The following is a 56577-nucleotide window of genomic DNA, read 5'->3' as shown; positions in this document are numbered from 1 at the left end:
CGACGGGGGCGCGCCGGGGATGGGGACCAGCCGAGTGCCCTGGGCGGCGTCCAGCCGCGGAACGGAGCCCAATAGCCCGACGGTGTATGGCATTTGGCGATCGCGGTAAAGGTCGTGCACCCCGGCGGATTCGACGACCCGGCCGGCGTACATCACCAGCGCCCGGTCGGCGAACTCGGCGACCACGCCCAGGTCGTGGGTGATGATCAGCACCCCCGCGCCGGTGACGTCGCGCGCCGTCTTGAGCACCTCGAGGATCTGCGCCTGCACGGTGACGTCCAGGGCGGTGGTGGGTTCGTCACAGATCAGCAGATCCGGGTCGTTGGCGATCGCGATCGCGATGACCACCCGCTGCCGTTCGCCGCCGGACAGCTCGTGCGGAAACGCCCGGGCGCGCCGTTCCGGCTGCGCGATGCCGACCAGCTCGAGCAGTTCCACCGCGCGCCGGCGGGCGGCCTTCTTGCCAACGTGCGGCTGATGAATTTCGATCGCCTCGGCGATCTGGTCGCCGACGGTGTAGACGGGTGTCAGCGCCGACATCGGATCCTGGAACACCATCCCGACCGTCTTGCCGCGGAACCGCGACATCGCATCGTCCCCGAGGCCCAGCAACTCGGTGTCGTGCAACCGCACCGAGCCGCGCACCCGCGCGTACTCCGGCAGCAGGCCCACCACCGCCATCGCCGAAACCGACTTGCCCGAGCCCGATTCGCCGACCATGGCCACAACCTCGCCCGGGGCGATGCTGTAACTGATGCCGCGCACCGCGGTCACCGGTTCGCCGTCCGTCGGAAAGTTGACGGCCAGGTCGGTCACCTCCAGCAGCGGGCTCACCGGGCGTCACCTCGCAGCATGCCGCTGCCGGGGTCCAGGGCGTCGCGCAGGCCGTCGCCGGTCACGTTGGCGCACACCAGGATCAACACCAGCACGCCCGCCGGGAACAGGAACACCCACGGGAAGGTGGTCGCGGACTGGGTGCCATTGGCGATCAACGTGCCCAGCGACACGTCGGGCGGCTGAATGCCGAAACCGAGAAAGCTGAGCCCGGTCTCGGCCAGGATGGCCGAGGCGACGTTGAGGGCGGCGTCGATGATCAAGATGGAGGCCACGTTCGGTACCACGTGACCGAGGATGATCCGACGGCTGGAAACCCCCATGTACCTTGCGGCCCTGATGAATTCGCGCTCGCGCAGACTCATGGTCATGCCCCGCACCATGCGCGAGCTGATCATCCAGCCGAATCCGGCCAGCAGCAAGACGAGCATCAGTATGTTGGCCGAGCTCTTGGTTCGCGGTGTGACGATGGCGATGAGGATGAAGCTGGGCACTACCAGCAGCAGGTCGACCAGCCACATCAGCGCCCGGTCGCGCCAGCCACCGAAATAGCCGGCGATCGAACCGACCGTGGCAGCGATGCCGGTTGAGATGACCGCCACGCAGACGCCGATCAGCATCGACTTCTGCATGCCCCGCAGGATCTGCGCCAGCAAGTCCTGCCCCAGCGCGTTGGTGCCCAACCAGTGCCGGCTGTTCGGTGGTTGCAGCAGCGCGTCGAAGTCGAGGTCGTCATAGGAATACGGCAGCACCGCAGGCAGCGTGTAGCAGCCGACGAACAGCAGCACCAGCAGCGCCAGCGACACGACCGCCAACCGGTTGCGGACGAACCTGCGCAGCACAAGAGTCCGGCGCGAGGTGAACTCCGATGCCTTCGGCGCCGAGATGCCCTGAGCGCCTTCCACTTTGGGTTCGGTCGTCATGACACCCGCACCCTCGGATCAAGAGCGGCGTAGAAGACGTCGGAGAGCAGGCCGGCCAGCAGCACCACCGTGCCCGAGAACAGCGTGATCGCGGCGATGATGTAGGTGTCCTGTGTGGCGATGCCCTGTACCAGCCATTCACCCATGCCATGCCAGCCGAAGATCTTTTCCACGAACACCGCGCCGGTGACCAGCCCGGCCACCCCGTAGGCGAACAGGGTGGCCAACGGTATGAGCGCCGTGCGCAACCCGTGCTTGACCAACGCGCGCCGGCGGGTAAGCCCTTTGGCGCGCGCGGTGCGAATGAAATCCTGGCCCAGAACGTCGAGCATCGCGTTGCGCTGATAACGGCTGTATCCCGCGGCGGCGGCCAACGTCAGGGTGAGCGTGGGCAGAATCAAATGCCGCAACCGGTCCACCAAATGGTGCCCGAGCCCGCCGCTCACCCCCGGCGAGGTTTCGCCGGTGTAATCGAAGAGGTGCACGCCCAAAGCCCAGTTCACCCGCAGCGCACCCAGGATCAACAGGCTGGCGATGACGAACGTCGGGGTGCTCAGGACCAGCAGCGCCACCATGGTGACGAGGCGGTCACTGAGTCGGTACTGGCGGATGGCTCCCCAGGCGCCGGCCGCGATGCCGAGGACCGTGCCGGCCAGCGACCCGACGACCAGGAGCCGCAGGGTGACCCCGACGCGGCGCCAGAGTGTGGCGCCGACGGGCTGTCCGGTGATGGTCTTTCCGAAGTCGCCGCGAACGGCGTGCGAGGCCCACTGCGCGTAGCGGATCGGTATCGGCTTGTCCAAGTTGAGCGCATGAGCCTTCGCATCGATCACCGACTGTGGCGGACGCGGACTGCGTTGCAACAGGCTGTCCAGTGGGCGGAACGCCACCGACGTCAGGCAGAACGTCAGAAAGGACGCCAGCGCCAGCAGCACGACGTAGTTGAGCAATCGGCGCGCCAAGAAGCGGATCATCCCCGACCGCACCGCCCGCCTCGCATTGGGACAGGTTAACGAGCCGGGCCCGTCCTTGTGATCCGGCTGATTCTCATGAGTGAATTACGGGTGGTTCGTTGCTACTTTCAGGCCGCGATATCCCGAGGAGGCGCGCGTGACGGTTACCGATGACTACCTGGCCAACAACGCCCAATACGCGAGCAGCTTCCAGGGCCCGCTGCCGATGCCGCCGAGCAAACACGTCGCGGTGGTCGCGTGTATGGACGCCCGGCTCGACGTCTACCGCCTCCTCGGCCTCAACGAGGGCGAGACGCACGTCATCCGCAACGCCGGCGGAGTCGCCACCGACGACGTCATCCGCTCGCTCGCCATCAGCCAGCGGTTGCTGGGGACCCGCGAGATCATCCTGATCCACCACACCGACTGCGGGATGCTCACCTTCACCGACGACGACTTCAAGCGCGCCATTCAGGAGGAGACCGGCGTCAAGCCGCCGTGGGCGGCCGAGGCATTCCCCGACGTGGGCGAGGACGTCCGGCAGTCGCTGCGCCGCATCGAGAACAGCCAATTCGTGACCAAGCATGTCTCGCTTCGCGGGTTCGTCTTCGACGTCGCCACGGGCAAGCTCGAGGAAGTGACGCTCTAGCCGACCTTGTAGGTGGCGAGGGCCTTCGCGACAAGCTGGCCCTGCGCGTCGACGATCTCGGCCTCGCAGTTGATCAGCGACCGGCCGCGCCGCAGCACCCGGCCGACGCCGATCACGTCGGTGGCCCGGGCGGGGGCCATGAAGTCCAACGTCATCGACACGGTTACGCCCCGCAGTTCCGGGGGTGCCTCGGCCCCGCACCACGCCGCCGCCATGACGGTCACATCGGCGAGTGTGGCGATAGCGCCTCCATGGACCATGTCGCCGATGGTGACGTTGGACGGGTCCCACGGCAGACGGAGCCTGACCTCGTGCTCCTCGAGTTGGTCGGCGACGATGCCCAGCTTGGCGACGAACGCCGATTGGGGGAGGAATTGCGCGATGACGTCGCGGCCGCTCGGGGGTGGGCCGGCGGGTGCAGGGTCGGAGGTCATCCGTTCATGCTGTCGCACCAGGCATCGGCCGGAAAAGGGTTGCCGCCGGTCTTGACCCGATACGTCGCATGGCCGTCCTCCGCGCCGTGAGGCGGCCCCCACTTGACAACCGTCGGCGCGAACTGATGCTATGGAGGGCAAAGCTGCTAAATATGACCGACTCAACCAGGTTTACCCGAGGAAGCTATGACCAGCGATCTGAAGGCGGCCCCCGCCGCCGGCCAGTACGAGTTGAGCCATCTGCGCTCGCTGGAGGCCGAAGCCATCCACATCATCCGGGAGGTGGCCGCCGAGTTCGAGCGGCCCGTGCTGTTGTTCTCGGGGGGCAAGGACTCCATCGTCATGCTGCACCTGGCGCTGCGGGCGTTCCGGCCCGGGCGGTTGCCGTTCCCCGTGATGCACGTCGACACCGGCCACAACTTCGACGAGGTGATTGCCACCCGTGACGAGCTGGTCGCCGAGCACGGGGTGCGCCTGGTGATCGCCTCGGTCCAGGAAGACATCGACGCCGGGCGCGTCGTCGAGCCGAAGCAGGGACGCAACCCGATCCAGACGGTGACGCTGCTCCGCGCCATCCGGGAGAACAAGTTCGACGCGGCGTTCGGCGGAGCGCGCCGCGACGAGGAGAAGGCGCGCGCCAAGGAGCGGGTGTTCAGCTTCCGCGACGAGTTCGGCCAATGGGACCCGAAGGCGCAGCGGCCCGAGCTGTGGAACCTCTACAACGGCCGGCACCACAAGGGCGAGCACATCCGGGCCTTCCCGCTGTCGAACTGGACCGAGTTCGACATCTGGTCCTACATCGGCGCGGAGAACATCGGGCTGCCCTCGATCTATTACGCGCACCGGCGCAAGGTGTTCCGCCGCGACGGCATGCTGCTGGCGGTCGACCGGCACATGCAGCCGCGCGATGACGAGCCGGTGTTCGAAGCGACGGTGCGTTTCCGCACCGTCGGAGACGTCACCTGCACCGGATGCGTGGAATCGGAGGCCACGACGGTGGAGGAGGTCATCGCCGAAACGGCGGTGTCCAGGCTGACCGAACGCGGCGCGACCAGGGCCGACGACCGAATCTCGGAGGCCGGGATGGAAGACCGCAAACGGCAGGGGTACTTCTGATGGCCACACCCACCACGCTGCTTCGCCTCGCCACCGCGGGTTCCGTCGACGACGGCAAGTCCACCCTGATCGGCCGCCTGCTCTACGACTCCAAGGCCGTCATGGAGGACCAGTGGGCGGCGGTGGAACAGACGTCCAAGGATCGTGGCCACGACTACACCGACCTGGCCCTGGTGACCGACGGCTTGCGGGCCGAACGCGAGCAGGGCATCACGATCGACGTCGCCTACCGCTATTTCGCAACTCCCAAGCGGAAATTCATCATCGCCGACACCCCGGGCCACATCCAGTACACCCGCAACATGGTGACCGGCGCGTCGACCGCCCAACTCGTGATCGTGCTCGTCGATGCCCGGCACGGCCTGCTCGAGCAGTCCCGCCGGCACGCCTTCCTGGCCTCGCTGCTCGGTATCCGGCACATCGTTCTCGCCGTCAACAAGATGGACCTGATCGGTTGGGACAGAGACAAATTCGAGGCCATCCGGGATGAATTCCACGCCTTCGCCGCGCGCCTGGATGTGCACGACGTGGCCACCATCCCGCTTTCCGCGCTGCACGGCGACAACGTGGTGACCAAGTCGGACCAGACGCCCTGGTATGAGGGTCCGGCGCTGTTGTCGCACCTGGAGGAGGTCTACATCGCCGGTGACCGCAACCTGGTCGACGTGCGGTTCCCAGTCCAGTACGTCATCCGGCCGCACACCCGCGACCATCAAGACCACCGCAGCTACGCCGGCACCGTGGCCAGCGGGGTCATGCGTCCGGGAGACGAAGTCGTCGTTTTGCCGGTCGGCAAGACCACCCGCATCACCGCGATCGAAGGGCCGAACGGTCCAGTGGAGGAAGCGTTTCCGCCCATGGCCGTGTCGGTGAGCCTGGCCGACGAGATCGACATCTCGCGCGGTGATCTCATCGCCCGTAACAACAATCATCCCCGGGTCACGCAGGAATTCGATGCGACCGTGTGCTGGATGGCCGACGATGCGGCGCTGGAGCCTGGCCGCGATTACGTAATCAAGCACACCACCCGTACCACGCGCGCGAGGGTGACCGGGCTTGACTACCGGCTCGACGTGAACACCCTGCATCGCGACAAGTCCGCAACGGCGTTGCAGCTCAACGAGCTTGGCCGAATTTCGCTGCGTACCCAGGTGCCGCTGCTGCTCGACGAGTACACCCGCAACGCCAGCACCGGTTCGTTCATCCTCATCGACCCGCACACCAACGGCACCGTGGCCGCGGGCATGGTGCTGCGCGACGTCTCGGTGCAAACGGCGAGCCCCAACATCGTGCGGCACAAGTCGTCGGCCGTCGCCGAAGCCCGGCCGCGGGGCAAGACGGTGTGGTTCACCGGCCTGTCCGGTTCCGGCAAATCGTCGGTGGCCATGCTGGTAGAGCAGATGCTGCTCGAAAAGGGCACGCCCGCTTACGTTCTCGATGGCGACAACCTGCGACACGGTTTGAACGCCGACCTGGGCTTCAGCATGGCCGACCGCGCCGAGAATCTGCGCCGGCTGGCACATGTGGCCGCGTTGCTCGCCGACTGCGGCAACGTCGTGCTGGTGCCGGCGATCAGCCCGCTGACTGAGCAACGCGAGATGGCTCGTAATGTGCACGCCGCTGCGGGGTTCGACTTCGTCGAGGTGTTCTGCGATACCCCGATCGAAGAATGCGAGCAGCGTGATCCGAAGGGGCTGTACGCCAAGGCCCGCGCGGGCGAGATCGCGCACTTCACGGGCATCGACAGCCCGTATCAGCCGCCGGCCAACCCCGACCTGCGGCTTACGCCGGACCGTACCGTCGAGGAGCAGGCGCGCAGCATCGTCGATCTGCTCGAATCGCGGGCTTAGCGCACCGCCACAGCCCGGCTGCACCGGAATTAGCGCGCCGAGTGGCACAATCCTGAGAGTGCGCATGTCGGCGAAGGCGGAGTACGCGGTGCGGGCCATGGTCCAGCTCGCCACGGTCCCCAGCGGGGCATTGGTGAAAACCGACGACTTGGCCCAAGCGCAGGGCATACCGCCGCAATTCCTTGTCGACATCCTGACCAACCTGCGCACCGACCGGCTGGTGAAGAGCCATCGGGGCCGCGAAGGCGGCTATGAACTGGCCCGTCCAGGAGACGAGATCAGCATCGCCGACGTATTGCGCTGTATCGACGGGCCGCTGGCGAGCGTGCGCGACATCGGGCTGGGGGACCTGCCCTACTCCGGTCCGACCGCGGCGCTCACCGACGTCTGGCGGGCGTTGCGTGCCAGCATGCGGTCGGTGCTCGAGGAGACAACCCTGGCCGACGTCGCCGCCAATGCCCTGCCCGAGCATGTCGCGCAATTCGCCCACGACTATCGGGCACAGGAGAGCGTGCGGCACGGCACACCGCACGCCGGCGAGTAGGCGCCGCCGCCCGCCGGAGCGTCAGCCCCCCGACCCATAGGGGCGGGTGAGAATCTCCATGGCATGTCCCGAGGGATCGCGGAAGTACACGCCGCGCCCGCCGTCCCTGTGGTTGATCTCGCCGGGCCGATTGGCGCCCGGGTCGGCCCAGTGCTGGAGGCCGCGCGAGGAGATCTTGCCGTAGATCGTGTCGAATTCCCCTTCGGACACCAGGAAGGCATAGTGCTGCCGCGGGATCTCCCCGCCGTCGGAAGCATCCGCGTAGTCCAGACTGGCGCCGTGCTCGAGTTCGACAACCATGAAGTGGCCGAACGGCTTTGGGTTGGGCAGCCCGAACAATTCGGTGAGGAACTCCGCGGACTCGCGCTTGTCCCGGGCGGCGACGATCGTGTGGTTGAAACTGATGGACATGGCCTCCTCCTACTTGGGTGCCGTGAGCTCCAGGGCGATGTTGTCGGGGTCGCGGAACTGCAGGATGTACGACGGTCCGATGTCTTTCACAGGCTCGTGCGCGACGCTGAGCTCATCGAGATGCGCTGCGGCGGAGTCTAATTCATCCTTGCTGCCGACCCGGAACGCGATGTGGTCGAGCCCGGCGCGATCCTCGTGGAAGCGGTCGGCGGCAACCGGCCGCAGTCCCAGCAGCGTGCCGCCGAGATCGTAGATGACGCCACCGAACAGGAAGCTCAACTGGCTGCGGGTGGCCTCGTCGGCGTTGTCGGGCACCTCCAGTAGTACCGGCCAACCGAACACGCTCTCGTAAAACTGCCGGGATCGCTCAATATCGGTGACGGTGAGGCGGACGTGCGCGATGGAACTGCTGGTGAAACCCATCTGCTCCATGCTGCCACTTGTACGACCGGATGTTGACTGTCATGCCAGAATCGCCGTCGTGCGGATTGCGATGACGCTGCCGGTGATGGAGCCGGACTTGGACGCGGGAATTTTGGAGAACTGGGCGCGCGCGATTGACGCCGGCCCGTTCTCGTCGCTGTGCTGGGGCGAGCGCATCGCGTTCGACAACCCGGACAATCTGACTCTGCTGGGCGCGCTGGCGGCCTGGACGAACCGGGTGCGGCTGCTGACCACCGTGATCGTGCCGCAGTTGCACGACCCGGTGATGCTGGCGAAGGGCCTGGCGACCGGCGACATGCTGTGCGGCGGGCGGTTGAGCGTAGGCATCGGCGTGGGTGGCAGGCACGAGGACTACCACGCCGTCGGCGCCGATCCGGCAACGCAGACGATGCGCGAGATGGCCGAGCGCGTCGCCGTGATGAAGCGGGTGTGGGCCGGCGACAAGCTCACCGAGTCGGTCCTGCCGGTGGGGCCGGCGCCTGTGCAGCCCGGCGGTCCGCCGCTGTTCGTGGGGAGCATCGGGCCCAAGACCATCCGCAGCGCCGCGGCGTGGGCCGCCGGACTGGCCGGGACCACGCTGGATCTGGACGTCGCCAAGCAGAACGAGTTGTTCGACGTCGCGCGCGAAGCGTGGGCGCAGGCAGGCAAGGGCAAACCCCACCTGGTGACGTCGTTCTGGTTCGCGTTCGGGTCACCGGAGCAGGCCCGAGCCCAGGTGCATCGCCACCTACGGCGCTACATGAACTGGATACCGGCGGAGTACGTCGACGCCATGGCGCCGACGACCGGATGGGCCGGCTCCGAGGACGAGCTGCTGGCGGTGCTGCGCAAGTTCGAGGACATCGGCACCGACGAGGTACAGCTCATCCCGACGAGCGCGGACATCGACCAGCTGAGCCGCGCGGCGGACGTGGCCGGCCGGCTTTAACTCATTACTAGGCCGACGGTGGCGACCCGCGGCGCCCGGCTACGCCGCGCTTGCGATCGCCACTAGCTCGACGGTGGCGACCCGCGGCGCCCGGCTACGCCGCGCTTGCGATCGCCACTAGGCCGGCGGTGGCGACCCGCGGCGCCCGGCTACGCCGCGCTTGCGATCGCCACTAGGCCGACGCGCGCTCGTCGCCGGCGGCCGGCTGCTGGGGCGGCTGCCCCTTGCGCAGCGTCGCCAACAACTCGCGATACGGGCCGACGAGGTAGACGGTGTCGCCGCCACGAAGCCAGGCGTCCCGCCGCGGGTGCAGCTCGATGGGCGCGTCCCGCCGGGTGATCGCTATGACCCGGGTCTGGGTGGACAGTTCGAACATCTTCAGCCCGTCGAGCTCGCTGCCGGGCGCCACGTGCATTCCACCGATCATGAACGAGCGCTGCCCGACGGAAAATGTGCCCAGCACTTGCAGGCCCATTGCGGCTCCGATGAACCATGGTGCGGCCAGTTCGACGGTGGACCGGACGTTTTCGAATCCGAACCGCTGCGCCACCGCGGCACCCAGCGCGCGGTCGTATACGCGCAGCACCAGGGGAACGTCGGTGCGGACCACTTCGGGCTTCACCCGGGGGCCCAGCATCTCGCGCAGCACGATCCCGGTCTCGATGTTCACCATGTCGTCCTGGGTCAGCACCGCCACCGCGCGGGCGTGCTCGACGCGGGCGGCCTCCAGCGTCTGGCGCAGCGTCGCGTCCCCGAAGATCACCGGCACGTCGAGGTCGGCGGCCGCCGACAGGAAGCGGTTGTTTTCGTCCCGCTCGATCACGGCGACGTCGTATCCCGCTGACCTGAGGTCGGCGACGACGCGGCTGCCGAACGAACCGAGCCCGACCACGATGACGTGATTGCGGAGATGGCGCGCCCGGCGGCGGCCCACGGAGTGGGCGAAACGCCGCGATATCAGCAGGTCGGCGACGAAAGCGACGAGGAGCGCGGTGGTTGTTACGCCGGCGAACATCAGCATGATGCTGAACAGCCGCAGCCAGGTCGGCTGATGGAGGAAGCTGAAATCGCCGTAACCGACCGTCGCGATCGTCTCGGTGCTGAAATACAGCGCGTCGAGCCAGTTCATCCTCGGTCCCGGCTGGTAGCAGAACCGCAGGATTACCGTCGATCCGATCAGCAGGCATGCCGCGGCCAGCAACGCTCGGGCGAACATCGGGTTGACGTCGTCGCGCAGCGCGCGCGCACTGTCGAGCATCCGCCGCAGCCGGGGCAGGCGATAGCGCGTCACGGTCGGCCGCGGGACCTTGATGCCGCGTTCGGCCAATTCCTCAGCGGTGCCGATCATCGCGGTCCAGTCACCGGCATGCACCGACAGATCACGGCCTGGACAGGACACCACCTCGTCCGGGGTGGCGCAGTTCTCGCCGTGAATCACCGCCACCGGTGCCAGGTCACCGTAGATTTCGCGCAGCGTCGCGCTATACGGTGCCTCGGCGCCGGAGACGACGAATTCGATGCCCGCCGCCTCGAAGGGGTGCACGGTGTGCGCCAGACACGCCTCGACGACCGAGGGCGCCGCGAGGTCGGCGACGTCCAGGATCGCGCCGGGACGCTTGTCGGCGGCCATCGCCGTCCGCAGCACGTCGTTGGCCAGCCGTGCCACCACGCGCACCCGGGGGTTGGCTTTCCTTGCCAGCAGTGCGATTTCGAGGTTGGTCGCGTCGTCGTCGCCAACACAAATCACGGCGCGAGCGCGGGTCACCTCGGCGGTGTCGAGCTCGCCGGCGGTTTGGAGCTTGACGATGTGCACACCGGCGTTGTTGAGCTCCTCGACGATCGTGGTCGCCAGCGCGTCGTCACCGCTGACGATGATGTGCCCGCGCATGGTTAGGCCCGCTTCGGGTCGTCCGGCATGACCCCCACCTCTGCTGACGTTGGAATTTGTTCCTATGACTATCGGGCACGGTGCCGATTCATGCCAGCGCCACACCGGCCGCAGAGTGAATTGCGGCGGGGCCGCAGGAGAGATTCGATAGCGGTATGACGCAGCCGGAACTGCCTGGGCCGCTCGCCGCCTTGACCCGGCTCATCTCGGAGCGCATCGCCGCGGCCGATTTCGCCGGGGCGTTGCCACTGATGAACGAGCTGGTCGCGGTCTGCCGTCCGATCCTGGGGGAGCGCCACCCCAACGTCTTGGACATGAAGCTTGCGCTGGTACACCTGCAGCTCCAAATGGGAGACCAGGCCGGGGCCTACGCCGTCCTCGAGCAGCTGGTACCCGAGTTCGAGGAGGTGCTCGGTTGGGATCACATCACCACGTTGACGGCGCGCCACATGTTCGCGGACCGGCCCCAGCAGGAAGCGCGGGCCGCGTTGGCCGAATGGTCGCAGCTGCTGGCCGACGAAGAACGTGTGCTGGGCGAAGAGCACCCCACCGTGCTGACGTCCATGGACCGCGTGGCGCACAAGCGCAAGGAGCTTGGTGACTACCCGGGTGCCATCGCCGAGGGCGAGCGCGTCCTTGCCGCCCGGCGCCGGGTGCTCGGCGACGACCACGAGGACACGTTGGGCATGCGGTTGTCGCTGGCGCAATGGCACGGCGAATCGGTGGACGGCGCCGGCGCCGTGGCTGAGCTCGAGTCGCTGGTCGAGGTGATGCGCGAAAAGCTGGGCGACGACCACCGCCACACGCTGATCGCGCGGCACACCATCGCGCTCTGGGAGCCAGAACCCGTGGACTACGGGGACAAGGTGGCTACCTGGCAGGCCCTGGTCGCCGACGAAGCACGGGTCTTCGGCGAAGACAATCCGCTCACCGTCGCGGCCAGGGAGGAACTGGCGAAGTGGCGCGACCGCGTCGAGGACCACCGGTGGGTGGCCGAGTTGCGCGGCCGGGTCGAAGAAGCCGGCAAGCGCCGCCTCAGCGCCAAAAGGCAAGCCACGCAGCGGTTTTCTGATGAGGAATACCTGCGATGCTGGCTTGCCGAGCGCGGGGCCCAATTCCCGGTCTGGGCAGGTCATTACGGCGGCGATGCAGTGTGGGACTTTTCGCCGGAGTCCCTTGACGCGTTGGAGGAGCTCGTCATTCAGAAGGCCCCGACACCCGAACAGCTCCTGAACGAAGAGCGGAATGAACCGTTCGTCGATGGCGCCGTGTGGTACCTCGGCGAAGTGCTGCGGCGCGGCCGGTCCCTGCCGTGGCAATACACGCGTGGCGATACGGCGGATCCCACCGTCGGGCACGTCGACGTGTTCGAAGTCCTCACCCGGGCGCTGCACTCCGTCGACCGCGGCGCCCTGCGCCGCACGTACGACCGCTTCACGGCATCCCAGTGATACTGGGTTGGTGCCCTTCATCGAATGCGTCGCGTCCCGCGAGATCTATCGGAGCCAATGGATGGTGCTCCGCGAAGACGACATCCGTCGCCCGGACGGCAGCCCCGGCATCTACGGCGTGGTGGACAAACCGGACTATGCGCTGGTGATGCCGTTCGACGGGCACCGCTTCCGGCTGGTCGAACAGTTCCGGTATCCGCTCGGGGAGCGGCGGTGGGAATTCCCGCAGGGCACCGCTCCCGGCTTGGCGGACACCGACCCGTCCGAGTTGGCCGAGCGTGAGCTGCGCGAGGAAACGGGATTGACCGCGACGTCATTCGAGGTGCTCGGCCAGCTCGACGTCGCTCCGGGCATGACCAGCCAGCGCGGCTGGGTGTTCCTGGCCACCGGAATCGCCGAAGGGGAGCCGGATCTCGAGCACGAGGAACAAGACCTGCGCAGTGCCTGGTTCGCCCGCGAGGACGTCGAGCAGATGATCCGGTCGGGAGTGATCGCCGACGCGCAGTCCGTCGCGGCCTACAGCCTGTTTCTGCTGCGGCGGCCATGAACAATGCGGGGGCCCGCCGGGGTCCCCGCACTGTGGTGGTCGGTGTCAGGCCGACGTGACGTACTGCGGGCAGTAGGCCGAGGCCGCGTCGACCGCGAACGTCTTGGAGCCCTTGGTGCTCAAGCCGGTCGCCTTCGCCACGGCGCTGATGACCTCCTTGCTCGAGTGGCCCTGGTCGAGCGCGTTGCAGACGGCGTGTGCGTCCTTGATGGCAACCGAGGCGCTCGGCGGGGTGATGCCATCCGATGCCAGCTGGGCGAGGAACGCGTCATCGACCGAGCTCGCGCCCGCGGTGCCGGCGAGGCCGAGCGCGGCCAGACCCAGGGCGGCGGTGCCGACGACCGAGGCGGTGAAATGGCGAGGGAACATCGGGGTCTCCTTGTGCTGAGGTGGACTTTTCTGACGGACGCGGAGTGCGTTGATCACAGAATCAGCACGGGGCCTTAACGGCTTCTCAAAGAATTCTTGGCGGAGTATGGGCTCCGTCGTCGAACCCCCACCATGGACCTGATGTTTCCGGGATGGCGGTTCGGCGCTGCGCCGCGCGGCGCCATCGCGGCGGCGGTGCTCGCGATGACCGTCGTTCCGGCGCACGCGGCGACACCGGCGTGGAACGGGAAATATTCGCTGGTGAGGTACGCCGCCAGCAAGTCCGGCACCAGCGCGGCGGCCAGTCAGCCCGAACCGACATTCAGCGCCGACTACGTCTTCGTCACCGCCTGCCCGGCAGGCAAGTGCGTGGCCACCGCCACCAACGGCCCCGCGCCCAAGAACCCGACGCTGCCCCAGCCGTCTCATTACGCCTGGGACGGCACTCGCTGGGTTGAGCGCTTCGACTTCCAATGGGATTGCTACATGGGCGACGGCGTCCCGAAGGTGTGGGCGCCCGCGCGGTCGTGGGCGTTCTACACGCCGCAGGCGGACGGTTCGCTGCGCGGCAGCTGGCACACCGACATCAACGGCGGCCCGTGCCGAGGAACCGTCGAGATGCCCGTGGCGGCGTTTCCTGCCGGGCCGGAGTGAATCTCTTTGTCACTCAATCATTACTGCGGCGCGGGCGTCATCGAGGCGATGTAGTAGACCTCGTGCCCGGTCGGGTAGCCGCCGCCGTTGGTGGCGATGTGCACGTGGTCGTAGTGGTTTAGGGTTTCCGACCCGAGATCGGCGGTCCAGCTGCCCCCGCCGACGCCCGGGTAAATCTTCTGCCGCCAGATCACGTGGTTGATTCCCCATCGCTTCGCATTCGCCAGGGCGTACCCGGCGATCTGGTTGCCGAGCTCGATACCCTCGGGGCTACCGTGGTTCGGGATCATCACGTCGATCGCCAGCCCGTTCGGGTGCCACGGCAGCGGGTCTTCCCGGTACCCATAGATGGTTTTGATCTGCGGAAACAGCACGCTGATGGCGCGTTCCGCCCAGATCGTCTTGACCTGCAGCCTGTCCTCCGACGCGATTCCATGGGGCAGCGCGACCTGGAATTGCTGCGCCGCGGCAGGCGCGCTGGCGGTCAACATTTCCACTTCCGCGGGGCTGGCGGTGTGCGGGGTGTTGGGCGGGGCGGCGGCGTTGATCGACGCCGCGGCCGCGGTGGTGGGCGCCGCCGCCACCGCGTTCGGCGCGCAGCAGCGCGGCTTTGTGTCTTGGGCGTAGACCATGGCGGCCGCAAGCGCGAACGAGGCCACGATCGCCAGCCAGCGGCTTCGGCCGTTGGCTAACACGTTCTTGCCCACGACCAGCAGCTTAGTGCCGTAAGCGACGTCTGTAACCCGTTTTCGTCCAGTTATTCAGCTCGGACGAATAGGCCCTACGCGGCGCAAGGTCGGGTCACAATGTCACCATGCCCGGCCAATCCTTCGGCGATGCCAATGCGTTCCACCGGATCATGCGTCGCTTCGCGTCCACGCCGGTGGGTGCGGCGCTCCTTCGCCCCACGGCGCACCACCTCGACCGACTCATCACCAAGCTCACGGGCGGCAGAACCAGCTTCGCCGGCCTCGCGACCGGCATCCCCGTGGTGATGCTCACCACCACCGGCGCTAAATCCGGCGAGCCCCGCACCGTCGCCGTGTACGGAATCCCGCATCCGGATGGCTTGGCCCTCATCGCGTCCAATTTCGGCGGCTCCAAGCATCCCGCCTGGTACCACAACCTCAAGGCGCACCCGGAGGCGACGGTGGCGATCGGCCGCGACACCTGGCATGCGAACGCGCGGCTCGCCTCGCCGGGCGAGCGCGACGAGATCTGGGCGAAGGGCCTCGAGCTGTACCCCGGCTGGCGGAAGTACGAAGTGCGGGCCGGCAAGCGCCACATCGAGGCGTTCGTCCTGGTGCGAAGTTGAGGTAAGCCCAGTTCTGCTGTCCTACAGGCGGTCTGGGCTCAAACTCCATCGCCCAGGTAGGCGTCGGCCCAGGCGCCGATGATTCGCCCCGCGCGATGAGCTTGACCCCGAGCGGTCAGAAAGTGATCCGAACCCTCGAGCGAAACGAAGCTGCGGGGGTGACGGGCCAAGCGGAAGATCTCGCTCGCATTCGCGATGCCGACCGTGTTGTCGGTGGGCGAGTGCAGGATGAGCAGCGGCTTGCGCAAGTCCTTGATCTTGTCGCGCAGGTGGGCTGCGCGGACATCCTCGACGAATGCTCGCTTGAGGGTCAGCGTGCGGCCACCGACCATCCACTCGGCAGTGCCCTCCGCCAAGCAACGGTCGACGACTGCGTCGTAATGCTTCTCGACGTGGCTCGGGTCAACGGGTGCGGCAACGGTGACAACCGACCGCACGCCCTGGCACTGTCGTGCCGCAGCGAGCACCGCCGCGCCGCCCCACGAGTGCCCGACCAGGATGTCGGCCGGGGTTCCGCGGTTGGTCATGAATTCGCATGCCGTGGCGATGTCGTCGACCTTGACCGTGAACGACCCGTCCCCCCAGTCGCCCTCGGATCCACCGAGACCCAGCGCATCGAAGCGCAGCATGCCGATACCGTCGGAGGCCAGTTGCTTGCAGATTCTCGCCGCGGCCGGCGAGTCCTTACCGAGCGTGAAGCCGTGCGCGAACACGCCCCAGCCGCGCACCGGTCCTTCCGGCACCTCGATGACCCCTGCCAGCTGCGCGCCCGTGGAGCCGTGGAACGTCACACGTTCGCCCATGCTGACGATCTAACCCGCCCTGGCCGACGGTCGTAAGGCCGACCTACCTGCGAGAATGTTTGTGCCCCCCGGCAGGAACAATAACTGCGGAATTGAGCCACATATTCGCAGTTCAGAGGCATAATGCGGGTGTGCGTGTCGGATCGTTGTCGGACGCCTCAGCTCGGCCGAAATGAAATCCGTTGTGCGACAACCGGTTCCAATCTGATTACCCGAAGGCGTCGCCGCCGCGTTGGGCCAACGTGGTGGTTGCGCAGTGCGCTCAATCGCAGCGGGATTCATCTGGGATCTCTCGATTGATTCGGGCCGGCGTACGGTGTACGGACGGAGGCCGCTGATTGCCTACACCATGCAAGACGCCGACGCGGCCCAGGCACGAGCCGACGTGGCGTCCGCGTACAAGTCAGCCTCTGCGGGCGACGTCTTGGCTCAGGATCTGGGGCCAGGTCTCGACATCGGCCGGGATGTGCGCCACGGTGAGCGTTGACCGCGGCATCAGTGCGGCAAGCGATTCCGCTGTCGACATCGGATGCGCCGGGTCGCCGACCCAGGCCAGAATCGTCGTCGGCACATCGATTCGTGCGACCGCTTCGGGAGCGGGCAGGTCGCTGAGAGCCGCGCCTCGAAACAGTGACGGCAGCAGCGCGTCGGCCACATCGGGAACTGTTTCGGGCGCGCCGACCGTAGCTGGCGGCGGAGTCGCCCCACGCGCCGAAGCGATGAATGCCCCGACTCCCTCGGTTTCGATAAATTCGGCCGCAACCCGGTAGATCGCCGCCTGCGCGGGCCGGGTTTCCCACGCGGTGGCCGGCACCATGAGCGTGAGGCCGGAGAAGCGGTCCGGCTCGCGGGCAGCCGCGTGCAGCAGCGTGCCGGCACCCATGGACGGGCCGACTCCGTGCACCCGTTCGCCGGGAAACCATTTGTCGAGCAGCTGCAGAAGATCCTGGGCAAGGCTTTCCCATCGGTAATCCTCAGGGACCTTGCGCCCAGTCGACTTGCCGTGGCCGCGTGCGTCGTACCGCAGCAGTCGGGTCCCGCTGAGGCCCCTGCCGAGGTCGAGATTGAGCACCCGGTCACGCGCGCGGCTGGAGGTAAGTCCGTGCAGTTGAGCTACCGGATGACCACCTTCGTCGCTCAGTTCAACCGCAAGCTCTGCTCCAGGAACCACGAAAGTGGACATCACGCAGCTCTTCTCACGACCGGACGACTCGCCCCGGAGCCGACCGCGCAACCGAGCATTCAGGCTAACCGGGGCGTTAGGGTACCGCCATGCGGCTGACCAACGTGTCGCACCTGCGGCTACCCTTTGGACGACTCTGGGGCTACGACGTGTCGGTGTCTGACCTCGGCCGGCAGCTCCCGGTGTCGTTTGACCAGCGCATACACGTCGGGGCGGGCGCACGACCCGGTTCCTGGATGGCTCTGTCCATTCGGTTGCCGGCGGGGGTCAGCCGCCAATCGTTGGCCGATGCGTGGCTGGCGGTGATCGCCCGCCACGGGACTCTACGAACGGCATTCACACGCGGGGCGGACGGCGATCCGCAGCTGCATGAGATCGATATTCACCCGGGTGAATGGGTTGAGCACGAGATCGCTCCGGGCCAGGCGGTCAACGACGCACTGCGAGTAGTTCTCAATGCGACGTGCTCGCCCTATCAGCGGCCCTCACATCGGTTGTGTGTGTTGGAGACCGCCGCCGGATTGACGGTGGTGCTCGCTGCCGACCACGCCCACGTGGACATGTGGTCGATGTTGGTGATTGCCCGGGACCTGTTGACGAGGCTCGCCGACGCCCGGATCGGACGTACGTCGTCGCTGCAGCCGCCGCCGGCATTTGTCGTGCACACCCAAGCACTGCTGGACCGTCCCGCGGCACCGGAAAGCGTGCGCGCGCGATGGGCACAAATCGTCAGCGACAGCGGTGGGGTGATGCCGCGGTTTCCGCTGCCGTTGGGTGAGTCCGGGCCGCATCCGGAACGCGTTGAAGTGCGTGATGTGTTCGACGTCGATGACGGCGCCGCGTTCGCCGCGCAGGCACGCAACGACGGTGTCTCGACGCTGGCACTCGCTGTGGTCGCCATGACTGCGGTGACCCGCGAGTTGGCCGGGGCGCCGCTGCGCGCGGTCTTCCCCGTGCACAGCCGATTTGAAGACAAATGGCACGACTCGGTGGGCTGGTTCATCACCAATTCGGTCCTGGAGTCGGCGGTTGCCGAGCCGCACGCCGCGGCCGCCGCCGTCAAAGAAGCCGTGCAGCTTGGTTCCTGGCCACTAGCCGACGTACTGGCTCCGTGGGGTGAAATGCCCATCGCGCCCGGCATGTTCGCGATTTCCTGGCTGGACCAAAGCAGACTTCCGGTGCGCATCGACTCGGTCGGACTCGACGCCCAGTATGTGAGCGCGAGCGTTGACACCGACGGCGTCATGCTCTGGTTCATCCAGGACGAGTCCGGGCTACATCTGCGATGCCGCTACCCGGATACCGCGGAGGCACGAACCAACGTGGGGGCGTGGCTGGACCTGTTGGTGGCGCGCCTACAGGCACTGGCGCAGTCCTCGGTTCGAGGACTGCTGCGGGTAGCGGGCCGCACATATCGTGTGCAGCACGCGACGCGCGAACACGTGGGGGTGATCGCCCAGCTGCTCTCCGACGACGAATTCGGTCAGGATCGCGAAGACGCCGAACTCGAACGCTACGAGGCGGCCTACGACATCGTCGTTCGCAACCGATCCAACTATCTCGGAGTCGTCCTGAACGGTTCCGATATGGTCGTCGCGACCGTGCAATTGACGATCATTCCCGGCCTTTCCCGCGGCGGCGCCACCCGGCTGCAGATCGAGGGATTACGGGTCGCCAAAGCCGAACGCGCACAGGGGCTTGGTACTGCACTCGTCGAGTGGGCACACAACTACGGCCGAGCACACGGGGCACAGCTGGCGCAGGTGACCACAGACGAGGCTCGCGAAAGGGCTCGGGCGTTCTATCGCCGGCTCGGGTACCACGCCGCCCACGTCGGGCTGAAATGCACCATCTGAGTCCGGTTTATGCGCGGTTGAACGTTTCAGCGCGCCTAATGGCGACTCCAGCCAATGCGGCCGGTGTGCGACCGATCCGGCTGCACGACGCTCGTCACTCGTGCGGGACCGTGCTGCACCGCGTTGGCCGATGGCCTGATCGCGAGCAACCCGGCGCAGATACGCGGGGCGATGCGGACCGCGCCGCAGCGTCAGGCGACCGTGCTCACGCCAGAGGAAATAGCCAAGCTGGCGGACGAGATTCGCCCTGACCTGCGCGCTAGCTCGCATCCTTTACACGGATAGCGTGCGTCACCGATGGGGCTACAAATCGCGTCACTAGTTCGTATTCCGTCCGCTTGTCCTTGACCGGCCAATACCACAGGGAGAAGGTGGCTCGGATGACCCATTGCGCTGCAAGAGGATCGTGATGTCCGATCATTTCTTCGGTGATCTTGGCGACAAGCGGCGAAGCCGTCACTGCCCCGCTGTCTTGATCCGGTCGAGTCACTCCCATGATCAGCTTTCCGAGCGGTTCCGCCCGCATGTAATCCAGCCCGACGAGAATGGCGGTGGCGATGCGCTCCGATCCCTCCAGCCCGTCTATCTCGCGATGTATCAAGTGGATGATGCGATCGGCAAACATGGATATGAGGCGTTCGATGATCGCCGCTTTCCCACCCGCGCGGCGATAGATCGTTGCGGGCGAGCAATGCAGCTTGGCCGCCAGAGCGTCGATGCTGAACGCATCGAAGCCCTCGCGGGACACTATGTCGGAGGCCGCGGCAAGAATCCGATCAAGCGCCTCGGCGCTGCGATCCACACCCAGCACCCAATCCTTCGGCGTCATCTCGCCTCGCCTCCTGGCTTATGGGTTGGAGAAAAATCAGTTCTATCACCGTGAGACGCTCTTTCCCATTTGTCTCACCGCAATGCGCAGGTCGGGACCAGTTGATTCGGCGGGTGGTCACCGTGAACGCCTGCCGGAGCTTTCAACTTCGGCGCGAGTCGTTGACGGCTTCGAAAGTACTGCCGACTCTCATAGTTGCCGTCTCGAGAAGGGTGTGCCTCATGACCATCGCGCAGACCGCTCGCGGTACAGCCTCGTTGCTGACTCCGCTGATTGCGGCGGGCCGACTGAACATCGCAGCGGCGGTACAGGTGCGCCGACGCGGGTACAGCGGATGGACCGGCGCGACCAACACCGACTACGACCCGCTGGACCCAGCCACCGCGGCGCAGCCTCACGCGGCCTACGACGCACTGCACCAAGGCGGACGGGTGCACTACAACCCTCGGCGGGCCACGTGGATCCTGCACCGCCTCGACGACGTTCGAGCAGCCCTGCGCGCGACCGACCAAGTCACCAGCAGCCAGGGCGTCACGCGGGTGCGGATGGTCGCCAGTCTCGTGGTGATCACCGACGGCGACGAGCACAGCCGATTACGCAAACAGGTCCAGCCAGCCTTCACCAAAGGCGCGCTCGACAGCTGGCGCGCGACCATCGACAGACTCGCCGGTGAACACGTCGACGACATGATCAACAATCCCGGCGATGACGCCGTGACGCGCCTGGCCGTGCCGCTGCCCGTGCGGGTGATCGCCGCGATGCTCGGAGTTCCCGATGACGACACTCCCGAATTTCGCCGCTGGACAGAGGAATGTTGTCATTTCCTCAATGTCACGCCGACGCCGAACGGCGTTATCAACGGGGCGCGGGCGATGCGCGCCGCGGTGGCGTTGCGCCGTTACTTCAAGGCGCACCTGGCGGCCGGAGATCTCAGGGGCTCCAACACCGTTTTCGGGCGACTACTGGAGCACCAGACCGACGGCGGCCTGACTGACGACGAGCTGTTCTACATCGCCATCACGTTGCTGGTCGCCGGCAATGAAACCACCACCAACCTGCTCGGCGGAATGATCGACACCTATGCCCGATTCCCCGATCAATACGACATGATCCGCGCCAACCCCGAACTCATCCCGAAGGCCGTCGAGGAGCACCTTCGCTACACGAGCCCGGTCCAGCACATATACCGGTACACGCGCGCCCCGCACCAAGTTGGAGAAGTCACGATCCCGACAGGTTCTCGGCTGCTCATCTCGTTGGGGGCAGCCAACCGTGATCCGCTGGCCTTCGACGAACCCAACACCTTCCGTGCCGATCGCGACCCGCGAACACACGTCGCCTTCGGCTACGGCCCCCACCTATGTCTGGGCGCCCCCCTGGCGCGAATGGAAGCTCACGCCGTCCTCCAGGAACTCATCAACCGCGTCTCACGAATCTCCACCGCGGCATCCACCACGTGGTCCACCAACAGCAGCCTGCGGGGCCCGACCCACCTACCTGTAACCCTGCACCAGGCGAACGCGTGATGGACCGACCATCGAAGTCGCACGCCACGCTCCTGGGAGTAGCTTTTGGCGTCCCGGGTCCTGCACACCTACTTTTCCCGCGCGCGTTCGAAGGATCAACCGTCTCGCGTTCAACGGCAATATCCGTCGCCACATCATCATCAACGGAACCATCGAAACAGCACTGGGCCTGGCCATCCTCAAACCGCGTACCCGTCAAGCCGCCCACGCGGCGACCGCTGTCTATGGGACCTACTTCATCGCCAACGTGCTGCACCGACAGCGCGCCCCGCACAACTGAGTGGGGTCGATCCAGGAGACCCCGACAATCCGAGTTGTGCGGGAAACAGATTGCGCTACCTGACATTTGAGACATACCGACCGCAGTGGCGAAACAGCCACGCTGCACGGTCATGTGTTTCGCTAGTAACCGCGACCGCGACGATTGAGTGCAAGTATGAGACCGATCCCGGCTCGCTGACCCCGGCTGCACCGCCTACGATCACATACTGCCGAAGTGGCAGTGAGCGCCGCGCCCTGGTGGGTTCATGGTGTTATCAGCCAATGCACGAATCGACCTATGGCTGTCACGGCAGCCGATAGAACCGAATGGTCCGACACCTTGGCTATGGAGACGGTTGCGACGACGAATGATGACGCAGAAACGCCGACAGCCGGAAGCCGTTTGGGACAACACATCTCGATAATTCTTGTCGTCAGCCTGCAATTGCTTCAGCATCGCCGCCTGGTCTTCCGCCATGTGCGCGTTAGTGTTTCGGGGCGCTGGAATGGGATTCAAACCCCTTGCGTAGAAGTCCCTCAGCCTCGGAGTCATAGTCTGTGTGAAGGGTTCATCGTATGCGTAGTGGTAGGGACGTTTGATGTCGTGCCAGCACGGCCGTCCGATGGGTCGGTACGCGGGCTACAACGTGATCGGTGATCTGCTGGGCCTGCCGATGAGGACGCTGCGCATTCCGTGGTACGTCACGGTGCTCGACCTCGGGCCGGCCGGTGCGGTGTACACCGAGGGCTGGGATCGCCACGTCGTCAGCACTGGCGCCGCGGCCAAGGCGACGAAGCGGATCATCAACGGTGAGTGGATCTATCCTCCGCTGACAGGTGACCGTGCGGCGTTGTTGGCCGCCGCCGCACCCGATCTGCACGCGGCTCCCGCCTACGAGAAGTGATCATTTGCCGTTTCGCTCGCGGTGCTTACAACCGGGCCAACAGCACGGCCGGCGCTTGCCCTCTTCGAGTTCCTCCTGTGTCCGGCGGATCCGCCGTTCGCGGGTCGTTTCCTGTTTGGCGTCCTCGACCCAGCAGATGAACTCGTTGCGCGCCAACGGCGTGATGTCGTTCCACGCGGCGAGTGCGGTGTCGTTGGCGAGCAATGCCTTACGCAGGTCGGTCGGCAGCTTGTGCACCACGCCGCCGGAAACTCGCGAGCTACCCATGGGCGCAGGATAGACGGCGGGAAGGCAGACTGGCCGCATGCGGTCGGGTTTGACCATCGGAGAGTTCGCCACGGTGACGCATCTGAGCGTGCGAACACTGCGCCGCTACCACGAGGCCAAGCTGCTCGAGCCCGCCTCCGTCGATCCCTTCACCGGATACCGCTACTACTCCGTCGAGCAGATCCCGACCGCCCAGGTGATCCACCGGCTTCGCCAGCTCGACGTGCCGCTCGCCGAAGTGCGGTCCATCCTCGACACCGAGGATGCACAGCGGCGGGCCGAGGTGATCGCCGGTCATGTGCGGCGGCTCGAGGCCGAGTTGGAGCGGACCCGTGCCGCAGTGGTGTCCCTGCGCCGGCTGCTGAACCCCGAGCCGGCCGACGTCGAACTGCGGTCGGTTCCCGCCCGCAGGGTCGCCGCGATCACCGGCGTTGTCCAGCTCGACGATTCGCTCGGGTGGTACGACGCGGCGATGGCCGAGCTGGATGCGGCTTTTCCCGAAGCCGAGCGCACGGGACCGCCCGGCGGCCGGTACGCCAACGAACTGTTCACCGAGGCCGCCGGGTCGATGACCGTCTTCCGGCCAGTGCGCTCTCCGCGGGCGTCGGGCCGTATCGAGGTCGTCGAGCTTCCGCCCGCCGATCTCGCCGTCACCGTGCATCAAGGCCCGCATGACGATCTCGACGTCACCTACGGCCGTCTCGGGGCCTGGGTGGTGGAGAACGCGCTCACCGTCGACGGGCCGATCCACGAAACCTACGTCGTGGGTCCCCGCGACACGACCGAACCCACCCAATGGCGAACTGAGATCGGTTGGCCGGTGTTCCGGGTCGCGCCAGATGCCGACCCGGACCTCGACTCGACGGCCTGAGTTCTAGGCCCCCGGCGGGAAATCCGTTTCGCGAGAGAGCTTTTCCTGTGCGCGGATATCTTCGAGAGCATCCTCGAGTGCGGTGACGACGGTGCCGTAGCCGCCGCTGCCGAGGATGAGCCGCCGAGGCGGCGGGTTTTGGGCCATGGCCGCGATCACCGCACGCACTCCGCGTCGCGGATCGCCTGGCTGGGCGCCGTCCTGCTCGACCATCGCGGCGCGGACCTGCTCGAGCAGCGGCCGGTATTCGGAAACGGACTCTTCGATCGGTTCGTCGGCGAAGCCGGTGTAGGCGCGGGTGCGGAACGCTCCGGGTTCGACCGCCATGACACGAATGCCGAGGGGCTCCACCTCCTTGCGGAGGACCTCGGTGATGGCCTCGACCGCCGATTTCGTTGCGCTGTAATGACCGAAGCCGGTGACGCCGCTCAGTCCGGCGACCGAGGACATGTTGATGATCCACCCGCTGCCCCGGGCACGCATACCGGGCAGTGCGGCGCGGATCACGGACAGCACCGCGAAGACGTTGAGCTCGAACATCTTTCGGACCGCGGTATCGGCCATGCCCTCGATCGAACCATACCAGCCGCGGCCGGCGTTGTTGACCAGGACATCGATGCCGCCGAAATTCTTCTCCGCCGCGCGCACCGCCTCGCGCACCTGCTTCGAGTCGGTGACGTCTAACGGCAGCACCAGTACACGGTCGCCGTGCTGCTGTGCCCAGTCGGACAGCTCGGTCGGCCGGCGGGCGGTGAGGACGACCCGGTCGCCGATCTCGAGTGCGGCGTCGGCGAACGCCATACCGAACCCGCCCGGGGTGCCACCGGTGATGAACCACGTCTTCGTCATGGCTCGATCACCAGTCCGCTGATGAGTCCATCGTCGAGTGTGAACCGGTAGTGCAGATCGGCCACGCCGCCGGGGAAGTCGCCTTCGAGGTGCTGGACGACGTCGACGTGGCTGTCGTCGGATCGGGTGGCGCCGACGAATTCCATTGAGTAGGTGTATCCGCTGGCGGCGTTGCGCAGCCAGTCGGCGATTTCGTCGTGGCCGCGGTAGGTGCGGCCTTCGTCGGTGACGGCGGCATCGGTGGTGAAGGTCGTCATCGCCGTGGCCGCCTCGCGGTGCCGATGCGCCGTGAGGTAGGTGGTGATCGCCGCGGGCAACTGGTGTCGTGGGATTGAGCTGTCGGCTGTCATGTCACCACGGTCGGGTCTCCCCCAGGGAGAGGGTCAAGGCGACGCGATGTGACGGCCCTGACAAATAGAAAACCCGCACGACGATCGCACGAACGGCACTGCTAGGTGGTTCGGAAACCACCTCTGACCTGCAATAACAGGCTGGTGCCCCCGGCAGGATTCGAACCTGCGGCCTTCTGCTCCGGAGGCAGACGCTCTATCCCCTGAGCTACGGGGGCGCTACGACTTCGGTGTTGCGCCATTGGGCCCCGCCAGACTAGCGCATGTCGGTGGCCGCTTGGTCACCGCAATGGATTCGAGGCGCGGGCACCTCAGCCAATAGGATGGACGCTCGTGACCCCCGCTGACCTCGCTGAGCTGCTCAAGAGCACCGCCTCCGCGGTGCTGGTCGAGCGTGGGCTGGATGCTGCCGCGTTGCCGGCGACGGTTACCGTGGAGCGGCCCCGCAATCCCGAGCACGGCGACTACGCCAGCAACCTGGCGCTGCAGCTGGGCAAGAAGGTCGGCGCCAACCCGCGTGAACTGGCCGGATGGCTGGCCCAGGCGCTTTCCGAGGCCGACGGTGTCGCCTCGGCGGAGGTGGCCGGTCCCGGCTTCATCAACCTGCGCCTCGAGGCCTCGGCGCAGGCCAAGATCGTCAACGCCGTCATCGGCGCCGGCGACACCTTCGGTCACTCCGACGCGCTGGCCGGCCACAAGATCAACCTCGAATTCGTCTCGGCCAACCCCACCGGACCCATCCACATCGGCGGCACCCGCTGGGCCGCCGTCGGCGACGCGCTGGGCAGGCTGCTTGCCACGCAGGGCGCCGACGTCCTGCGCGAGTACTACTTCAACGACCACGGCGCCCAGATCGACCGGTTCGCCAGCTCGCTGATCGCCGCCGCCAAGGGCGAACCAACGCCCGAGGACGGCTACGCCGGCGCCTACATCAACGACATCGCAGCGCAGGTGCTGCAGAAGGCGCCCGACGCGCTGAGCCTGCCCGATGCCGACATGCGCGAGACGTTCCGCGCCATCGGCGTCGACCTGATGTTCACCCACATCAAAGAGTCGTTGCACGAGTTCGGGACCGACTTCGACGTCTACACCCACGAAGACTCGATGCACACCAGCGGCCGGGTCGACCAGGCCATCGCCCGGTTGCGCGAGACGGGCAACATCTACGAGAAGGACGGCGCAACCTGGTTGCGCACCAGCGCTTTTGGTGACGACAAGGACCGCGTCGTGATCAAGAGCGACGGCAAGCCCGCCTACATCGCCGGTGACATCGCCTACTACCTGGACAAGCGGCAGCGCGGCTTCGACTTGTGCATCTACATGCTCGGCGCCGACCACCACGGATACATCGCCCGGCTCAAGGCCGTCGCCGCCGCGTTCGGTGACGACCCGGCGACCGTCGAGGTCCTCATCGGACAGATGGTCAATCTGGTCCGCGACGGCGCGCCGGTCCGGATGAGCAAGCGGGCCGGAACCGTCATCACGCTCGACGACCTGGTCGAGGCGATCGGCGTCGACGCGGCGCGCTACAGCCTGATCCGCTCCTCGGTCGACACCCCGATCGACATCGACCTGGCGCTGTGGTCGTCGGCGTCGAACGAAAACCCGGTCTACTACGTGCAATACGCGCATGCGCGGCTGTCGGCGCTGGCCCGCAACGCCGCCGAGCTGGGCCTGATCCCCGACACCGGCCATCTCGAGCTGCTCAGCCACGACAAGGAGGGGACGCTGCTGCGCAGCATCGGGGAATTCCCCCGCGTGCTGAAAACTGCTGCGTCCCTGCGGGAACCGCATCGGGTGTGCCGTTACCTGGAAGACCTGGCCGGCGATTACCACCGGTTCTACGACTCGTGCCGGGTCCTGCCCCAGGGCGACGAACAGCCCACCCACCTGCACACCGCGCGCCTGGCGCTGTGCGAGGCCGCCCGCCAGGTCATCGCCAACGGGCTGACGATCCTCGGTGTCGCCGCTCCGGAGCGAATGTGAACGTACACCCCGCCGGTCCGCGGCACGCCGAAGAGACTCGGCCCCTGAATAGCCCGCCGCGACCGCAATCCCCCGACGAGCTGCTGCGGCTCGCGCCGAACGTGTGGCCGCGCAACATCGTTCGTGACGACACGGGTGCGGCCAGCCTCGCTGGAATCCCGGTGACCCAGCTCGCCCAGGAGTACGGCACCCCGCTGTTCGTCGTCGACGAGGACGACTTCCGTTCCCGGTGCCGCGAGCTGGCGACGGCCTTCGGCGGTGGCCACAACGTGTGCTACGCGGCGAAGGCCTTCTTGTGCAGCGAGATTGCTCGCTGGGTTGATGAGGAAGGTCTCTCGCTCGACGTCTCCACCGGCGGCGAGCTCGCGGTCGCGCTGCACGCCGACTTCCCGCCGGAGCGGATCACCTTCCACGGCAACAACAAATCCGTCGCGGAGCTGACCGCGGCTGTCAAAGTCGGTGTCGGGCACATCGTCCTGGACTCGATGACCGAAATCGAACGCCTCGACGCCATCGCGGCCGACGCCGGCGTCGTCCAGGACGTCTACGTCCGGCTCACCGTCGGGGTCGAGGCGCACACGCACGAGTTCATCTCCACGGCACACGAAGACCAGAAGTTCGGGCTGTCGGTGGCCAGCGGCGCGGCGATGGCCGCGGTGCGCAGGGTGTTCGCCACCGATCACCTGCGACTGGTGGGCCTGCACAGCCACATCGGCTCCCAGATCTTTGACGTGGACGGCTTCGAAGTCGCCGCGCATCGCGTCATCGGGCTGCTGCACCAGATCGTCAATGAATTCGGCGTCGACAAGACGGTGCAGATCTCGACCGTGGATCTCGGTGGGGGGCTGGGGATTTCATACCTGGGAACTGACGACCCGCCCCCGGTGGCCGAACTGGCGGCCAAGCTGACTGCCATCGTCGGCAACGAGTCGGCGGCCGTCGGCCTGCCCACCCCGAGGCTGGTGGTGGAGCCCGGGCGTGCCATCGCCGGGCCGGGCACCATCACGCTGTACGAGGTGGGCACCGTCAAGGACGTCGACGTGAGCAGCACAGCCCAACGCCGTTACGTCAGCGTCGACGGCGGGATGAGCGACAACATCCGCACCGCGCTCTATGACGCGCAGTACGACGCCCGGCTCGTCTCGCGGGCCAGCGACGCGCCGGCGACCCTGGCCCGGATCGTCGGAAAGCACTGCGAAACCGGTGACATCGTGGTGCGTGACGCGTGGGTGCCCGACGACCTTCGGCCCGGTGACCTGCTCGGGGTCGCGGCGACCGGCGCCTACTGCTATTCGCTGTCGAGCCGCTACAACATGATCTGCCGGCCGGCGGTGGTGGCGGTGCGCGCGGGGCGGTCCCGGCTGATCCTGCGCCGCGAGACGGTTGACGATCTACTGAGTCTGGAAGTGAGGTGAACTGTGCCCGGTGACGAAAAGCCCGTCGGCGTAGCGGTACTCGGGTTCGGCAACGTCGGAAGCGAAGTTGTCCGAATCATCGAGGACAGCGCCGACGACCTCGCGGCTCGGGTCGGCGCGCCCTTGGTGTTGCGCGGCGTCGGAGTGCGGCGGGTCGCCGCCGACCGCGGTGTTCCGATCGAGTTGCTCACCGACAACATCGAGGAACTCGTCTCCCGCGAAGACGTCGACATCGTCTTGGAGCTGATGGGGCCGGTGGAACCGGCCCGCAAGGCCATCCTGCGCGCACTCGAGCACGGCAAATCCGTCGTCACGGCGAACAAGGCGCTGTTGGCCACCTCCACCGGGGAACTGGCGCAGGCCGCCGAAAACGCCCACGTCGACCTGTATTTCGAGGCGGCGGTCGCGGGTGCGATCCCGGTCATCCGCCCGCTCACCCAGTCGCTGGCGGGCGACACCGTGCTGCGGGTCGCCGGCATCGTCAACGGCACCACCAACTACATCCTGTCCGCGATGGACAGCACCGGCGCCGACTACCAAACCGCCCTGGCCGAGGCGAGCGCGCTGGGCTACGCCGAGGCCGATCCCACGGCCGACGTCGAAGGCTACGACGCCGCGGCCAAGGCCGCGATTCTGGCATCGATCGCCTTTCACACCCGGGTCACCGCCGACGACGTCTATCGCGAGGGCATCACCAAAATCACCCCGGCCGACTTCGCCTCCGCGCGCTCTTTGGGCTGCACCATCAAGCTGCTGTCCATCTGCGAGCGCATCCCGGGCGACGATGGACAGGAACGGGTCTCGGCCCGCGTCTATCCGGCGCTGGTGCCGCTGTCGCACCCGTTGGCCACCGTCAACGGGGCGTTCAACGCCGTGGTGGTCGAGGCCAAGGCGGCCGGCCGGCTGATGTTCTACGGTCAGGGCGCCGGTGGCGCACCCACCGCATCTGCCGTCACCGGTGACTTGGTGATGGCCGCCCGCAACCGGGTACTGGGCAGCCGCGGGCCGAAGGAATCCAAGTACGCCCAGCTTCCCATCGCCCCAATGGGTTTCATCAACACCCGCTACTACGTCAGCATGAACGTCGCCGACAAGCCGGGCGTGTTGTCCACGGTGGCGGCCGAATTCGCCAAGCGCGAGGTGAGCATCGCCGAGGTCCGGCAGGAGGGCGTGTCCGACGAGGGCGGGCGGCGGGTGGGAGCCCGTGTCGTGGTTGTCACACACAGCGCCACCGACGCCGCACTTTCCGAAACCGTCGATGCGCTGACGGATTTGGACGTCGTGCAGGGCGTCACCAGTGTGCTGCGATTGGAAGAGACCGGTTCATGAGCGTCCCGCATACCGCCGTGCACCAACCGTGGCCCGGATTGATCGCGGCGTACCGCGACCGGCTGCCGGTGGGCGACGACTGGACCCCCGTCACCCTGCTCGAGGGCGGCACGCCGCTGATCGCGGCCACGCGTCTCTCGGAAAAGACCGGCTGCACGGTCCACCTCAAGGTCGAGGGCCTGAACCCGACCGGCTCGTTCAAGGACCGGGGCATGACCATGGCGGTCACCGACGCACTGGCGCGGGGCCAGCAGGCCGTGTTGTGCGCCTCGACCGGCAATACCTCGGCGTCGGCGGCGGCATACGCCGCTCGTGCCGGCATCACCTGCGCGGTGCTCATCCCGCAGGGCAAGATCGCGATGGGCAAGCTGGCGCAGGCGGTCATGCACGGCGCCAAGATCATCCAGATCGACGGCAACTTCGACGACTGCCTGGAACTGGCCCGCAAAATGGCCGCCGACTTCCCGACGATCGCGTTGGTCAATTCGGTCAACCCGGTCCGCATCGAGGGCCAGAAGACGGCGGCATTCGAGATCGTCGACGCGTTGGGCGCCGCGCCGGACGTGCACGCTCTCCCGGTGGGCAACGCGGGCAACATCACCGCGTACTGGAAGGGCTACACCGAGTACCACCAGGACGGCGTGATCAACAAGCTGCCCCGGATGCTGGGCACCCAGGCGGCCGGCGCCGCACCACTGGTGCACGGCGCCCCGGTCAGCAACCCCGAGACGATCGCGACCGCGATACGCATCGGCGCGCCCGCCTCGTGGGCGGCCGCGGTCAACGCGCAGCAGCAGTCCAACGGGCGTTTCCTGGCCGCCACCGACGAGGAGATTCTCGCGGCGTATCACCTGGTGGCCGAAAGTGAAGGCGTCTTCGTCGAGCCCGCCTCGGCGGCCAGCATCGCGGGTCTGCTCAAGGCCGTTGACGACGGCTGGGTCGCGCGCGGGTCGACCGTGGTGTGCACGGTGACCGGCAATGGCCTCAAGGATCCCGACACTGCGCTGAGGGACATGCCGACCGTCTCCCCGTTGCCCGTTGATCCGGTGCTCGTCGTGGAGAAGCTGGGGCTCTCCTGAATGAGAGCCTGTCGGTGAGTCAGATGCTGCCCGCCGGGCTGGTGGCGAGCGCCGTGGTGTCGGCGTCCAGTGCCAACCTTGGTCCCGGTTTCGACAGCATCGGTCTGGCGTTGAGCCTCTGCGACGAGATCGTCGTGGAGACAACGGATTCCGGCCTGGCCGTGCTGGTCGAAGGGGAGGGCGCCGAGCAGGTGCCGCGGGGTCCCGAACACCTGGTGGTGCGCGCCGTGGAATGCGGGCTGCGGGCCGTGGGCGTTCGCGCCCCGGGCCTGGTGGTCCGCTGCCGCAATGCCATTCCGCACTCCCGCGGCCTGGGCTCGTCCGCGGCGGCCGTGGTCGGCGGCCTGGCTGCGGCCAACGGCCTTGTGGCGCAGACGGATTCGAAACTGCTGAGCCATGCTCAGCTGATCCAGCTGTCCTCGGAGTTCGAGGGGCATCCCGACAACGCCGCGGCGGCCGTGCTGGGTGGTGCGGTGGTTTCCTGGATCGACCGCTCGGGTGACCGTCCCCGGTATTCGGCGGTGTCCGTGCGCCTGCACCCCGACATCCGTCTGTACTGCGCGATACCCCAAGAGCGCTCGTTGACCGCGGAGACCCGGGTGCTACTGCCCGCCCAGGTGAGCCACGAGGATGCCCGGTTCAACGTCAGCCGCGCCGCCTTGCTGGTGGTAGCGCTGAGCGAACGCCCGGACATGCTCATGCCGGCCACCGAGGATGTGCTCCACCAACCGCAGCGGGCTCCCGCGATGCCCGCGTCTGCGGAATATTTGCGACTGTTGCGGCGTCATAACGTGGCAGCGACACTTTCGGGGGCCGGTCCGGCATTGATTGCGCTGAGCACAGCGCCGGAGTTGCCCACGGAAGTGGTGGAGTACGGGGCCGCGAACGGATTTGCCCTTTCTGAGATGACCGCCGGCGACGGAGTTCGCTGGAGCCCGGGAGTCACAGTCCCCGGTTGATCTTTAGCGTGGCCGGAGGGTTTGCTTGCTTCCAGGCAGGATGCGGGCTATCCTCGGACCCGTCCAGCAATCGCAGCATCTGCATCTGCATCCATACTGCCTTGCCGCTAGGACAACACCAATTCTTCTCGTGGACGAGGTTCGCCGCTTACTCCGCCGATTTAGGCGATCACCGTTGCAGAGTCGATATTTGGGCGCACTCGGCGATTTGGCTGAATGCAACGAACCCCCCGGATGACGTGATCAGCGGGGGAAGAAAGGAACTCCGTGACCGATACGGACCTGTTCACGGCTGACGCGAGCACCGACAGCAACGAGGTGCCGAGCGCTGTGACCCCAGACACACCCGATGTCAAAACCAAAGCCACGGTTGGCTCCCTGTCGACCATGGTGCTTCCCGAATTGCGCGCGCTGGCTAACGAGGTCGGCGTCAAGGGGACGTCGGGCATGCGCAAGAACGAACTCATCGCCGCCATAAAGGAAATCAGGGGACAGTCCAACGGGACGTCCGCCCCTGCCACCCCCGAGGACGGCGCAAAGTCCGACGCCGCCAGTGCTGAAGCACCGGCCGGCGAGGACCACCAGGACGGTTCGACAACTGAGGCGCCCCGCCGCGAACGGCGCAGCGCCTCCCGCGAGCCGGGATCAGCCCGCACCGGCGACGAATCGGATGGCGAGCGCTCACGCAACCGCGAGGCCAATGCGACCGGCGAGGACCGCACCCGCCAGGGCGGCAAGCGTGACAACCAGAGCGAAGAGCGCGGCCAGGACTCGGGCAGCGAGCAAAGCGATGATCGGCAGGGCTCGGGCGGCCAGCAGTCTCGCGGCGGCTCGAACCAGCAGGACGACGACGGCGAGGGTCGTGGAGGCAGGCGTGGTCGCCGCTTCCGCGATCGCAGGCGGCGCGGTGAGCGGTCCGGCGAGGGCGGCGACACCGAACTCCGCGAGGACGACGTCGTGCAGCCGGTCGCCGGAATCCTTGACGTGCTCGACAATTACGCGTTCGTCCGCACCTCCGGTTACCTGGCCGGTCCGCACGACGTCTACGTGTCCATGAACATGGTGCGCAAGAACGGCCTGCGCCGCGGCGACGCGGTGACCGGGGCGGTTCGCGTGCCGAAGGACGGCGAGCAGCCCAACCAACGCCAGAAGTTCAACCCGCTGGTCCGCTTGGACAGCGTCAATGGCGGTCCGGTCGAGGACGCGAAGAAGCGGCCCGATTTCAGCAAGCTGACGCCGCTCTACCCCAACCAGCGACTTCGTCTGGAAACCACCCCCGACCGGCTGACCACCCGGGTCATCGACCTGATCATGCCGATCGGTAAGGGCCAGCGCGCCCTGATCGTGTCGCCGCCAAAGGCCGGTAAGACGACGATCCTGCAGGACATCGCCAACGCGATCACCAAGAACAACCCGGAATGCCACCTCATGGTCGTGCTCGTCGACGAGCGCCCCGAGGAGGTCACCGACATGACGCGCTCCGTCAAGGGCGAGGTGATCGCCTCGACCTTCGACCGGCCGCCCACGGACCACACGGCAGTCGCCGAGCTGGCCATCGAGCGCGCTAAGCGGCTCGTTGAGCAGGGCAAGGACGTCGTGGTGCTCCTCGACTCGATCACCCGCCTGGGCCGCGCGTACAACAACGCGTCACCCGCGTCGGGCCGGATCCTGTCCGGTGGTGTCGACTCCACCGCGCTGTACCCGCCGAAGCGCTTCCTGGGTGCAGCGCGAAACATCGAGGAAGGCGGGTCGCTGACGATCATCGCCACCGCGATGGTCGAGACCGGATCCACCGGTGACACGGTCATCTTCGAGGAGTTCAAGGGCACCGGTAACGCCGAGCTCAAGCTGGACCGCAAGATCTCCGAACGACGGGTCTTCCCGGCGGTCGACGTGAACCCGTCCGGTACCCGCAAGGACGAGCTGCTGCTGTCGCCGGACGAGTTCGGCATCGTGCACAAGCTGCGCCGCGTGCTGTCGGGTCTGGACTCCCACCAGGCCATCGACCTGCTGATGTCGCAGCTGCGCAAGACAAAGACCAATTACGAGTTCCTGGTGCAGGTCTCCAAGACCACGCCGGGATCGATGGACAACGACTAGCCGAACCACGTTCCTCGGCGGGTCGTCACCGCGACACTTAAGCCACGTACCCGACACGCCGGCTGACGCCGCCATGGTTTAAGTTTCGGCGCAACCCATGCGGCGGGAATGCCGACGGGTACCCCGTTGTTTTGGGAGAACAGCAGTTGACCTGGCATAATCGATGCTCGACAAGATCGAAGAGGACAGCATGAAATCTGACATTCATCCCGCCTACGCGGAGACCACCGTGCACTGCGGGTGCGGAAACACGTTCCAGACCCGCAGCACCAAGCCCGGCGGCAACATCGTCGTCGAGGTGTGCTCGCAGTGCCACCCGTTCTACACCGGCAAGCAGAAGATTCTTGACAGCGGCGGCCGGGTGGCGCGCTTCGAGAAGCGCTACGGCAAGCGCAAAGGTGCCGCGGCGGACAAGACCGACAAATAGCTGCGTTGCCGACGCCCGAACTGTGCAAGAGAGCACAGGCCGGGCGTCGGTTTGCGTCTACGGCAAATGAGAACGCGGGGCTGAACGGGCAGGAGGTGACACGTGACGCAGCCGGTGCAGACCATTGATGTGCTGCTGGCCGAACACGCCGAGCTCGAGCAACGGCTGGCGGATCCCGACCTGCACAGCAATCCCGCCGAGGCGCGCAAAGCCGGCCGCCGGTTCGCCCGATTGGCCCCGATCGTCGCCACGTATCGCAAGTTGGAGTCGGCGCGCGGCGATCTGGACACCGCGCGGGAATTGGCCGCTGACGACGAGTCGTTCGCCGATGAGGTGACCGAACTCGAGTCCCGGGTCGCCGAATTGGACACCCAATTGACCGACATGCTGGCGCCGCGCGACCCGCATGACGCCGACGACATCGTGCTCGAGGTCAAATCCGGCGAGGGCGGCGAGGAATCGGCTCTGTTCGCGGCGGATCTGGCCAGGATGTACATCCGCTATGCCGAGCGGCACGGCTGGAACGTGACCGTGCTGGACGAAACGACGTCGGACCTCGGTGGCTACAAGGACGCGACGCTGTCCATCGCCAGCAAGGGCGACTCGGCCGACGGAGTGTGGTCCCGCATGAAGTTCGAGGGCGGGGTGCACCGGGTGCAGCGCGTTCCCGTGACGGAATCGCAAGGCCGCGTACACACTTCGGCGGCGGGCGTACTGGTCTATCCCGAACCCGAGGAAGTGGGCGAGGTGCAGATCGATGAGTCGGATCTGCGCATCGACGTGTACCGCTCGTCCGGCAAGGGCGGGCAGGGGGTGAACACCACCGACTCCGCGGTGCGAATCACCCACCTGCCCACCGGCATCGTGGTCACGTGTCAGAACGAACGCTCGCAGCTGCAGAACAAGACGCGTGCGTTGCAGGTGCTGGCCGCCCGCCTGCAGGCATTGGCCGAAGAGCAGGCGCTGGCAGACGCGTCGGCCGACCGCGCCAGCCAGATCCGGACCGTCGACCGCAGCGAACGCATTCGCACCTACAACTTCCCGGAGAACCGGATCACCGACCACCGAATCGGTTACAAGGCACACAATCTCGATCAAGTACTCGACGGCGACCTGGACGCGATGTTCGACGCGTTGGGCGCCGCCGACAGACAGTCCCGGTTGCAACAGGCATGAGTGTCGTGCGGCGCGCGATCGACTCCGCTGCGGCGACGCTCGCCGAAGCGGGAATCGACTCCGCCCGTTGGGATGCCGAGGAGCTGGCCGCGCACCTGACGGGTACCGAGCGCGGTCGGCTGGCCTTGCTCGAGTCGCCCGGCGACGATTTCCTCGGTCGTTACCGCGACGTCGTGGCTGCACGCTCCCGGCGGGTGCCGCTGCAGCATCTCACCGGCGCAGCCGCGTTCGGGCCCCTGATGCTGCACGTCGGCCCCGGCGTCTTCATCCCGCGTCCGGAAACCGAAGCCCTCTTGGCGTGGGTGACCCAACAACGCCTCCCCACCCGGCCCATCATCGTCGATCTGTGCACCGGTTCAGGCGCATTGGCGGTGGCACTGGCCCAGCACCACCCCGCGGCGCGGATCATCGGCATCGATGACTCCGGGACGGCCCTCGAGTACGCGCGCCGCAACGCGGCGGGCACCCCGGTCGAACTCCTGCGGGCCGACGTCACAGCCGTTGGACTGCTTTCCGAACTGGACGGCGGAGTCGACTTGGTGGTGGCCAATCCGCCCTACGTTCCCGACGCCGCGGCGGTGGAACCCGAAGTCGCCCAACACGACCCACACCATGCGGTGTTCGGCGGCCCGGACGGGATGGCGGTGATCGGCCCCATCGTCCGCCAGGCCGCACGCTGGCTTCGCCCGGGCGGCATCTTTGCCGTCGAACATGACGACACGACGTCGCCGCAGACCGTCGAGTTGGTTTGTGAGACGGGGCGTTTCGACGATGTCACGGCCCGCCACGACTTGGCCGGCCGGCCGAGATTCGTCACCGCGCGCAGAAAGGAGCGGCGCGGATGACTGAAGTCTTCGACTGCGCCGATCCCGACCAACGTTCGCGCGGAATCGCCTCGGCGGCAGGGGCGCTCAAGGGTGGCCGATTGGTCGTCATGCCGACCGACACCGTCTACGGCATCGGCGCCGACGCTTTCAACAGCGCCGCGGTGGGCGCCCTGCTGTCGGCGAAGGGGCGGGCCCGGGACATGCCGGTCGGCGTGCTGGTCGGCTCGTGGCACACCATCGAGGGTCTCGTCTACACCATGCCGGACGGGGCCCGCGACCTGATTCGCGCATTCTGGCCGGGGGCGCTGAGCCTGGTGGTGACGCAGGCGCCATCGCTGCAGTGGGACCTCGGCGACGCACGCGGCACGGTGATGCTGCGGATGCCGCTACACCCGGTCGCCATCGAGCTGTTGCGCGAAGTCGGGCCCATGGCGGTATCCAGCGCGAACGTGTCCGGCCGTCCGCCCGCGGTGGATGCCGACGAGGCCCGTAGTCAACTCGGCGACCTCGTTGACGTCTATCTCGACGCGGGGACGGCCGAGCAGCAGGCCGCCTCCACGATCGTCGACCTCACCGGTCTCGCCCCGCGGATCCTGCGGCCCGGCCCGGTGAGCGCCGAACGGATCGCCGAAGTGCTCGGGGTGGACCCCGAAAGCCTGACCGCCCAGGCCTAACCCGAGCGGTTCTCTTGCCAGGTTGGTGCAGTACGGTCTCGACGTGTCCAGCGACGTAACCAACCTCGCCAGTGGTTTGCTCGCCCTGGGTGACCGCGGGACCGGTGTCCCGCTTCGCGAGCTTGCACTCGTTGGACTGACCGCCGCCATCATCACGTATTTCGCGACCGGTCCCGTGCGCGTGCTCGCCACCCGGCTGGGCGCGGTTGCGTATCCGCGGGAACGCGACGTACACGTCACCCCGACGCCGCGCATGGGCGGGCTGGCGATGTTCCTCGGCGTTCTTTCGGCCGTCTTCCTGGCGTCCCAGCTTCCGGCGCTCACTCGCGGGTTCGTCTATTCGACGGGTATGCCGGCGGTGCTGGTGGCCGGCGCGGTGATCATGGGCATCGGCCTCATCGACGATCGTTGGGGGCTCGACGCCCTGACGAAGTTCGCCGGCCAGATCACCGCGGCGAGTGTGCTGGTCACCATGGGCGTGGCCTGGAGCGTCCTCTACATCCCGATCGGCGGGGTCGGCACCATCGTGCTGGACCAGGCCTCGTCGATCCTGCTCACGCTGGCGCTCACGGTGTCCATCGTCAACGCGATGAACTTCGTCGACGGACTCGACGGACTGGCCGCCGGGCTCGGACTGATTACCGCCCTGGCGATCTGCATGTTCTCGGTCGGCCTGCTACGCGACCACGGCGGCGATGTCCTCTTCTATCCGCCCGCCGTGATCTCCGTGGTGCTCGCGGGGGCCTGTCTGGGCTTCCTGCCGCACAACTTCCACCGCGCCAAGATCTTCATGGGTGATTCGGGCTCGATGCTGATCGGCTTGATGCTCGCCGCGGCCTCCACCACCGCCGCCGGCCCCGTTTCGCAAAACGCCTATGGTGCGCGCGACGTGTTCGCGCTGCTGTCGCCGTTCCTACTGGTGGTCGCCGTCATGTTCGTGCCGATGCTTGATTTGCTGCTGGCGATCGTGCGCCGCACCCGCGCGGGCCGCAGCGCGTTCAGCCCCGACAAGATGCACCTGCACCACCGCTTGCTGCAGATCGGTCATTCCCACCGCAGGGTGGTGTTGCTGATCTACCTGTGGGTCGGCATCGTCGCGTTCGGCGCCGCCAGCACGATTTTCTTCAATCCCCGCGATACCGCCGCGGTGATGCTGGGCGCGATCGTGGTCGCCGGCGTCGCGACGGCGATCCCCCTCATGCGCCGGCGAGACGAGTACGAAGACGAGGACTACGACAGCTAGTAGTAGTGGTGTTGCCGATATGGTACGGTGCAGGTAGAACCCCAAAAAGCCGCACAGAACGCCGGTCCATCGGACGCAGATCCGGTTGGGTCGGCTGGGGACTCACGTCGGGAGATACCCCTTGGGTGATTCCACTGTGACGTGCGATACGCTCGGCGGGCCACCGATCAGTCGGTCGGGGGACTCCCGCTCTACCAACTTGGGATTGAGGTGCTGCAGTGACGACACCAGCGCAGGACGCGCCGTTGGTGTTTCCCTCTGTTGCGTTCCGCCCGGTCCGCCTGTTCGTCCTCAGCATTGCGGTTACTGCGGTGGCAGTCATCGCCACCGGTCTGACCGGTCACGTGATGGTCGGGGTCTTCTTCGGTGTCGGGTTGCTGCTCGGTTTGCTCAACGCCCTTCTGGTGCGTCGTTCGGTCGCGTCGATCACCGCGAAAGAGCACCCGCTGAAAAGCACGATGGCGCTCAATTCTGCTACCCGGCTGGCCATGATCACGATCATCGGGCTGATCATCGCCTACATTTTCCGGCCCGCCGGCCTGGGTGTCGTGTTCGGGCTGGCGCTTTTCCAGGTCTTGTTGGTGGCATCGACGGCGCTTCCGGTGTGGAAGAAGCTGCGCGCCGGTGACTGGGCGGACGCCCATCCCTCGGACGGAGGCGGCGGCGTGATCGCGGGATCGGAAGGAACGGAAGGAAGAGGCAGCAGCGATGACTGAGACGACGTTCCTGGCCGCCGCCATCGAGGTTGGGGAACACAACCAAGCCAAATGGCTCGGGCTGACCGTCAACACCGACACGATCCTGTCGACCGCGATCGCCGCCGTGATCGTCCTGGCGCTGGCCTTCTTCCTCCGGGCGAAGATCACTTCCACCGGGGTCCCAAGCGGTGTGCAGTTGTTCTGGGAGGCCATCACCGTCCAGATGCGCGATCAGATCGAGGCCGCGGTCGGGATGCGGATCGCGCCGTTCGTGTTGCCGCTGGCTGTCACGATCTTCGTGTTCATCCTGATCTCCAACTGGCTGTCGGTGCTCCCGCTGCAGTACACCGATAAGTCCGGGCACACCACCGAACTGCTGAAGTCGGCGGCCGCGGACATCAACTACGTTCTGGCGCTGGCCCTCTTCGTGTTCGTCTGCTATCACGTGGCGGGCATCTGGCGCCGCGGCATCGTCGGCCACCCGCTCGCCGTGCTCAAGGGCCACGTGGCGTTCCTGGCACCGATCAACCTCGTCGAAGAGCTCGCCAAGCCGATCTCGTTGTCGCTCCGACTTTTCGGCAACATCTTCGCCGGCGGCATCCTGGTCGCGCTGATCGCGCTCTTCCCGCCGTACATCATGTGGGCACCCAACGCGATCTGGAAGGCCTTCGACCTGTTCGTCGGGGCGATCCAGGCGTTCATCTTCTCGATCTTGACGATCCTCTACTTCAGCCAAGCCATGGAGATCGAGGAACACCATGACTGAGCCCACCATGAATCGCTTTGTCCCACACACCATTACAGAGGCCTGGTAGACCGCTACCAGCTATCAAGGAGGATAAGAATGGCTCTGGACCCCCAAGTCGCTGCCGCTGCTCTCATCGGCGGTGGACTCATCATGGGCGGTGGCGCGATCGGCGCCGGTATCGGTGACGGTATCGCCGGTAACGCGCTGGTATCCGGCATCGCCCGGCAACCCGAGGCGCAAGGCCGGCTGTTCACGCCGTTCTTCATCACCGTCGGTCTGGTTGAGGCGGCCTACTTCATCAACTTGGCGTTCATGGCGCTGTTCGTCTTCGCCACACCCGTCGGCACCTAACCCGCTGTGATGGGTGACGCGAGCCTGAGCGTTCTGGCATCCAGCCAGGTGATGGCAGAGGGAGGCAACAACTTCCTCGTCCCGAACGGCACTTTCTTCTTCGTTCTGGCCATCTTCCTGATCGTGCTGGCCGTCATCGGCACGTTCGTCGTGCCGCCGGTCATGCGGGTGTTGCGCGAGCGGGACGCCATGGTTGCCAAGACGGCTGCCGACAACAAGAAGGCCGCTGAGCAGTTCGACGCCGCCAAGGCCGACTACGAAGAGGCTTTGACGGAGGCCCGGGTTGAGGCGTCGTCGTTGCGGGACAATGCCCGCGCCGAAGGCCGTAAGGTGGTCGAAGACGCGCGCGCCCGTGCCGAGCAACAGGTGATGTCGACGTTGCAAATGGCCTCCGAGCAACTGAAGCGGGAGAGAGACTCCGTGGAACTGGATCTGCGCGCCAACGTGGCGGCCATGTCGGCGACGCTGGCCAGCCGGATCCTGGGCGTCGAGGTGGTCCCGGCCACCGCTGCCACGTCCGCAACCGGGAAACCTGGACGGTAATCGCGCATGTCGACATTCATCGGACAGTTGATCGGGTTCGCGGCCATCGTGTTACTGGTCGTGCGGTACGTCGTGCCGCCGGTGCGTCGTCTGATGGCCGCTCGTCAAGAGACCGTGCGCCAACAGTTGAAAGACTCTGCGGCAGCGGCAGATCGGTTGACCGAGTCGACCACGGCCCACAGTAATGCCGTGGAATCCGCCAAGACGGAAGCCGAACGGCTCGTCGAAGAGGCCCAGACGGACGCCGGCCGCCTCGCCGAACAGTTCCGGTCCCAGGCCGACGTCGAGTCCGAACGCATTACCACACAGGGCGGCCGCCAGGTCGACCTGCTGCGCACCCAGCTGAGCCGCCAGCTTCGCCTGGAACTCGGTCACGAAGCTGTCCGCCAGGCGGGCGAGTTGGTGCGTAACTACGTCGCAGACCCGGAGCAGCAGTCGGCCACCGTCGATCGGTTCCTGGAAGATCTCGAAGAGATGGCGCCGGCACCCGCCGAGGTTCAGTATCCGCTGTTGACGAAGATGCGCTCGGCCAGTCGGCAAGCAGTGGTCAGCCTGGTCGAGCGGTTCGGCGACATAGCCAAAGACCTTGACAACAAGGCGCTTTCCACGGTGTCCGGCGAGCTCGTCTCGGTCGCCGAAATGCTGGACCGCGAGATCGTTGTCACCCGGTATCTCACCGTGCCAGCCGAGGACGCGACGCCCCGGGTACGGTTGATCGAGCGCCTGGTCTCGGGCAAGGTCTCCGACGCCACACTCGACGTTCTCCGGCTGGCCGTCTCGGAGCGGTGGTCGGCCAACTCCGATTTGATCGACGCCATCGAGCACATCTCGCGGCAGGCGTTGCTCGAAGTCGCCGAACGTGAGGACAAGGTCGACGACGTCGAAGACCAGTTGTTCCGGTTCTCCCGCATTCTTGACGCGCAGCCGCGACTCGCCATCCTATTGGGCGACTACGGTGTGCCGGTGGAAGGCCGAGTTGGGCTGCTGCGCAACGTACTTGACAGCGCGAGCGGCAGGGTCAACCCAATTGTGGTGTCGCTGCTGACGCACACCGTCCAGCTGCTAAGAGGTCGGTCGGCCGAGGAGGCCGTTCAGTTCTTGGCACAAGTTGCGGTGGCACGCCGGGGTGAAATCGTCGCCCAGGTCAGCGCGGCGGCCGAACCCAGCGATGCCCAGCGGTCTCGCCTCACCGATGTGCTCGGCCGTATTTACGGTCACCGGGTGACGGTGCAGCTAGAGATCGATGCCGAACTCCTGGGCGGCCTGCTTATCTCCGTGGCCGACGAAGTGATTGACGGGACACTCGCTTCTCGCCTTGCCGCGGCAAAGGCTCAATTGCCCGACTGACACCATCAATCAGCACAAGCACACGCGAACGAAGATCAAGTAGGAAGACGAAAAGCCATGGCCGAGTTGACAATCTCCGCTGATGACATCCAGAGCGCCGTCGAGGAGTACGTAGGCTCTTTCGCCTCCGACACCTCCCGCGAAGAGGTCGGTACCGTAGTCGACGCCGGGGACGGCATCGCGCACGTCGAAGGGCTGCCCTCCGTCATGACCCAGGAACTGCTCGAGTTTCCGGGCGGGGTCCTCGGCGTCGCACTGAACCTCGACGAGCACAGCGTCGGCGCGGTGATCCTCGGTGACTTCGAGAAAATCGAAGAGGGCCAACAGGTCAAGCGCACCGGCGAGGTCCTGTCCGTCCCCGTCGGCGACGCATTCCTGGGGCGCGTCGTCAATCCGCTCGGGCACCCCATCGACGGTCGGGGAGACATCGACACCGACATCCGACGCGCCCTGGAGATCCAGGCGCCGTCCGTGGTGCAGCGGCAAAGCGTCAGCGAGCCGCTGCAGACCGGCATCAAGGCCATCGACGCGATGACGCCGATCGGACGCGGCCAGCGGCAGCTGATCATCGGCGACCGCAAGACCGGCAAGACCGCCGTCTGCGTCGACACCATCCTCAACCAGCGGGAGAACTGGGAGAGCGGCGACGAAAAGAAGCAGGTCCGCTGCGTCTACGTGGCCATCGGCCAGAAGGGCACCACGATCGCTTCGGTCCGGCGTGCGCTCGAAGAGGGCGGCGCGATGGACTACACCACCATCGTCGCGGCGCCGGCATCGGACTCCGCGGGCTTCAAATGGCTTGCGCCGTACACGGGTTCGGCGATCGCCCAGCACTGGATGTACGACGGCAAGCACGTGCTGATCGTCTTCGACGACCTGAGCAAGCAGGCCGAGGCGTACCGCGCGATCTCACTGCTGCTGCGCCGCCCGCCGGGCCGCGAGGCGTACCCCGGTGACGTGTTCTACCTGCACTCGCGGCTGCTGGAGCGCTGCGCGAAGCTCTCCGACGAACTTGGGGGCGGTTCGCTGACGGGTCTGCCGATCATCGAGACCAAGGCCAACGACATCTCGGCCTACATCCCGACCAACGTCATCTCGATCACCGACGGCCAGTGCTTCCTGGAGTCCGACCTGTTCAACCAGGGTGTGCGGCCGGCCATCAACGTCGGTGTGTCGGTGTCCCGCGTGGGCGGTGCGGCGCAGATCAAGGCCATGAAAGAGGTGGCCGGCTCGCTGCGTCTGGACCTGTCGCAGTACCGCGAACTGGAATCGTTCGCGGCCTTCGCTTCGGACCTGGACGCCACCTCCAAGGCGCAGCTGCAGCGCGGTGAGCGGCTGGTCGAGCTGCTCAAGCAACCGCAGTACCAGCCCATGCCGGTTGAGGAGCAGGTGGTTTCGATCTTCCTGGGCACCGGCGGTCACCTGGACTCGGTGCCGGTCGAGGACGTCAGGCGCTTCGAAACCGAGTTGCTGGACCACATGCGGGCATCGGAAGAGAAGTTTCTGGCCGGTATCCGCGACAGCGGAAAGCTTTCCGAAGAGGGCGAAAATCAGCTGACCGAGATCATCAACAAGTTCAAGAAGGGATTCGCGGCCACGGGCGGCGGATCGGTGGTGCCCGACGAGCACGTCGAGCCTCTGGACGAGGAAGATCTCGAAAAGGAGTCGGTCCAGGTCAAGAAGGAGAAGCCGAAGGACAAGAAGGACTCCAAGAGCGGCAAGGACAAGAAGTAGCTAACGATGGCAGCCACACTTCGCGAACTACGCGGCCGGATTCGCTCGGCGGGGTCGATCAAGAAGATCACCAAGGCCCAGGAGATGATCGCGACATCGCGCATCGGCAAGGCGCAGACCCGGCTGCAAGCCGCCAGGCCCTACGCGCTCCAGATCACGGCGATGCTCACCACCCTGTCGTCGGAAGCCGCCCTTGATCACCCTTTGCTGGTCGAACGGGAAGAGCCCAAGCGGGCCGGCGTCGTCGTGGTGTCCTCCGACCGCGGTCTGTGCGGCGCCTACAACTCCAGCATCTTCCGTCGATCCGAGGAGCTGTTCTCCCTGCTGAGGGAGGAAGGCAAGACGCCGGTCGTCTACACGGTTGGCCGTAAGGCGCTGAACTACTTCAAATTCCGCAACTGGGACATCACCGACTCGTGGACGGGCTTCTCCGAGCAACCCAGCTACGAAAACGCCGCGGAGATCGCCTCGACCCTGGTTGAGACGTTCATGAAGGGCGCAGGCGACGAGGAGTCACAGGACGACCAAGGCGTGGACGAACTGCACATCGTCTACTCGGAGTTCAAGTCGATGATGTCGCAGGCCGCGGTGGCCCACCGCATCGCTCCGCTGGTCGTGGAGTATGTCGAAGACACCGAGGAACTTCACACGCTGTACTCGTTCGAGCCTGACGCGACAACGCTTTTCGAGTCGTTGCTGCCGCGGTACGTGACGACCCGCGTCTACGCCGCGCTGCTCGAATCGGCGGCATCTGAGCTCGCGTCGCGCCAACGAGCGATGAAGTCGGCGACCGACAATGCGGACGACCTGATCAAAGAACTGACGCTGATGGCGAACCGCGAGCGGCAGGCTCAGATCACCCAAGAGATCAGCGAAATCGTCGGCGGTGCAAACGCACTCGCCGACGCCAAGTAGCACACGAGGAAGAAGAAAAGATATGGCTGCTACTACCGAAGCAACAGAAAAGACCGATAAGTCCACCAACTCCGAGACCAGCGGCCGCGTGGTACGGATCACCGGCCCCGTGGTCGACGTCGAGTTCCCGCGTGGATCCGTGCCTGAACTGTTCAACGCGCTCAACGCCGAGATCACGTTCGAGGAACTCAAGAAGACCCTCACGCTGGAGGTCGCACAGCACCTCGGCGACAGCCTGGTTCGCACCATTTCGTTGCAGCCCACCGACGGCCTGGTCCGCGGCGTCGAGGTCACCGACAGCGGCAAGCCGATCTCGGTGCCGGTCGGCCAAGAGGTGAAGGGTCACGTCTTCAACGCGCTCGGGGACTGCCTGGACAAGCCGGGATACGGCGAGGACTTCGAGCATTGGTCGATCCACCGCAAGCCCCCGGCCTTCGAAGAGCTCGAGCCCCGTACCGAGATGCTCGAAACCGGGCTCAAGGTCGTCGACCTGCTGACCCCGTACGTGCGTGGTGGCAAGATCGCGCTGTTCGGCGGTGCCGGCGTGGGCAAGACGGTGCTCATCCAGGAGATGATCAACCGTATCGCCCGCAACTTCGGTGGTACTTCGGTTTTCGCCGGCGTGGGCGAGCGCACCCGCGAGGGCAACGACCTTTGGGTTGAGCTCAAAGAAGCCGACGTGCTCAAAGACACCGCGCTGGTGTTCGGTCAGATGGACGAGCCGCCCGGCACCCGTATGCGGGTGGCGCTGTCGGCGCTGACGATGGCGGAGTGGTTCCGCGACGAGGCCGGCCAGGACGTGCTGCTGTTCATCGACAACATCTTCCGCTTCACTCAGGCGGGTTCCGAGGTGTCGACACTGCTCGGCCGTATGCCGTCGGCCGTGGGCTACCAGCCCACGCTGGCCGACGAGATGGGCGAGCTGCAGGAGCGCATCACGTCGACCCGCGGCCGCTCGATCACGTCGATGCAGGCGGTCTACGTGCCCGCCGACGACTACACCGACCCCGCGCCGGCGACGACGTTCGCGCACCTGGACGCGACCACCGAGCTGTCGCGTTCGGTGTTCTCCAAGGGAATTTTCCCCGCGGTGGACCCGCTGGCATCGAGCTCGACCATCCTGGACCCGAGCATCGTTGGTGACGAGCACTACCGCGTGGCGCAGGAGGTCATCCGAATCCTGCAGCGGTACAAGGACCTCCAGGACATCATCGCGATCCTCGGTATCGACGAGCTGTCGGAAGAGGACAAGCAGCTCGTTCAGCGCGCACGACGCATCGAGCGGTTCCTCTCGCAGAACATGATGGCGGCCGAGCAGTTCACGGGTCAGCCGGGTTCGACGGTGCCGCTGAAGGAGACCATCGAGGCGTTCGACCGCCTGACCAAGGGCGACTTCGACCACATACCGGAGCAGGCGTTCTTCTTGATCGGTGGCCTCGACGACTTGGCCAAGAAAGCCGAAAGCTTCGGCGCCAAACTGGATTCCTGAGGACTGAGTCAAAGGCTGTGAAGGGCACTGTGGCATGGCGGATTTGAATGTTGAGATAGTCGCCGTAGACCGGAAGATCTGGTCGGGTGAGGCGACTTTCCTGTTCACCCGCACCACCGTCGGCGAGATCGGCATCCTGCCGCGGCATATCCCGTTGGTAGCGCAATTGGTCGACGACGCAATGGTGCGCGTCGAGCGAGATGGCGAAGACGATCTGCGGGTCGCCATCGAAGGCGGTTTCCTGTCGGTCACCGAGGAGACGGTCACGGTCCTGGCCGAGTCCGCCGCATTCGAATCTGAGATCGACGAAAGCGCCGCCAGGGAGGAATCTGAGTCCGACGATCCGCGCATCGCGGCGCGGGGGCGCGGCAGATTGCGCGCCGTCGGCGCGATCGACTAGCCGCCCCGGACAAGAGGATGAGCGCGCCCATGGTCGGCATGGTCGTGCTCGTCATTGTCCTCGCGGGCGCGGTCGTCGCGCTGAGTTATCGGTTGTGGAAGCTGCGTCAGGGCGGCACGGCGGGGATCATGCGGGACATCCCCGCGGTCGGAGGTCACGGCTGGCGTCACGGCGTGATTCGTTACCGCGGCGGTGAGGCGGCGTTCTACCGACTCTCCAGCCTGCGTTTGTGGCCGGACCGTCGACTCAGCCGCCGGGGAGTGGAAATTGTCGCCCGGCGTGCGCCGCGCGGCGACGAATTCGACATCATGACCGACGAGATCGTCGTGGTGGAGCTGCGCGACACGACGCAGGACCGCAGGACCGGTTACGAGATCGCGCTGGACAAGGGCGCTTTGACGGCCTTCCTGTCCTGGCTGGAGTCCCGTCCGTCACCACGCGCCCGTCGCCGCAGCGTTTAGGCCTTGTGCCGCAGGCTAACCCGGGGTCGGCGCGCCTCCGCCGGGTTTCCACAACACGTCGCCGTCGGGATTGGCCGCGCGTGCCAGGATGAAAAGCAGATCCGAGAGGCGGTTCAGGTATTTCGCCGGAAGCACGTTGATCTGCTGCGGCGCGGCATCGATCGCCGCCCAGGCCGATCGTTCCGCTCGACGGACGATCGTGCGGGCAACGTGCAACAGCGCCGACAACGGCGAACCGCCCGGGAGCACAAAGGAATTCAGCGCCGGCAGGTGCTCGTTATATTTGTCACACCAGCCCTCCAGTCGATCGATGTAGGGCTGGGTGATTCGCAACGGGGGATATTCGGGGTTTTCCACCACCGGGGTCGACAGGTCCGCGCCGGCGTCGAACAGGTCGTTCTGGATCTGCCGCAGTACGCCGGCGGTTTCCTCGTCGGGCTGCCCCAAGGCGATCGCGACGCCGATCGCCGAGTTGGCCTCGTCGCAATCGGCGTACGCGACCAGACGAGGGTCGTTCTTGGAGACCCGCGAGAAGTCACTCAATCCCGTCGTGCCGTCGTCACCGGTTCGCGTATAGATCCGGGTCAGGTGTATCGCCATGAGCAAAACGGTACTGCGGCCCGGGTAGGCATGGAGCCTCGGCTGACTGCTTGACTCGCCCCCTCGCCGTCCCCCGCGAGCGGGCGGTGCTCCCAGCGCGGCTGGGGGGTGTCGCTCCTCACTCCGCTCGGCGGAGCGCATCGTCGTCAAGCGGGCTGACTGACAAGCCGATACCGCTTCACTAGACTGACGCGGGTGGCTGAGCGATTCGTGGTGACCGGCGGCAACCGGTTGTCCGGCGAAGTCGCAGTGGGGGGCGCCAAAAACAGCGTGCTCAAGCTGATGGCAGCGACCCTGCTGGCCGAAGGCACCAGCACCATCACCAACTGCCCCGACATCCTCGACGTGCCGTTGATGGCCGAGGTGTTGCGTGGGCTCGGCGCCACCGTGGAGCTCGACGGCGATGTCGCCCGCATCACCTCACCGGACGAGCCGAAATACGACGCCGATTTCGCTGCGGTGCGACAGTTCCGCGCGTCGGTCTGCGTGCTTGGGCCGCTGGTCGGTCGGTGCAAGCGCGCCAGGGTCGCGCTGCCGGGCGGTGACGCGATCGGGTCTCGTCCGCTGGACATGCACCAGTCGGGCCTGCGCCAACTGGGCGCGCAATGCAATATCGAGCACGGCTGCGTCGTCGCCCAAGCCGACACGTTGCGCGGTGCGGAGATTCAGCTCGAGTTTCCGTCGGTGGGAGCCACCGAAAACATCCTGATGGCCGCCGTCTTGGCCGAGGGCGTAACCACAATCCACAACGCGGCGCGCGAACCCGATGTCGTGGACCTGTGCAACATGTTGAATCAGATGGGCGCGCAGGTCGAAGGTGCGGGTTCGCCGACCATGACCATCACCGGCGTCCCCCGGCTACACCCGACCGAGCACCGTGTGATCGGTGATCGCATCGTCGCCGCCACGTGGGGCATCGCGGCCGCGATGACCCGAGGCGACATTTCGGTGACGGGGGTCGACCCCGCCCACCTCCAGGTGGTGCTGCATAAACTGCACGACGCCGGCGCGACGGTCACCCAAACGGACAACAGCTTCCGGATCACGCAGTACGAGCGCCCCAAGGCCGTCAACGTCGCGACGCTGCCGTTCCCCGGGTTCCCGACCGACCTGCAGCCGATGGCTATCGCCCTGGCGTCGATCGCCGACGGCACGTCGATGATCACGGAAAACGTTTTCGAGGCGCGCTTCCGCTTCGTCGAAGAAATGATCCGGTTGGGCGCCGACGCCCGCACCGACGGGCACCATGCCGTCGTACGAGGTCTGCCCCAATTGTCGAGCGCCCCGGTGTGGTGTTCGGATATTCGGGCCGGTGCCGGCCTGGTGTTGGCGGGGCTCGTGGCGGACGGTGACACCGAGGTCCACGACGTCTTCCACATCGATCGCGGCTACCCCTTGTTCGTCGAAAACCTGGCGATTTTGGGAGCGGAGATCGAGCGGGTAGAGTAACCAAAGTCAGTGCCCCGCAGGGCCGGTCGCCACACCAGGCGGTCGACACCCCGGGCGCTTGACTCCCTCGCTGGATTGGTACTAGCCTGGCACGGCTGCTCCCGAAACGGTCTATGGAAGACCAAAACTGGGAGTTGACTCCACTGCCGGACTTGTATTAAGCTGGCAGGGTTGCCCCAAAACGGGCGAAACAAGTGTTGTTTGAGAACTCAATAGTGTGTTTGGTTTTTATTATTTGTTGTTGTTTTTTTGGCCATACCTAGCACTCCCCGTGTGTGGGTATGGCAATTTTTGATGCCAGTTATTTGGTGTCTTTTTGTTAGGTCAGATTTTCTCTGATTTGAAATTCACCTCGTTATGCGAGGAGATTTTGTTTGGAGAGTTTGATCCTGGCTCAGGACGAACGCTGGCGGCGTGCTTAACACATGCAAGTCGAACGGAAAGGCCCCTTCGGGGGTACTCGAGTGGCGAACGGGTGAGTAACACGTGGGCAATCTGCCCTGCACTTCGGGATAAGCCTGGGAAACTGGGTCTAATACCGGATAGGACCACTTGGCGCATGCCTTGTGGTGGAAAGCTTTTGCGGTGTGGGATGGGCCCGCGGCCTATCAGCTTGTTGGTGGGGTGATGGCCTACCAAGGCGACGACGGGTAGCCGGCCTGAGAGGGTGTCCGGCCACACTGGGACTGAGATACGGCCCAGACTCCTACGGGAGGCAGCAGTGGGGAATATTGCACAATGGGCGCAAGCCTGATGCAGCGACGCCGCGTGGGGGATGACGGCCTTCGGGTTGTAAACCTCTTTCACCATCGACGAAGGCTCACTTTGTGAGTTGACGGTAGGTGGAGAAGAAGCACCGGCCAACTACGTGCCAGCAGCCGCGGTAATACGTAGGGTGCGAGCGTTGTCCGGAATTACTGGGCGTAAAGAGCTCGTAGGTGGTTTGTCGCGTTGTTCGTGAAATCTCACGGCTTAACTGTGAGCGTGCGGGCGATACGGGCAGACTAGAGTACTGCAGGGGAGACTGGAATTCCTGGTGTAGCGGTGGAATGCGCAGATATCAGGAGGAACACCGGTGGCGAAGGCGGGTCTCTGGGCAGTAACTGACGCTGAGGAGCGAAAGCGTGGGGAGCGAACAGGATTAGATACCCTGGTAGTCCACGCCGTAAACGGTGGGTACTAGGTGTGGGTTTCCTTCCTTGGGATCCGTGCCGTAGCTAACGCATTAAGTACCCCGCCTGGGGAGTACGGCCGCAAGGCTAAAACTCAAAGGAATTGACGGGGGCCCGCACAAGCGGCGGAGCATGTGGATTAATTCGATGCAACGCGAAGAACCTTACCTGGGTTTGACATGCACAGGACGCGTCTAGAGATAGGCGTTCCCTTGTGGCCTGTGTGCAGGTGGTGCATGGCTGTCGTCAGCTCGTGTCGTGAGATGTTGGGTTAAGTCCCGCAACGAGCGCAACCCTTGTCTCATGTTGCCAGCGGGTAATGCCGGGGACTCGTGAGAGACTGCCGGGGTCAACTCGGAGGAAGGTGGGGATGACGTCAAGTCATCATGCCCCTTATGTCCAGGGCTTCACACATGCTACAATGGCCGGTACAAAGGGCTGCGATGCCGCAAGGTTAAGCGAATCCTTTTAAAGCCGGTCTCAGTTCGGATCGGGGTCTGCAACTCGACCCCGTGAAGTCGGAGTCGCTAGTAATCGCAGATCAGCAACGCTGCGGTGAATACGTTCCCGGGCCTTGTACACACCGCCCGTCACGTCATGAAAGTCGGTAACACCCGAAGCCAGTGGCCTAACCCTTGGGAGGGAGCTGTCGAAGGTGGGATCGGCGATTGGGACGAAGTCGTAACAAGGTAGCCGTACCGGAAGGTGCGGCTGGATCACCTCCTTTCTAAGGAGCACCACGAAAAACATCCCAATTGGTGGGGTGTAAGCCGTGCGGGGTTCTCACCTGTAGTGGGTGAGGGCCGGGTGCACAACAGCAAATGATTGCCAGACACACTATTGGGCCCTGAGACAACACTCGGCCAGTCCGTGTGGTGTCCCTCCATCTTGGTGGTGGGGTGTGGTGTTTGAGTATTGGATAGTGGTTGCGAGCATCTAAACGGATGCGTTGCCGGCAACGGTCGCGTGTTCGTTAAAATGTGTAATTTCTTTTTGATTTTTGTGTGTATGTAAGTGTCTAAGGGCGCATGGTGGATGCCTTGGCATCGAGAGCCGATGAAGGACGTGGGAGGCTGCGATATGCCTCGGGGAGCTGTCAACCTAGCTTTGATCCGAGGATTTCCGAATGGGGAAACCCAGCACGAGTGATGTCGTGTTACCCGTATCTGAATATATAGGGTGCGGGAGGTAACGCGGGGAAGTGAAACATCTCAGTACCCGTAGGAGAAGAAAACAATTGTGATTCCGTCAGTAGTGGCGAGCGAACGCGGAACAGGCTAAACCGCACGCATGTGTAACCGGGTAGGGGTTGTGTGTGCGGGGTAGTGGGATTGATATGTCTCAGCTCTACCTGGCTGAGGGGTAGTCAGAAAGTGTCGTGGTTAGCGGAAGTGGCCTGGGACGGCCCGCCGTAGACGGTGAAAGCCCGGTACGCGAAAACCCGGCACCTACCTTGTATCAACTCCCGAGTAGCAGCGGGCCCGTGGAATCTGCTGTGAATCTGCCGGGACCACCCGGTAAGCCTAAATACTTCTCGATGACCGATAGCGGATTAGTACCGTGAGGGAATGGTGAAAAGTACCCCGGGAGGGGAGTGAAAGAGTACCTGAAACCGTGTGCCTACAATCCGTCAGAGCCTCCTTGTGGGGTGATGGCGTGCCTTTTGAAGAATGAGCCTGCGAGTCAGGGACACGTCGCGAGGTTAACCCGTGCGGGGTAGCCGCAGCGAAAGCGAGTCTGAATAGGGCGCATCCCCTTTGGGGTGTAGTGGCGTGTTCTGGACCCGAAGCGGAGTGATCTACCCATGGCCAGGGTGAAGCGCGGGTAAGACCGCGTGGAGGCCCGAACCCACTTAGGTTGAAGACTGAGGGGATGAGCTGTGGGTAGGGGTGAAAGGCCAATCAAACTCCGTGATAGCTGGTTCTCCCCGAAATGCATTTAGGTGCAGCGTTACGTGTTTCACCACGGAGGTAGAGCTACTGGATGGCCGATGGGCCCTACTAGGTTACTGACGTCAGCCAAACTCCGAATGCCGTGGTGTATAGCGTGGCAGTGAGACGGCGGGGGATAAGCTCCGTACGTCGAGAGGGAAACAGCCCAGATCGCCGGCTAAGGCCCCTAAGCGTGTGCTAAGTGGAAAAGGATGTGCAGTCGCAGAGACAACCAGGAGGTTGGCTTAGAAGCAGCCACCCTTGAAAGAGTGCGTAATAGCTCACTGGTCAAGTGATTGTGCGCCGATAATGTAGCGGGGCTCAAGCACACCGCCGAAGCCGCGGCAACCGCAAGGTTGGGTAGGGGAGCGTCCCCCATGCAGCGAAGCTACCGGGTAACCGGTGGTGGAGTTTGGGGGAGTGAGAATGCAGGCATGAGTAGCGATAAGGCAAGTGAGAACCTTGCCCGCCGTAAGACCAAGGGTTCCTGGGCCAGGCCAGTCCGCCCAGGGTGAGTCGGGACCTAAGGCGAGGCCGACAGGCGTAGTCGATGGACAACGGGTTGATATTCCCGTACCCGTGTGTGGGCGTCCCTGACGAATCAGCGGTACTAACCACCCAAATGGTGGTCTATCAATCCCTTCGGGGAGCGAGGATCGCCGGCTGCGTGGGACCTTCGCTGGTAGTAGTCAAGCAATGGGGTGACGCAGGAAGGTAGCCGTACCAGTCAGTGGTAATACTGGGGCAAGCCTGTAGGGAGAGCGATAGGCAAATCCGTCGCTCATTAATCCTGAGAGGTGATGCATAGCCGATTGAGGTGAATTCGGTGATCCTCTGCTGCCAAGAAAAGCCTCTAGCGAGCACACACACGGCCCGTACCCCAAACCGACACAGGTGGTCAGGTAGAGAATACCAAGGCGTACGAGATAACTATGGTTAAGGAACTCGGCAAAATGCCCCCGTAACTTCGGGAGAAGGGGGGCCGGAATACCGTGAACACCCTTGCGGTGGGAGCGGGATTCGGCCGCAGAAACCAGTGGGTAGCGACTGTTTACTAAAAACACAGGTCCGTGCGAAGTCGCAAGACGATGTATACGGACTGACGCCTGCCCGGTGCTGGAAGGTTAAGAGGACCCGTTAACCGTAAGGTGAAGCGGAGAATTTAAGCCCCAGTAAACGGCGGTGGTAACTATAACCATCCTAAGGTAGCGAAATTCCTTGTCGGGTAAGTTCCGACCTGCACGAATGGCGTAACGACTTCCCAACTGTCTCAACCATAGACTCGGCGAAATTGCACTACGAGTAAAGATGCTCGTTACGCGCGGCAGGACGAAAAGACCCCGGGACCTTCACTACAACTTGGTATTGGTGTTCGGTACGGTTTGTGTAGGATAGGTGGGAGACTGTGAAACCTCAACGCCAGTTGGGGCGGAGTCGTTGTTGAAATACCACTCTGATCGTATTGGACACCTAACGTCGAACCCTTATCGGGTTCACGGACAGTGCCTGGCGGGTAGTTTAACTGGGGCGGTTGCCTCCTAAAATGTAACGGAGGCGCCCAAAGGTTCCCTCAACCTGGACGGCAATCAGGTGTTGAGTGTAAGTGCACAAGGGAGCTTGACTGCGAGACTTACAAGTCAAGCAGGGACGAAAGTCGGGACTAGTGATCCGGCACCCCCGAGTGGAAGGGGTGTCGCTCAACGGATAAAAGGTACCCCGGGGATAACAGGCTGATCTTCCCCAAGAGTCCATATCGACGGGATGGTTTGGCACCTCGATGTCGGCTCGTCGCATCCTGGGGCTGGAGCAGGTCCCAAGGGTTGGGCTGTTCGCCCATTAAAGCGGCACGCGAGCTGGGTTTAGAACGTCGTGAGACAGTTCGGTCTCTATCCGCCGCGCGCGTCAGAAACTTGAGGAAACCTGTCCCTAGTACGAGAGGACCGGGACGGACGAACCTCTGGTATACCAGTTGTCCCACCAGGGGCACGGCTGGATAGCCACGTTCGGACAGGATAACCGCTGAAAGCATCTAAGCGGGAAACCTTCTCCAAGATCAGGTTTCTCACCCTTTTAGAGGGATAAGGCCCCCCGCAGACCACGGGATCGATAGGCCAGACCTGGAAGCCCAGTAATGGGTGTAGGGAACTGGCACTAACCGGCCGAAAACTTACCAACACGCAATCGCAACCACTTTTCAGTTCCAGCGACTATTAGTCGCGGGACGCTCTGACGCCACACCCCCCACCGAAACCAAATTTAAATAGAGTTACGGCGGCCACAGCGACAGGGAAACGCCCGGTCCCATTCCGAACCCGGAAGCTAAGCCTGTCAGCGCCGATGATACTGCCCATCCGGGTGGAAAAGTAGGACACCGCCGAACATACACAAAAACACCCCCGGCAACGGGGGTGTTTTTGCATTCGCTGATGCCAGCGCTTTCCTAGTCGAATAGTGTCAGAGCCGAATTCACCGACGCGCGTTTCTTTTCCAATGCGAGCAGCGTTCGCTTTCGGTCGAGGCCGCCGCCGTAGCCGGTGAGGCTGCCGTTTGCGCCGATGACGCGGTGGCAGGGGATGACAATCGCGATCGGGTTGTGGCCATTGGCCAATCCCACGGCGCGTGCGGAGCCGGTAGCGCCGATCTGTTCCGCGATTTGTCCGTACGATCTGGTTTCGCCGTAAGGGATAGTCCGAAGGGCCTCCCACACGCGCCGCTGAAATGCGGAGCCGCGCAGCTCGAATTCGAAATCGAACTCCGTGAGTTCGCCCTCGAAATAAGCGTTGAGTTGCTCAGTGGCCTCGTTGAATGCGGCCGGATTCGGGGCCCAGCCGGTGCGGCTCGGCTCGTAGGTCTGGTCGACCATCCGAAGCATGGTCAGAACCGAGTCCTGGCCGGCTAGGGTCAGCGGCCCGATCGGGCTGTCGATGGTGCGGTACTCGATCATGCGACCTCCTGTGGTGGCCATTGGTTAACCGGATGCTCGAGGGTGGTCCAAAGGTATTGGGTGGCGTAGGAGCGCCAAGGGCGCCACTGGATGCCATGGGCGACCAGGGCACGTTCGCCAATCGGCAAGCCCAGCTGCTTGGCGGCCAGGCGAAGGCCAAGGTCGGTGGCGGGGAATGCGTCCGGGTCACCGAGGCCGCGCATTGCAATCACCTCAGCGGTCCATGGGCCTACTCCGGGCACGTCCAGCAATTGCCTGCGGGCGGCTTCCCAGTCGCTCCCGCTGTCCAGGACGATACTGCCGTCGGCGAGGCCGGCGACCAGTGCGTTCAGGGTCCGGCGCCGGGCTCTGGGGACCGCCAAGTGGACGGGGTCGATCTCCGCGAGCTGCTCCGCTGACGGGAAGGTGTGGGTCAATCCGCCGTCGGGGTCCGCGACCGGCTCACCGTATGCCGCGACCAGGCGACCGGCGTGGGTTCTGGCCGCCTTGGTCGACACCTGTTGACCGAGGACCGCGCGCACGGCCAGCTCGGCCTCGTCAACGGTGCGCGGAACGCGTTGGCCGGGCGCCTTGGCCACCACGGGGGCCAGGTACGGGTCACCGGCCAGCGCGTCGTCCACCGCCTCGGGGTCGGCGTCGAGATCCAGCAGCCGCCGACAGCGGGCGATCGCCGTCGTCAGGTCACGGAAGTCGTCGAGGGTGAGCACACAGCGGACGTGGTCGGTCGCCGGCGTCAGGGCGACCACGGCGCTGCCGAACGGAAGGCGCAGGCTGCGTCGGTATGCACCGTCGCGGATCTCCTCGCAGCCGGGCACCGTTCCGGCGGCGAGATGACCGAAGACGCCCTCGTAGGCGAATGGCGTGCGCACCGGCAGCCGCAGGCTGACCGTCCCCGCCGAAGCGGCTCGGAATTTTCCGGCCCCCGATGGATCCGCGGCGCGCCGGCGCAGCTCCGTCGGCGCATTGTCGAAGACGGAGCGCACCGTGTCGTTGAACTGCCGAATGCTGGAAAACCCCGAAGCGAACGCGATGTCGCCGAACGGCAGGTTCGTGGTCTCGACGAGCAAGCGGGCGGTCTGCGCGCGTTGAGCGCGGGCCAGCGCGAGCGGGCCGGCGCCGACCTCGGCGTGCAACAGCCGCTCAAGCTGGCGGGTGGTGTAACCGAGATGGGCCGCTAGACCGCCGACACCTTCACGGTCTACCGTGCCGTCGGCGATGAGCCGCATCGTCCGTGCAACGACGTCACCACGCACGTTCCATTCCGGTGATCCTGGAGACGCGTCGGGACGGCACCGCTTACATGCCCGGAATCCTGCGCGCTGAGCAGCGGCGGCGGTCGGGTAGAACCGGACGTTGCGAGCGAAAGGCGGCCGCACCGGGCAGCTGGGCCGGCAATAGATGCCGGTTGTCAGTACCGCCGTGACGAACCAGCCGTCGAACCGGGCGTCCTTGGACTGGACGGCGCGGTAGCAGCGTTCGAAGTCTTCGTGCACGCTTCAAGACTTACACCCGCCCGCCGACAAAACTGGCGGAAAAACGACATCGTAGTGGGGACGGGTCAGGAGCCCTG

53 protein-coding genes, 1 tRNA gene, 3 rRNA genes and 1 pseudogene (1 of these 58 only partly in view) are annotated in these 56577 nt (G+C 65.4%); 38 read left to right on the top strand and 20 right to left on the bottom strand.

Going from position 1 to position 56577, the window contains the following annotated elements; translation table 11 throughout:
* The 3 genes in view from A5781_RS05365 to A5781_RS05355 are tightly spaced (each overlapping or abutting the next) and all read right to left on the bottom strand, a layout consistent with a single transcriptional unit that may run on beyond the window.
* A protein-coding gene (locus tag A5781_RS05365) for an ABC transporter ATP-binding protein (RefSeq protein WP_067202312.1) crosses the window boundary here: on the bottom strand, positions 1 to 834 show its 5' end (the start). Its footprint begins 1005 nt before the window's first position; the window shows 834 of its 1839 coding nt (coding positions 1-834); its start codon is at positions 832 to 834; its stop codon lies off the left edge, out of view.
* Positions 831 to 1757: an ABC transporter permease gene (locus A5781_RS05360; RefSeq protein ID WP_067202309.1), complete on the bottom strand. Its 927-nt coding sequence runs from the start codon at positions 1755 to 1757 to the stop codon at positions 831 to 833. The genes A5781_RS05365 and A5781_RS05360 overlap by 4 nt, the downstream gene beginning before the upstream one ends.
* On the bottom strand, positions 1754 to 2731 hold the full coding sequence (locus A5781_RS05355; protein WP_067202306.1) for an ABC transporter permease: 978 nt from the start codon (positions 2729 to 2731) through the stop codon (positions 1754 to 1756). Before A5781_RS05355 ends, A5781_RS05360 begins: the two co-directional genes overlap by 4 nt.
* Positions 2732 to 2867: 136 nt before the next feature.
* On the opposite strand from A5781_RS05355, the gene A5781_RS05350 reads away from it, so the two are divergent.
* Complete coding sequence (locus A5781_RS05350) at positions 2868 to 3359, top strand: carbonic anhydrase (protein ID WP_067202303.1); 492 nt, start codon at positions 2868 to 2870, stop codon at positions 3357 to 3359.
* Here the strand turns inward: A5781_RS05350 and A5781_RS05345 are convergent.
* Entirely contained in the window at positions 3356 to 3793 is a 438-nt protein-coding gene (locus tag A5781_RS05345) for a PaaI family thioesterase (protein ID WP_067202301.1), read from the bottom strand. The genes A5781_RS05350 and A5781_RS05345 overlap by 4 nt on opposite strands.
* Positions 3794 to 3979: 186 nt before the next feature.
* Here A5781_RS05345 and cysD point away from each other — a divergent pair, with 186 nt between their 5' ends.
* From cysD to A5781_RS05330, 3 genes are read left to right on the top strand one after another with little or no spacing between them, the layout of a single operon-like run.
* Positions 3980 to 4909 carry a sulfate adenylyltransferase subunit CysD gene (gene cysD, locus A5781_RS05340; protein ID WP_067202298.1) on the top strand — a complete coding sequence of 310 codons (930 nt, stop codon included), beginning with the start codon at positions 3980 to 3982 and terminating at the stop codon, positions 4907 to 4909.
* Positions 4909 to 6759, top strand: a complete 1851-nt coding sequence (cysC, locus tag A5781_RS05335; protein ID WP_067202295.1) for an adenylyl-sulfate kinase — start codon at positions 4909 to 4911, stop codon at positions 6757 to 6759. The genes cysD and cysC overlap by 1 nt, the downstream gene beginning before the upstream one ends.
* Before the next feature lie 58 nt (positions 6760 to 6817).
* Positions 6818 to 7303: an RrF2 family transcriptional regulator gene (locus tag A5781_RS05330; RefSeq protein ID WP_067202291.1), complete on the top strand. Its 486-nt coding sequence runs from the start codon at positions 6818 to 6820 to the stop codon at positions 7301 to 7303.
* Positions 7304 to 7324: 21 nt separating this feature from the next.
* Here A5781_RS05330 and A5781_RS05325 read toward each other — a convergent pair whose 3' ends face one another.
* Positions 7325 to 7714 (bottom strand): VOC family protein, encoded by a 390-nt coding sequence (locus A5781_RS05325; protein ID WP_067202288.1) that lies wholly within the window; start codon positions 7712 to 7714, stop codon positions 7325 to 7327.
* Between the two features lie 9 nt (positions 7715 to 7723).
* Positions 7724 to 8137 (bottom strand): VOC family protein, encoded by a 414-nt coding sequence (locus tag A5781_RS05320; protein ID WP_067202343.1) that lies wholly within the window; start codon positions 8135 to 8137, stop codon positions 7724 to 7726.
* A gap of 70 nt (positions 8138 to 8207) precedes the next feature.
* Here A5781_RS05320 and A5781_RS05315 point away from each other — a divergent pair, with 70 nt between their 5' ends.
* Positions 8208 to 9086 (top strand): LLM class flavin-dependent oxidoreductase, encoded by an 879-nt coding sequence (locus A5781_RS05315; protein WP_067202285.1) that lies wholly within the window; start codon positions 8208 to 8210, stop codon positions 9084 to 9086.
* A 172-nt stretch (positions 9087 to 9258) separates the two neighbouring features.
* Here the strand turns inward: A5781_RS05315 and A5781_RS05310 are convergent, their stop codons facing one another.
* Positions 9259 to 10974, bottom strand: coding sequence for an NAD-binding protein (locus tag A5781_RS05310; protein WP_067202282.1), 1716 nt, complete (start codon positions 10972 to 10974; stop codon positions 9259 to 9261).
* A gap of 155 nt (positions 10975 to 11129) precedes the next feature.
* Here A5781_RS05310 and A5781_RS05305 point away from each other — a divergent pair, with 155 nt between their 5' ends.
* Together A5781_RS05305 and A5781_RS05300 are read left to right on the top strand one after the other, a co-directional pair.
* On the top strand, positions 11130 to 12425 hold the full coding sequence (locus A5781_RS05305; protein WP_067202279.1) for a tetratricopeptide repeat protein: 1296 nt from the start codon (positions 11130 to 11132) through the stop codon (positions 12423 to 12425).
* Between the two features lie 61 nt (positions 12426 to 12486).
* Positions 12487 to 12972: an NUDIX domain-containing protein gene (locus tag A5781_RS05300; protein WP_231990639.1), complete on the top strand. Its 486-nt coding sequence runs from the start codon at positions 12487 to 12489 to the stop codon at positions 12970 to 12972.
* Positions 12973 to 13017: 45 nt separating this feature from the next.
* Here A5781_RS05300 and A5781_RS05295 read toward each other — a convergent pair whose 3' ends face one another.
* Complete coding sequence (locus A5781_RS05295; protein ID WP_067202274.1) at positions 13018 to 13341, bottom strand: DUF732 domain-containing protein; 324 nt, start codon at positions 13339 to 13341, stop codon at positions 13018 to 13020.
* A gap of 204 nt (positions 13342 to 13545) precedes the next feature.
* Here A5781_RS05295 and A5781_RS05290 point away from each other — a divergent pair, with 204 nt between their 5' ends.
* Positions 13546 to 13995, top strand: coding sequence for a hypothetical protein (locus A5781_RS05290; protein WP_067202340.1), 450 nt, complete (start codon positions 13546 to 13548; stop codon positions 13993 to 13995).
* 20 nt (positions 13996 to 14015) lie between these two features.
* Here A5781_RS05290 and A5781_RS05285 read toward each other — a convergent pair whose 3' ends face one another.
* The gene (locus A5781_RS05285; protein WP_197503712.1) at positions 14016 to 14702 is read right to left on the bottom strand and encodes a glycoside hydrolase; all 687 of its coding nucleotides are present in this window, start codon (positions 14700 to 14702) and stop codon (positions 14016 to 14018) included.
* A gap of 107 nt (positions 14703 to 14809) precedes the next feature.
* Here A5781_RS05285 and A5781_RS05280 point away from each other — a divergent pair, with 107 nt between their 5' ends.
* The gene (locus A5781_RS05280; protein ID WP_067202271.1) at positions 14810 to 15310 is read left to right on the top strand and encodes a nitroreductase family deazaflavin-dependent oxidoreductase; all 501 of its coding nucleotides are present in this window, start codon (positions 14810 to 14812) and stop codon (positions 15308 to 15310) included.
* A 38-nt stretch (positions 15311 to 15348) separates the two neighbouring features.
* On the opposite strand, the gene A5781_RS05275 is transcribed toward A5781_RS05280, so the two are convergent.
* Positions 15349 to 16113 carry a S9 family peptidase gene (locus tag A5781_RS05275; RefSeq protein ID WP_067202268.1) on the bottom strand — a complete coding sequence of 255 codons (765 nt, stop codon included), beginning with the start codon at positions 16111 to 16113 and terminating at the stop codon, positions 15349 to 15351.
* 403 nt (positions 16114 to 16516) lie between these two features.
* Positions 16517 to 17296: an alpha/beta fold hydrolase gene (locus A5781_RS05270; protein WP_067202265.1), complete on the bottom strand. Its 780-nt coding sequence runs from the start codon at positions 17294 to 17296 to the stop codon at positions 16517 to 16519.
* 89 nt (positions 17297 to 17385) lie between these two features.
* Between A5781_RS05270 and A5781_RS05265 the strand changes: the two genes are divergently transcribed.
* Positions 17386 to 19152: a GNAT family N-acetyltransferase gene (locus tag A5781_RS05265; protein WP_067202262.1), complete on the top strand. Its 1767-nt coding sequence runs from the start codon at positions 17386 to 17388 to the stop codon at positions 19150 to 19152.
* A gap of 259 nt (positions 19153 to 19411) precedes the next feature.
* On the opposite strand, the gene A5781_RS05260 is transcribed toward A5781_RS05265, so the two are convergent.
* Positions 19412 to 19981, bottom strand: a complete 570-nt coding sequence (locus tag A5781_RS05260) for a TetR/AcrR family transcriptional regulator (RefSeq protein WP_067202260.1) — start codon at positions 19979 to 19981, stop codon at positions 19412 to 19414.
* A gap of 221 nt (positions 19982 to 20202) precedes the next feature.
* Here A5781_RS05260 and A5781_RS05255 point away from each other — a divergent pair, with 221 nt between their 5' ends.
* Positions 20203 to 21507 (top strand): cytochrome P450, encoded by a 1305-nt coding sequence (locus A5781_RS05255; RefSeq protein WP_067202257.1) that lies wholly within the window; start codon positions 20203 to 20205, stop codon positions 21505 to 21507.
* Positions 21508 to 21988: 481 nt separating this feature from the next.
* Here the strand turns inward: A5781_RS05255 and A5781_RS25465 are convergent, their stop codons facing one another.
* On the bottom strand, positions 21989 to 22246 hold the full coding sequence (locus A5781_RS25465; protein ID WP_156624413.1) for a hypothetical protein: 258 nt from the start codon (positions 22244 to 22246) through the stop codon (positions 21989 to 21991).
* A 118-nt stretch (positions 22247 to 22364) separates the two neighbouring features.
* On the opposite strand from A5781_RS25465, the pseudogene A5781_RS05250 reads away from it, so the two are divergent.
* Positions 22365 to 22673 (top strand): annotated as a pseudogene (locus A5781_RS05250) (NAD(P)/FAD-dependent oxidoreductase); the annotation flags it as partial.
* On the opposite strand, the gene A5781_RS05245 reads toward A5781_RS05250, so the two are convergent.
* A complete protein-coding gene (locus A5781_RS05245; RefSeq protein WP_067202250.1) occupies positions 22674 to 22940 on the bottom strand; it encodes a YdeI/OmpD-associated family protein in 267 nt (88 codons plus the stop codon).
* Positions 22941 to 22977: 37 nt separating this feature from the next.
* Between A5781_RS05245 and A5781_RS05240 the strand changes: the two genes are divergently transcribed.
* A complete protein-coding gene (locus A5781_RS05240) occupies positions 22978 to 23811 on the top strand; it encodes a MerR family transcriptional regulator (protein ID WP_044484458.1) in 834 nt (277 codons plus the stop codon).
* 3 nt (positions 23812 to 23814) lie between these two features.
* Here A5781_RS05240 and A5781_RS05235 read toward each other — a convergent pair whose 3' ends face one another.
* From A5781_RS05235 to A5781_RS05225, 3 genes are all read right to left on the bottom strand, one after another.
* Entirely contained in the window at positions 23815 to 24660 is an 846-nt protein-coding gene (locus A5781_RS05235; RefSeq protein WP_067202247.1) for an SDR family NAD(P)-dependent oxidoreductase, read from the bottom strand.
* The gene (locus tag A5781_RS05230; RefSeq protein ID WP_067202244.1) at positions 24657 to 25010 is read right to left on the bottom strand and encodes a DUF4440 domain-containing protein; all 354 of its coding nucleotides are present in this window, start codon (positions 25008 to 25010) and stop codon (positions 24657 to 24659) included. Before A5781_RS05230 ends, A5781_RS05235 begins: the two co-directional genes overlap by 4 nt.
* A gap of 142 nt (positions 25011 to 25152) precedes the next feature.
* Positions 25153 to 25228 (bottom strand) — tRNA-Arg (locus tag A5781_RS05225).
* Positions 25229 to 25343: 115 nt separating this feature from the next.
* Between A5781_RS05225 and argS the strand changes: the two genes are divergently transcribed.
* From argS to A5781_RS05120, 21 genes are all read left to right on the top strand, one after another.
* Positions 25344 to 26996, top strand: coding sequence for an arginine--tRNA ligase (gene argS / locus A5781_RS05220; protein ID WP_067202241.1), 1653 nt, complete (start codon positions 25344 to 25346; stop codon positions 26994 to 26996).
* 44 nt (positions 26997 to 27040) lie between these two features.
* Positions 27041 to 28411, top strand: coding sequence for a diaminopimelate decarboxylase (lysA, locus tag A5781_RS05215; protein WP_231987265.1), 1371 nt, complete (start codon positions 27041 to 27043; stop codon positions 28409 to 28411).
* A gap of 3 nt (positions 28412 to 28414) precedes the next feature.
* Entirely contained in the window at positions 28415 to 29740 is a 1326-nt protein-coding gene (locus A5781_RS05210) for a homoserine dehydrogenase (protein ID WP_067202235.1), read from the top strand.
* The gene (gene thrC / locus A5781_RS05205; protein ID WP_067202232.1) at positions 29737 to 30819 is read left to right on the top strand and encodes a threonine synthase; all 1083 of its coding nucleotides are present in this window, start codon (positions 29737 to 29739) and stop codon (positions 30817 to 30819) included. Before A5781_RS05210 ends, thrC begins: the two co-directional genes overlap by 4 nt.
* Before the next feature lie 23 nt (positions 30820 to 30842).
* The gene (gene thrB / locus A5781_RS05200; RefSeq protein ID WP_067202229.1) at positions 30843 to 31778 is read left to right on the top strand and encodes a homoserine kinase; all 936 of its coding nucleotides are present in this window, start codon (positions 30843 to 30845) and stop codon (positions 31776 to 31778) included.
* A gap of 267 nt (positions 31779 to 32045) precedes the next feature.
* Positions 32046 to 33878 (top strand): transcription termination factor Rho, encoded by a 1833-nt coding sequence (gene rho / locus A5781_RS05195; RefSeq protein WP_067202226.1) that lies wholly within the window; start codon positions 32046 to 32048, stop codon positions 33876 to 33878.
* Between the two features lie 190 nt (positions 33879 to 34068).
* Positions 34069 to 34305, top strand: coding sequence for a 50S ribosomal protein L31 (gene rpmE / locus A5781_RS05190; protein ID WP_067202335.1), 237 nt, complete (start codon positions 34069 to 34071; stop codon positions 34303 to 34305).
* Positions 34306 to 34407: 102 nt separating this feature from the next.
* Entirely contained in the window at positions 34408 to 35481 is a 1074-nt protein-coding gene (gene prfA, locus A5781_RS05185) for a peptide chain release factor 1 (RefSeq protein WP_067202224.1), read from the top strand.
* The gene (prmC, locus tag A5781_RS05180; protein WP_067202221.1) at positions 35478 to 36326 is read left to right on the top strand and encodes a peptide chain release factor N(5)-glutamine methyltransferase; all 849 of its coding nucleotides are present in this window, start codon (positions 35478 to 35480) and stop codon (positions 36324 to 36326) included. Before prfA ends, prmC begins: the two co-directional genes overlap by 4 nt.
* Positions 36323 to 36982, top strand: a complete 660-nt coding sequence (locus A5781_RS05175; RefSeq protein ID WP_067202217.1) for an L-threonylcarbamoyladenylate synthase — start codon at positions 36323 to 36325, stop codon at positions 36980 to 36982. Before prmC ends, A5781_RS05175 begins: the two co-directional genes overlap by 4 nt.
* 25 nt (positions 36983 to 37007) lie before the next feature.
* Positions 37008 to 38225, top strand: a complete 1218-nt coding sequence (locus A5781_RS05170; protein WP_156622568.1) for a glycosyltransferase family 4 protein — start codon at positions 37008 to 37010, stop codon at positions 38223 to 38225.
* Positions 38226 to 38443: 218 nt separating this feature from the next.
* Positions 38444 to 38941, top strand: a complete 498-nt coding sequence (locus A5781_RS05165) for an ATP synthase subunit I (RefSeq protein ID WP_067202214.1) — start codon at positions 38444 to 38446, stop codon at positions 38939 to 38941.
* On the top strand, positions 38934 to 39689 hold the full coding sequence (gene atpB / locus A5781_RS05160) for a F0F1 ATP synthase subunit A (RefSeq protein WP_067202211.1): 756 nt from the start codon (positions 38934 to 38936) through the stop codon (positions 39687 to 39689). Before A5781_RS05165 ends, atpB begins: the two co-directional genes overlap by 8 nt.
* A gap of 84 nt (positions 39690 to 39773) precedes the next feature.
* Positions 39774 to 40022 carry a F0F1 ATP synthase subunit C gene (locus A5781_RS05155; protein WP_024636915.1) on the top strand — a complete coding sequence of 83 codons (249 nt, stop codon included), beginning with the start codon at positions 39774 to 39776 and terminating at the stop codon, positions 40020 to 40022.
* Positions 40023 to 40031: 9 nt separating this feature from the next.
* Entirely contained in the window at positions 40032 to 40565 is a 534-nt protein-coding gene (locus A5781_RS05150; protein WP_067202208.1) for a F0F1 ATP synthase subunit B, read from the top strand.
* Between the two features lie 6 nt (positions 40566 to 40571).
* A complete protein-coding gene (locus A5781_RS05145) occupies positions 40572 to 41912 on the top strand; it encodes a F0F1 ATP synthase subunit B/delta (protein ID WP_067202206.1) in 1341 nt (446 codons plus the stop codon).
* Between the two features lie 57 nt (positions 41913 to 41969).
* Positions 41970 to 43646: a F0F1 ATP synthase subunit alpha gene (gene atpA, locus A5781_RS05140; protein WP_067202204.1), complete on the top strand. Its 1677-nt coding sequence runs from the start codon at positions 41970 to 41972 to the stop codon at positions 43644 to 43646.
* A 6-nt stretch (positions 43647 to 43652) separates the two neighbouring features.
* Entirely contained in the window at positions 43653 to 44561 is a 909-nt protein-coding gene (locus A5781_RS05135) for a F0F1 ATP synthase subunit gamma (RefSeq protein WP_067202201.1), read from the top strand.
* Positions 44562 to 44583: 22 nt separating this feature from the next.
* Positions 44584 to 46050 carry a F0F1 ATP synthase subunit beta gene (gene atpD / locus A5781_RS05130; protein WP_067202199.1) on the top strand — a complete coding sequence of 489 codons (1467 nt, stop codon included), beginning with the start codon at positions 44584 to 44586 and terminating at the stop codon, positions 46048 to 46050.
* 34 nt (positions 46051 to 46084) lie between these two features.
* Entirely contained in the window at positions 46085 to 46450 is a 366-nt protein-coding gene (locus A5781_RS05125; protein ID WP_067202196.1) for a F0F1 ATP synthase subunit epsilon, read from the top strand.
* A gap of 17 nt (positions 46451 to 46467) precedes the next feature.
* The gene (locus A5781_RS05120) at positions 46468 to 46911 is read left to right on the top strand and encodes a DUF2550 domain-containing protein (RefSeq protein WP_067202193.1); all 444 of its coding nucleotides are present in this window, start codon (positions 46468 to 46470) and stop codon (positions 46909 to 46911) included.
* A 15-nt stretch (positions 46912 to 46926) separates the two neighbouring features.
* On the opposite strand, the gene A5781_RS05115 is transcribed toward A5781_RS05120, so the two are convergent.
* On the bottom strand, positions 46927 to 47511 hold the full coding sequence (locus A5781_RS05115; protein WP_067202189.1) for a cob(I)yrinic acid a,c-diamide adenosyltransferase: 585 nt from the start codon (positions 47509 to 47511) through the stop codon (positions 46927 to 46929).
* A gap of 195 nt (positions 47512 to 47706) precedes the next feature.
* Here A5781_RS05115 and murA point away from each other — a divergent pair, with 195 nt between their 5' ends.
* From murA to rrf, 4 genes are all read left to right on the top strand, one after another.
* Positions 47707 to 48960: a UDP-N-acetylglucosamine 1-carboxyvinyltransferase gene (gene murA, locus A5781_RS05110; protein ID WP_067202186.1), complete on the top strand. Its 1254-nt coding sequence runs from the start codon at positions 47707 to 47709 to the stop codon at positions 48958 to 48960.
* Between the two features lie 371 nt (positions 48961 to 49331).
* Positions 49332 to 50859, top strand: a 16S ribosomal RNA gene (locus tag A5781_RS05105).
* Between the two features lie 281 nt (positions 50860 to 51140).
* Positions 51141 to 54238: ribosomal RNA gene (locus A5781_RS05100) — 23S ribosomal RNA — on the top strand.
* 92 nt (positions 54239 to 54330) lie between these two features.
* Positions 54331 to 54443: ribosomal RNA gene (gene rrf / locus A5781_RS05095) — 5S ribosomal RNA — on the top strand.
* The 16S, 23S and 5S rRNA genes sit together here, the layout of an rRNA operon.
* Before the next feature lie 60 nt (positions 54444 to 54503).
* Here the strand turns inward: rrf and A5781_RS05090 are convergent.
* Positions 54504 to 55007: a methylated-DNA--[protein]-cysteine S-methyltransferase gene (locus tag A5781_RS05090; protein ID WP_067202183.1), complete on the bottom strand. Its 504-nt coding sequence runs from the start codon at positions 55005 to 55007 to the stop codon at positions 54504 to 54506.
* Positions 55004 to 56500, bottom strand: coding sequence for a DNA-3-methyladenine glycosylase 2 family protein (locus A5781_RS05085; protein WP_067202180.1), 1497 nt, complete (start codon positions 56498 to 56500; stop codon positions 55004 to 55006). The genes A5781_RS05090 and A5781_RS05085 overlap by 4 nt, the downstream gene beginning before the upstream one ends.
* Between the last annotated feature and the right edge of the window lie 77 nt (positions 56501 to 56577).

The organism is Mycobacterium sp. 852002-30065_SCH5024008 (genome assembly GCF_001665645.1).
GTDB lineage: Bacteria > Actinomycetota > Actinomycetes > Mycobacteriales > Mycobacteriaceae > Mycobacterium > Mycobacterium paraffinicum.
This window is presented reverse-complemented; position numbering and strand designations above follow the sequence as displayed.

Excerpts from the sequence above, each read along its gene's own strand:
- A5781_RS05360 (WP_067202309.1), bottom strand. The coding sequence starts at position 1,757 with ATGACGACCGAACCCAAAGTGGAAGGCGCTCAGGGCATCTCGGCGCCG.
- A5781_RS05355 (WP_067202306.1), bottom strand. The coding sequence starts at position 2,731 with ATGATCCGCTTCTTGGCGCGCCGATTGCTCAACTACGTCGTGCTGCTG.
- A5781_RS05345 (WP_067202301.1), bottom strand. The coding sequence starts at position 3,793 with ATGACCTCCGACCCTGCACCCGCCGGCCCACCCCCGAGCGGCCGCGAC.
- cysD (WP_067202298.1), top strand. The coding sequence starts at position 3,980 with ATGACCAGCGATCTGAAGGCGGCCCCCGCCGCCGGCCAGTACGAGTTG.
- cysC (WP_067202295.1), top strand. The coding sequence starts at position 4,909 with ATGGCCACACCCACCACGCTGCTTCGCCTCGCCACCGCGGGTTCCGTC.
- A5781_RS05325 (WP_067202288.1), bottom strand. The coding sequence starts at position 7,714 with ATGTCCATCAGTTTCAACCACACGATCGTCGCCGCCCGGGACAAGCGC.
- A5781_RS05320 (WP_067202343.1), bottom strand. The coding sequence starts at position 8,137 with ATGGGTTTCACCAGCAGTTCCATCGCGCACGTCCGCCTCACCGTCACC.
- A5781_RS05315 (WP_067202285.1), top strand. The coding sequence starts at position 8,208 with ATGACGCTGCCGGTGATGGAGCCGGACTTGGACGCGGGAATTTTGGAG.
- A5781_RS05310 (WP_067202282.1), bottom strand. The coding sequence starts at position 10,974 with ATGCGCGGGCACATCATCGTCAGCGGTGACGACGCGCTGGCGACCACG.
- A5781_RS05305 (WP_067202279.1), top strand. The coding sequence starts at position 11,130 with ATGACGCAGCCGGAACTGCCTGGGCCGCTCGCCGCCTTGACCCGGCTC.
- A5781_RS05300 (WP_231990639.1), top strand. The coding sequence starts at position 12,487 with ATGGTGCTCCGCGAAGACGACATCCGTCGCCCGGACGGCAGCCCCGGC.
- A5781_RS05295 (WP_067202274.1), bottom strand. The coding sequence starts at position 13,341 with ATGTTCCCTCGCCATTTCACCGCCTCGGTCGTCGGCACCGCCGCCCTG.
- A5781_RS05290 (WP_067202340.1), top strand. The coding sequence starts at position 13,546 with ATGACCGTCGTTCCGGCGCACGCGGCGACACCGGCGTGGAACGGGAAA.
- A5781_RS05280 (WP_067202271.1), top strand. The coding sequence starts at position 14,810 with ATGCCCGGCCAATCCTTCGGCGATGCCAATGCGTTCCACCGGATCATG.
- A5781_RS05275 (WP_067202268.1), bottom strand. The coding sequence starts at position 16,113 with ATGGGCGAACGTGTGACGTTCCACGGCTCCACGGGCGCGCAGCTGGCA.
- A5781_RS05270 (WP_067202265.1), bottom strand. The coding sequence starts at position 17,296 with ATGTCCACTTTCGTGGTTCCTGGAGCAGAGCTTGCGGTTGAACTGAGC.
- A5781_RS05265 (WP_067202262.1), top strand. The coding sequence starts at position 17,386 with ATGCGGCTGACCAACGTGTCGCACCTGCGGCTACCCTTTGGACGACTC.
- A5781_RS05260 (WP_067202260.1), bottom strand. The coding sequence starts at position 19,981 with ATGACGCCGAAGGATTGGGTGCTGGGTGTGGATCGCAGCGCCGAGGCG.
- A5781_RS05255 (WP_067202257.1), top strand. The coding sequence starts at position 20,203 with ATGACCATCGCGCAGACCGCTCGCGGTACAGCCTCGTTGCTGACTCCG.
- A5781_RS25465 (WP_156624413.1), bottom strand. The coding sequence starts at position 22,246 with ATGGCGGAAGACCAGGCGGCGATGCTGAAGCAATTGCAGGCTGACGAC.
- A5781_RS05245 (WP_067202250.1), bottom strand. The coding sequence starts at position 22,940 with ATGGGTAGCTCGCGAGTTTCCGGCGGCGTGGTGCACAAGCTGCCGACC.
- A5781_RS05240 (WP_044484458.1), top strand. The coding sequence starts at position 22,978 with ATGCGGTCGGGTTTGACCATCGGAGAGTTCGCCACGGTGACGCATCTG.
- A5781_RS05235 (WP_067202247.1), bottom strand. The coding sequence starts at position 24,660 with ATGACGAAGACGTGGTTCATCACCGGTGGCACCCCGGGCGGGTTCGGT.
- A5781_RS05230 (WP_067202244.1), bottom strand. The coding sequence starts at position 25,010 with ATGACAGCCGACAGCTCAATCCCACGACACCAGTTGCCCGCGGCGATC.
- thrC (WP_067202232.1), top strand. The coding sequence starts at position 29,737 with ATGAGCGTCCCGCATACCGCCGTGCACCAACCGTGGCCCGGATTGATC.
- thrB (WP_067202229.1), top strand. The coding sequence starts at position 30,843 with ATGCTGCCCGCCGGGCTGGTGGCGAGCGCCGTGGTGTCGGCGTCCAGT.
- rpmE (WP_067202335.1), top strand. The coding sequence starts at position 34,069 with ATGAAATCTGACATTCATCCCGCCTACGCGGAGACCACCGTGCACTGC.
- prmC (WP_067202221.1), top strand. The coding sequence starts at position 35,478 with ATGAGTGTCGTGCGGCGCGCGATCGACTCCGCTGCGGCGACGCTCGCC.
- A5781_RS05175 (WP_067202217.1), top strand. The coding sequence starts at position 36,323 with ATGACTGAAGTCTTCGACTGCGCCGATCCCGACCAACGTTCGCGCGGA.
- atpB (WP_067202211.1), top strand. The coding sequence starts at position 38,934 with ATGACTGAGACGACGTTCCTGGCCGCCGCCATCGAGGTTGGGGAACAC.
- A5781_RS05150 (WP_067202208.1), top strand. The coding sequence starts at position 40,032 with ATGGGTGACGCGAGCCTGAGCGTTCTGGCATCCAGCCAGGTGATGGCA.
- A5781_RS05145 (WP_067202206.1), top strand. The coding sequence starts at position 40,572 with ATGTCGACATTCATCGGACAGTTGATCGGGTTCGCGGCCATCGTGTTA.
- atpA (WP_067202204.1), top strand. The coding sequence starts at position 41,970 with ATGGCCGAGTTGACAATCTCCGCTGATGACATCCAGAGCGCCGTCGAG.
- A5781_RS05135 (WP_067202201.1), top strand. The coding sequence starts at position 43,653 with ATGGCAGCCACACTTCGCGAACTACGCGGCCGGATTCGCTCGGCGGGG.
- atpD (WP_067202199.1), top strand. The coding sequence starts at position 44,584 with ATGGCTGCTACTACCGAAGCAACAGAAAAGACCGATAAGTCCACCAAC.
- A5781_RS05125 (WP_067202196.1), top strand. The coding sequence starts at position 46,085 with ATGGCGGATTTGAATGTTGAGATAGTCGCCGTAGACCGGAAGATCTGG.
- A5781_RS05120 (WP_067202193.1), top strand. The coding sequence starts at position 46,468 with ATGAGCGCGCCCATGGTCGGCATGGTCGTGCTCGTCATTGTCCTCGCG.
- A5781_RS05115 (WP_067202189.1), bottom strand. The coding sequence starts at position 47,511 with ATGGCGATACACCTGACCCGGATCTATACGCGAACCGGTGACGACGGC.
- A5781_RS05090 (WP_067202183.1), bottom strand. The coding sequence starts at position 55,007 with ATGATCGAGTACCGCACCATCGACAGCCCGATCGGGCCGCTGACCCTA.